54 protein-coding genes and 1 pseudogene (2 of these 55 cut by a window edge) are annotated in these 55,898 nt (G+C 64.7%); 31 read left to right on the forward strand and 24 right to left on the reverse strand.

Annotation, left to right across the window (positions count from 1 at the left end):
* The 3 genes in view from AC07SZ_RS17330 to AC07SZ_RS17340 are tightly spaced (at most 37 nt apart) and all read left to right on the forward strand, a layout consistent with a single transcriptional unit that may run on beyond the window.
* A protein-coding gene (locus tag AC07SZ_RS17330) for a heme biosynthesis protein HemY (protein WP_172371786.1) crosses the window boundary here: on the forward strand, window positions 1–396 show its 3' portion. Its footprint begins 1,206 nt before the window's first position; only the last 396 of its 1,602 coding nucleotides appear in the window; the start codon falls outside the window, past its left edge; it ends in the stop codon at window positions 394–396.
* 37 nt (window positions 397–433) lie between these two features.
* Complete coding sequence (locus tag AC07SZ_RS17335; protein ID WP_056574771.1) at window positions 434–913, forward strand: tellurite resistance TerB family protein; 480 nt, start codon at window positions 434–436, stop codon at window positions 911–913.
* Between the two features lie 18 nt (window positions 914–931).
* Window positions 932–1,648: a glutamine amidotransferase gene (locus tag AC07SZ_RS17340; protein WP_056574773.1), complete on the forward strand. Its 717-nt coding sequence runs from the start codon at window positions 932–934 to the stop codon at window positions 1,646–1,648.
* A gap of 42 nt (window positions 1,649–1,690) precedes the next feature.
* On the opposite strand, the gene AC07SZ_RS17345 is transcribed toward AC07SZ_RS17340, so the two are convergent.
* From AC07SZ_RS17345 to AC07SZ_RS17380, 8 genes are all read right to left on the reverse strand, one after another.
* The gene (locus tag AC07SZ_RS17345) at window positions 1,691–1,999 is read right to left on the reverse strand and encodes an NIPSNAP family protein (protein WP_494915219.1); all 309 of its coding nucleotides are present in this window, start codon (window positions 1,997–1,999) and stop codon (window positions 1,691–1,693) included.
* A gap of 48 nt (window positions 2,000–2,047) precedes the next feature.
* A complete protein-coding gene (locus AC07SZ_RS17350; RefSeq protein WP_056574779.1) occupies window positions 2,048–3,286 on the reverse strand; it encodes an MFS transporter in 1,239 nt (412 codons plus the stop codon).
* A 158-nt stretch (window positions 3,287–3,444) separates the two neighbouring features.
* The gene (locus AC07SZ_RS17355) at window positions 3,445–4,545 is read right to left on the reverse strand and encodes an aminotransferase class I/II-fold pyridoxal phosphate-dependent enzyme (RefSeq protein ID WP_056574782.1); all 1,101 of its coding nucleotides are present in this window, start codon (window positions 4,543–4,545) and stop codon (window positions 3,445–3,447) included.
* 125 nt (window positions 4,546–4,670) lie between these two features.
* A complete protein-coding gene (locus tag AC07SZ_RS17360) occupies window positions 4,671–5,135 on the reverse strand; it encodes a Ros/MucR family transcriptional regulator (RefSeq protein ID WP_494915221.1) in 465 nt (154 codons plus the stop codon).
* 211 nt (window positions 5,136–5,346) lie between these two features.
* Window positions 5,347–6,051 carry an ROK family protein gene (locus tag AC07SZ_RS17365; protein ID WP_494915540.1) on the reverse strand — a complete coding sequence of 235 codons (705 nt, stop codon included), beginning with the start codon at window positions 6,049–6,051 and terminating at the stop codon, window positions 5,347–5,349.
* A 14-nt stretch (window positions 6,052–6,065) separates the two neighbouring features.
* Window positions 6,066–7,442 (reverse strand): glucose-6-phosphate dehydrogenase, encoded by a 1,377-nt coding sequence (gene zwf / locus AC07SZ_RS17370; protein ID WP_056576414.1) that lies wholly within the window; start codon window positions 7,440–7,442, stop codon window positions 6,066–6,068.
* A gap of 22 nt (window positions 7,443–7,464) precedes the next feature.
* A complete protein-coding gene (gnd, locus tag AC07SZ_RS17375; RefSeq protein ID WP_056574791.1) occupies window positions 7,465–8,481 on the reverse strand; it encodes a phosphogluconate dehydrogenase (NAD(+)-dependent, decarboxylating) in 1,017 nt (338 codons plus the stop codon).
* A 55-nt stretch (window positions 8,482–8,536) separates the two neighbouring features.
* Complete coding sequence (locus AC07SZ_RS17380; protein WP_494915224.1) at window positions 8,537–10,945, reverse strand: glucan 1,4-alpha-glucosidase; 2,409 nt, start codon at window positions 10,943–10,945, stop codon at window positions 8,537–8,539.
* A gap of 196 nt (window positions 10,946–11,141) precedes the next feature.
* On the opposite strand from AC07SZ_RS17380, the gene AC07SZ_RS17385 reads away from it, so the two are divergent.
* From AC07SZ_RS17385 to AC07SZ_RS17400, 4 genes are read left to right on the forward strand one after another with little or no spacing between them, the layout of a single operon-like run.
* Entirely contained in the window at window positions 11,142–12,155 is a 1,014-nt protein-coding gene (locus AC07SZ_RS17385; protein ID WP_056574797.1) for an ABC transporter substrate-binding protein, read from the forward strand.
* 49 nt (window positions 12,156–12,204) lie between these two features.
* Window positions 12,205–13,674, forward strand: coding sequence for a sugar ABC transporter ATP-binding protein (locus AC07SZ_RS17390; protein ID WP_494915226.1), 1,470 nt, complete (start codon window positions 12,205–12,207; stop codon window positions 13,672–13,674).
* Between the two features lies 1 nt (window position 13,675).
* On the forward strand, window positions 13,676–14,656 hold the full coding sequence (locus AC07SZ_RS17395) for an ABC transporter permease (RefSeq protein WP_056574803.1): 981 nt from the start codon (window positions 13,676–13,678) through the stop codon (window positions 14,654–14,656).
* A 4-nt stretch (window positions 14,657–14,660) separates the two neighbouring features.
* Window positions 14,661–15,608, forward strand: a complete 948-nt coding sequence (locus tag AC07SZ_RS17400) for an ABC transporter permease (protein ID WP_172371799.1) — start codon at window positions 14,661–14,663, stop codon at window positions 15,606–15,608.
* Window positions 15,609–15,617: 9 nt separating this feature from the next.
* Here AC07SZ_RS17400 and AC07SZ_RS17405 read toward each other — a convergent pair whose 3' ends face one another.
* The gene (locus tag AC07SZ_RS17405) at window positions 15,618–16,199 is read right to left on the reverse strand and encodes a TetR/AcrR family transcriptional regulator (protein ID WP_494915229.1); all 582 of its coding nucleotides are present in this window, start codon (window positions 16,197–16,199) and stop codon (window positions 15,618–15,620) included.
* Between the two features lie 105 nt (window positions 16,200–16,304).
* Here AC07SZ_RS17405 and AC07SZ_RS17410 point away from each other — a divergent pair, with 105 nt between their 5' ends.
* Both AC07SZ_RS17410 and AC07SZ_RS17415 read left to right on the forward strand, forming a co-directional pair.
* Window positions 16,305–18,017 carry an MFS transporter gene (locus tag AC07SZ_RS17410; protein WP_056574812.1) on the forward strand — a complete coding sequence of 571 codons (1,713 nt, stop codon included), beginning with the start codon at window positions 16,305–16,307 and terminating at the stop codon, window positions 18,015–18,017.
* A gap of 106 nt (window positions 18,018–18,123) precedes the next feature.
* Window positions 18,124–20,196 (forward strand): 3-hydroxyacyl-CoA dehydrogenase NAD-binding domain-containing protein, encoded by a 2,073-nt coding sequence (locus AC07SZ_RS17415; RefSeq protein WP_056574815.1) that lies wholly within the window; start codon window positions 18,124–18,126, stop codon window positions 20,194–20,196.
* Between the two features lie 23 nt (window positions 20,197–20,219).
* On the opposite strand, the gene AC07SZ_RS17420 is transcribed toward AC07SZ_RS17415, so the two are convergent.
* Window positions 20,220–21,032 (reverse strand): LuxR C-terminal-related transcriptional regulator, encoded by an 813-nt coding sequence (locus tag AC07SZ_RS17420; protein ID WP_056574818.1) that lies wholly within the window; start codon window positions 21,030–21,032, stop codon window positions 20,220–20,222.
* A gap of 115 nt (window positions 21,033–21,147) precedes the next feature.
* Between AC07SZ_RS17420 and AC07SZ_RS17425 the strand changes: the two genes are divergently transcribed.
* From AC07SZ_RS17425 to AC07SZ_RS17445, 5 genes are all read left to right on the forward strand, one after another.
* The gene (locus tag AC07SZ_RS17425; RefSeq protein WP_494915230.1) at window positions 21,148–22,284 is read left to right on the forward strand and encodes an ABC transporter ATP-binding protein; all 1,137 of its coding nucleotides are present in this window, start codon (window positions 21,148–21,150) and stop codon (window positions 22,282–22,284) included.
* Entirely contained in the window at window positions 22,265–23,428 is a 1,164-nt protein-coding gene (locus AC07SZ_RS17430) for an ABC transporter substrate-binding protein (RefSeq protein ID WP_172371802.1), read from the forward strand. The genes AC07SZ_RS17425 and AC07SZ_RS17430 overlap by 20 nt, the downstream gene beginning before the upstream one ends.
* Before the next feature lie 64 nt (window positions 23,429–23,492).
* Complete coding sequence (locus AC07SZ_RS17435; protein ID WP_056574830.1) at window positions 23,493–24,356, forward strand: ABC transporter permease; 864 nt, start codon at window positions 23,493–23,495, stop codon at window positions 24,354–24,356.
* Window positions 24,356–25,168, forward strand: coding sequence for an ABC transporter permease (locus AC07SZ_RS17440; RefSeq protein WP_494915232.1), 813 nt, complete (start codon window positions 24,356–24,358; stop codon window positions 25,166–25,168). Before AC07SZ_RS17435 ends, AC07SZ_RS17440 begins: the two co-directional genes overlap by 1 nt.
* A 10-nt stretch (window positions 25,169–25,178) precedes the next feature.
* Window positions 25,179–25,940, forward strand: coding sequence for an SDR family NAD(P)-dependent oxidoreductase (locus AC07SZ_RS17445; protein WP_056574835.1), 762 nt, complete (start codon window positions 25,179–25,181; stop codon window positions 25,938–25,940).
* Between the two features lie 57 nt (window positions 25,941–25,997).
* On the opposite strand, the gene AC07SZ_RS17450 is transcribed toward AC07SZ_RS17445, so the two are convergent.
* Window positions 25,998–26,888, reverse strand: coding sequence for a LysR family transcriptional regulator (locus AC07SZ_RS17450; protein ID WP_494915233.1), 891 nt, complete (start codon window positions 26,886–26,888; stop codon window positions 25,998–26,000).
* A 105-nt stretch (window positions 26,889–26,993) separates the two neighbouring features.
* On the opposite strand from AC07SZ_RS17450, the gene bla reads away from it, so the two are divergent.
* On the forward strand, window positions 26,994–27,887 hold the full coding sequence (gene bla, locus AC07SZ_RS17455; RefSeq protein ID WP_494915234.1) for a class A beta-lactamase: 894 nt from the start codon (window positions 26,994–26,996) through the stop codon (window positions 27,885–27,887).
* 37 nt (window positions 27,888–27,924) lie between these two features.
* On the opposite strand, the gene AC07SZ_RS17460 is transcribed toward bla, so the two are convergent.
* The 9 genes from AC07SZ_RS17460 to AC07SZ_RS17500 all read right to left on the reverse strand — a co-directional run bounded on the left by AC07SZ_RS17460 (window position 27,925) and on the right by AC07SZ_RS17500 (window position 35,706).
* Window positions 27,925–29,433 carry an aldehyde dehydrogenase family protein gene (locus AC07SZ_RS17460; protein WP_494915236.1) on the reverse strand — a complete coding sequence of 503 codons (1,509 nt, stop codon included), beginning with the start codon at window positions 29,431–29,433 and terminating at the stop codon, window positions 27,925–27,927.
* A gap of 53 nt (window positions 29,434–29,486) precedes the next feature.
* Entirely contained in the window at window positions 29,487–29,831 is a 345-nt protein-coding gene (locus AC07SZ_RS17465) for a cupin domain-containing protein (RefSeq protein ID WP_172371807.1), read from the reverse strand.
* Between the two features lie 20 nt (window positions 29,832–29,851).
* Window positions 29,852–30,193 carry a cupin domain-containing protein gene (locus AC07SZ_RS17470; RefSeq protein ID WP_172371808.1) on the reverse strand — a complete coding sequence of 114 codons (342 nt, stop codon included), beginning with the start codon at window positions 30,191–30,193 and terminating at the stop codon, window positions 29,852–29,854.
* A 19-nt stretch (window positions 30,194–30,212) separates the two neighbouring features.
* Window positions 30,213–30,563 (reverse strand): cupin domain-containing protein, encoded by a 351-nt coding sequence (locus AC07SZ_RS17475; RefSeq protein ID WP_056574853.1) that lies wholly within the window; start codon window positions 30,561–30,563, stop codon window positions 30,213–30,215.
* Window positions 30,560–31,834 carry a glycosyltransferase gene (locus tag AC07SZ_RS17480; protein WP_494915238.1) on the reverse strand — a complete coding sequence of 425 codons (1,275 nt, stop codon included), beginning with the start codon at window positions 31,832–31,834 and terminating at the stop codon, window positions 30,560–30,562. The genes AC07SZ_RS17475 and AC07SZ_RS17480 overlap by 4 nt, the downstream gene beginning before the upstream one ends.
* Window positions 31,835–31,846: 12 nt before the next feature.
* Complete coding sequence (locus AC07SZ_RS17485; RefSeq protein ID WP_494915239.1) at window positions 31,847–32,920, reverse strand: ABC transporter ATP-binding protein; 1,074 nt, start codon at window positions 32,918–32,920, stop codon at window positions 31,847–31,849.
* The gene (locus tag AC07SZ_RS17490) at window positions 32,917–33,711 is read right to left on the reverse strand and encodes an ABC transporter permease (protein WP_494915240.1); all 795 of its coding nucleotides are present in this window, start codon (window positions 33,709–33,711) and stop codon (window positions 32,917–32,919) included. Before AC07SZ_RS17490 ends, AC07SZ_RS17485 begins: the two co-directional genes overlap by 4 nt.
* Window positions 33,704–34,546 carry an ABC transporter permease gene (locus AC07SZ_RS17495; protein WP_056574866.1) on the reverse strand — a complete coding sequence of 281 codons (843 nt, stop codon included), beginning with the start codon at window positions 34,544–34,546 and terminating at the stop codon, window positions 33,704–33,706. Before AC07SZ_RS17495 ends, AC07SZ_RS17490 begins: the two co-directional genes overlap by 8 nt.
* 92 nt (window positions 34,547–34,638) lie before the next feature.
* Complete coding sequence (locus tag AC07SZ_RS17500) at window positions 34,639–35,706, reverse strand: polyamine ABC transporter substrate-binding protein (RefSeq protein ID WP_494915242.1); 1,068 nt, start codon at window positions 35,704–35,706, stop codon at window positions 34,639–34,641.
* Window positions 35,707–35,941: 235 nt separating this feature from the next.
* Here AC07SZ_RS17500 and AC07SZ_RS17505 point away from each other — a divergent pair, with 235 nt between their 5' ends.
* The 4 genes from AC07SZ_RS17505 to AC07SZ_RS17520 are packed head-to-tail and all read left to right on the forward strand — an operon-like array spanning window position 35,942 to window position 40,860.
* The gene (locus AC07SZ_RS17505; protein WP_056574872.1) at window positions 35,942–36,880 is read left to right on the forward strand and encodes a GntR family transcriptional regulator; all 939 of its coding nucleotides are present in this window, start codon (window positions 35,942–35,944) and stop codon (window positions 36,878–36,880) included.
* Between the two features lie 10 nt (window positions 36,881–36,890).
* Complete coding sequence (locus AC07SZ_RS17510; RefSeq protein ID WP_494915243.1) at window positions 36,891–38,174, forward strand: glycosyltransferase; 1,284 nt, start codon at window positions 36,891–36,893, stop codon at window positions 38,172–38,174.
* A 5-nt stretch (window positions 38,175–38,179) separates the two neighbouring features.
* Window positions 38,180–39,559, forward strand: a complete 1,380-nt coding sequence (locus AC07SZ_RS17515) for a glutamine synthetase family protein (protein ID WP_056576417.1) — start codon at window positions 38,180–38,182, stop codon at window positions 39,557–39,559.
* Window positions 39,560–39,561: 2 nt separating this feature from the next.
* On the forward strand, window positions 39,562–40,860 hold the full coding sequence (locus AC07SZ_RS17520) for an NAD(P)/FAD-dependent oxidoreductase (protein WP_494915244.1): 1,299 nt from the start codon (window positions 39,562–39,564) through the stop codon (window positions 40,858–40,860).
* 16 nt (window positions 40,861–40,876) lie between these two features.
* On the opposite strand, the gene AC07SZ_RS17525 is transcribed toward AC07SZ_RS17520, so the two are convergent.
* On the reverse strand, window positions 40,877–41,647 hold the full coding sequence (locus AC07SZ_RS17525) for an IclR family transcriptional regulator domain-containing protein (RefSeq protein WP_494915246.1): 771 nt from the start codon (window positions 41,645–41,647) through the stop codon (window positions 40,877–40,879).
* Window positions 41,648–41,765: 118 nt separating this feature from the next.
* Here AC07SZ_RS17525 and AC07SZ_RS17530 point away from each other — a divergent pair, with 118 nt between their 5' ends.
* The 7 genes from AC07SZ_RS17530 (at window position 41,766) to AC07SZ_RS17560 (ending at window position 49,686) form a co-directional block, all read left to right on the forward strand.
* Window positions 41,766–42,623: a CoA transferase subunit A gene (locus tag AC07SZ_RS17530; protein WP_172371821.1), complete on the forward strand. Its 858-nt coding sequence runs from the start codon at window positions 41,766–41,768 to the stop codon at window positions 42,621–42,623.
* Window positions 42,620–43,414 carry a CoA-transferase subunit beta gene (locus AC07SZ_RS17535; protein WP_494915248.1) on the forward strand — a complete coding sequence of 265 codons (795 nt, stop codon included), beginning with the start codon at window positions 42,620–42,622 and terminating at the stop codon, window positions 43,412–43,414. Before AC07SZ_RS17530 ends, AC07SZ_RS17535 begins: the two co-directional genes overlap by 4 nt.
* Before the next feature lies 1 nt (window position 43,415).
* Entirely contained in the window at window positions 43,416–44,621 is a 1,206-nt protein-coding gene (pcaF, locus tag AC07SZ_RS17540; protein WP_494915542.1) for a 3-oxoadipyl-CoA thiolase, read from the forward strand.
* Window positions 44,622–44,875: 254 nt separating this feature from the next.
* Window positions 44,876–45,907, forward strand: coding sequence for a BMP family protein (locus AC07SZ_RS17545; protein WP_056574893.1), 1,032 nt, complete (start codon window positions 44,876–44,878; stop codon window positions 45,905–45,907).
* A gap of 271 nt (window positions 45,908–46,178) precedes the next feature.
* Window positions 46,179–47,690, forward strand: a complete 1,512-nt coding sequence (locus AC07SZ_RS17550) for an ABC transporter ATP-binding protein (protein ID WP_494915250.1) — start codon at window positions 46,179–46,181, stop codon at window positions 47,688–47,690.
* On the forward strand, window positions 47,690–48,745 hold the full coding sequence (locus AC07SZ_RS17555; RefSeq protein WP_056574901.1) for an ABC transporter permease: 1,056 nt from the start codon (window positions 47,690–47,692) through the stop codon (window positions 48,743–48,745). The genes AC07SZ_RS17550 and AC07SZ_RS17555 overlap by 1 nt, the downstream gene beginning before the upstream one ends.
* Window positions 48,742–49,686 carry an ABC transporter permease gene (locus tag AC07SZ_RS17560; protein ID WP_056574904.1) on the forward strand — a complete coding sequence of 315 codons (945 nt, stop codon included), beginning with the start codon at window positions 48,742–48,744 and terminating at the stop codon, window positions 49,684–49,686. The genes AC07SZ_RS17555 and AC07SZ_RS17560 overlap by 4 nt, the downstream gene beginning before the upstream one ends.
* Before the next feature lie 65 nt (window positions 49,687–49,751).
* Here AC07SZ_RS17560 and AC07SZ_RS17565 read toward each other — a convergent pair whose 3' ends face one another.
* Window positions 49,752–50,519: an SDR family NAD(P)-dependent oxidoreductase gene (locus tag AC07SZ_RS17565; RefSeq protein WP_494915253.1), complete on the reverse strand. Its 768-nt coding sequence runs from the start codon at window positions 50,517–50,519 to the stop codon at window positions 49,752–49,754.
* 51 nt (window positions 50,520–50,570) lie between these two features.
* A complete protein-coding gene (locus AC07SZ_RS17570; protein WP_494915543.1) occupies window positions 50,571–52,070 on the reverse strand; it encodes an amino acid permease in 1,500 nt (499 codons plus the stop codon).
* Between the two features lie 167 nt (window positions 52,071–52,237).
* Between AC07SZ_RS17570 and AC07SZ_RS17575 the strand changes: the two genes are divergently transcribed.
* From AC07SZ_RS17575 to AC07SZ_RS17585, 3 genes are all read left to right on the forward strand, one after another.
* Window positions 52,238–53,071, forward strand: coding sequence for a helix-turn-helix transcriptional regulator (locus AC07SZ_RS17575; RefSeq protein ID WP_065005491.1), 834 nt, complete (start codon window positions 52,238–52,240; stop codon window positions 53,069–53,071).
* A 203-nt stretch (window positions 53,072–53,274) separates the two neighbouring features.
* Window positions 53,275–53,430 carry a hypothetical protein gene (locus tag AC07SZ_RS17580; RefSeq protein WP_494915254.1) on the forward strand — a complete coding sequence of 52 codons (156 nt, stop codon included), beginning with the start codon at window positions 53,275–53,277 and terminating at the stop codon, window positions 53,428–53,430.
* A gap of 138 nt (window positions 53,431–53,568) precedes the next feature.
* Entirely contained in the window at window positions 53,569–54,513 is a 945-nt protein-coding gene (locus AC07SZ_RS17585; protein WP_494915255.1) for an LLM class flavin-dependent oxidoreductase, read from the forward strand.
* A 6-nt stretch (window positions 54,514–54,519) separates the two neighbouring features.
* On the opposite strand, the gene AC07SZ_RS17590 is transcribed toward AC07SZ_RS17585, so the two are convergent.
* A complete protein-coding gene (locus AC07SZ_RS17590; protein WP_056574917.1) occupies window positions 54,520–55,206 on the reverse strand; it encodes a cysteine hydrolase family protein in 687 nt (228 codons plus the stop codon).
* A 36-nt stretch (window positions 55,207–55,242) separates the two neighbouring features.
* Between AC07SZ_RS17590 and AC07SZ_RS17595 the strand changes: the two genes are divergently transcribed.
* Window positions 55,243–55,386, forward strand: a complete 144-nt coding sequence (locus AC07SZ_RS17595) for a hypothetical protein (protein WP_155772500.1) — start codon at window positions 55,243–55,245, stop codon at window positions 55,384–55,386.
* A 111-nt stretch (window positions 55,387–55,497) separates the two neighbouring features.
* Window positions 55,498–55,898: pseudogene (locus tag AC07SZ_RS17600) on the forward strand (ATP-binding cassette domain-containing protein) (it continues 392 nt past the right edge of the window).

Raw genomic sequence — 55,898 nt, forward strand, 5'->3', positions numbered from 1 at the left:
GTCGTGTCGGAACGCTGGGCGCCGGTGTCGCCGGTCACCGGACGGCTTGACGCCTTCGAGTGGCGCGCGCCGATGGAGCGGCTTGGCCAGTTGATCGACAGCCGTGACGATGCACCTGACGCCGCCGTGCCGGTCATCGAAGCGCTGGCGAAGCCGGCCAGTGAAAAGCCGATCGACGTGATCGATCATGCCGCCCCGGCCAGCGAGGCGAGGGGCAAGGACGTCGAGAGCCGCGAGGACCATGTTACCCCGGTCACGGCGGCTGCGTTCGCGGCGGTGCCGGCCGATGCCGAGGCCGTCGAGCCGGCGGAGGAACTGGCGCGGCTGCCGGACGATCCCGGCGTCGATCCGGACGACGAGGCGGAGAAGTCGCCGCGCCGGTTCCGGCTGTTTTGATTTGGGCAGGCCCGGTGGGCCGTTTGGGAATGGATTGATGTTCGAACGCGTTCTGTCGTTTCTCAGGGACCTGCCGGCCGGCGCCGGCGCGCATGCCAGCACGGACGATCCTCGTGTCGCCGCCTCGGCGCTGCTCTACCATGTGATGAATGCCGACGGCGTGCGCCAGGACGTCGAGTGGGAGCGGTTCAAGGCGGTGCTGGCGGAGAGCTATTCGATCAGCGGCGCCGAACTGGAAGCGCTCGCCGCCGCCGGCGAACGCGCCGACAACGAGGCGATCGATCTCTACGCCTTCACCAGCGTGCTCAAGCGCCATCTCGACGCCGAGGGGCGCAAGGCGTTCATCGGCCTGATGTGGGAGATCGTCTATGCCGATGGCGAGCTGCATGAGCTCGAGGACAATACGGTCTGGCGTGTCGCCGAGCTGATCGGCGTCGAGCGCCATGACCGGGTCGAGGCGCGCCGCAAGGCGGCGGCGCATGCGCCGGGCGCGCGTGGAACATCCAGCGACGAATAGACGGGATCTCGCCTACAGATGCCGCACGGAACGCGTTCGAAGCCAAAGATCCTGATCGTGCTGCATCAGGAGAATTCGAGCCCCGGACGCGTCGGCCACATGCTCATCGAAGAGGGTTTCGAGCTCGACATCCGCCGGCCGCCGCTGGGCGACGCCTTGCCGGAAACGCTGGATGGCCACGCCGGCACGGTGGTGTTCGGCGGGCCGATGAGCGCCAATGACGAGGACGAATTCGTCCGCCGCGAGACCGACTGGCTGAAGATTCCGCTCAAGGAGAACCGGCCATGTCTTGGCATCTGCCTCGGCGCGCAGATGCTGGTCAACCATCTCGGCGGCAAGGTCGAGGGGCACGGCGAAGGGCTGGTCGAGATCGGCTGGTATCCGCTCAAGGCGACCGAGGCCGGCAGGAAACTGATGCACTGGCCCGACATGGTCTACCAGTTCCACCGCGAGGGTTTTTCGCTGCCCAGCGACGCGACACTGCTGGCGACGGCCGAGACCTATCCCAACCAGGCCTTCCGCTATGGCGACAATGCCTGGGGCATCCAGTTCCATGGCGAACTGACAAGGGTGATGATGCAGCGCTGGGTGGTGCGCGGAGCCCACCGCTTCGAACTGCCGGGCGCACAGCCCGGCCGCGATCACCTCGGCGGCCGGCTGATCTGGGACATGCACCTGAAGCGCTGGCTGGACGAGTTTTTGCGCATGGTGTTCGGCAGGCCGGTCGTACGTTAGCTGCGTCGCAATTCCGGACAGAACCGTCTCGCTGCAAATTCTCTAGGGTTCGAGCACCGGCCGCAAGAAGCTGCGCTCGTAGCTGATAATGCTGCGATTGCGCTTTTCCGTTTCAAACATCTCCTGGCATTCGGGGTCGGCCGCCATCCGCTTGCGATAGTCCTCGTAGTCGGCAAGGCTCGGAAAGCTGAACATGGCATAGGCGATATTGTTCGCTCCTTCGCTCGGAAGGAAATAGCCATGATGGTTGCCGCCCAGGCGATTGACCAGACCGATCCAGCGACGGCCGTATTCTTCAAACTCGGTAAGCTTGTAGGGGTCGATGACATATTTCAGGTAACAGGTGATCATGGCAGCTCCTGTGAACAGGTGATGTAATGTTGCTGACCATCAGCAGCGTCAGTTGCGCCCGTTCAGATGCCGCACCCTGCGCAATTGCGGGAACAGATACGCCCACAGTCCCGCCACCGCGATCGCCCCGACGCCGCCGATCACCACCGCAGGCACGGTGCCGATCAGCGCCGCCATGGTGCCAGCGCGGAATTCGCCGACTTCGTTGGAGGCGCCGACGAAAACCTGGTTGACGGCGTTGACGCGGCCGCGCACCGCGTCCGGCGTCCACAACTGGATCAGCGTCTCCCTGATGTAGACGCTGAACATGTCGGTGGCGCCGAGAAGGGCCAGCGCGACGATCGACAGCCAGGTGACGGTCGACAGGCCAAACAATACGGTGCAGGCGCCGAAGGCAGCGACAAAGCCGAGCATGATCTTGCCGGCATTGTCGCGAAGCGGATGCCCGGCGAGCCAGATGGCGACGCAGATGGCGCCGATGCCGGGCGCCGAGCGCAGCAGGCCGAGGCCCCAGGGGCCGAGTTCAAGAATATCGCGCGCATAGACCGGCAGCAGCGCGGAGGCGCCGGACAGGAGCACGGCGAAGAGATCGAGCGAGATGGCGCCGAGCACGATCTTCTCGCTCCAGATGTAGCGGAAGCCGGCAAACAGCGTCTCCATCGTCGGCTTGTCGGTGGCGGTCTGCTGGGCGGGCTTGGGAATGGTGAAGATCAGCAGGCCGGCCACCAGCATCAGCACCGAAGCGACGGCGTATGCGGCCTCCGGCGAAACGCCATAGAGCAGGCCGCCCGCGACCGGCCCAACGATGGTCGCCGTCTGCCAGGCGGACGAGTTCCAGGCAATCGCATTGCCGAAATCCTCCGGCGGCACCAGATTGGCGAACAGCGACGACGAGGCCGGTCCGTAAAAAGCGCGCGCCATGCCGAACAGCGCCAGGACGACGAAGATCGGCAGCGGACTGACGAGGCCGTGCAGCGTGAAGGACAGGAGCACGAGCGCGCAGCTTGCCTCGACCACCGTGGCCAGAGCCATGATCAGGCGGCGGCCGAACCGGTCGGCAACAACACCCGTGACAAGCACCAAAAGCAGCGACGGCAGGAACTGGACGATGCCGACAATGCCAAGGTCGAAGGGATCGCGCGTCAAATCATAGATCTGCCAGCCGACGGCGACGGAGACGATCATGGTCGCGAAAGTGGTCAGAAAGCGTGCCGTCCAGTAGCTGAGGAAGGCTTTGTGCCGGAAGGCGGCGTAACGCTGCTCCGGGGAAGTTTGTACTGGTGTCATGGAGAGAGGCCCCGTTGCGATTGCACCGGCTGGCGGGGCACTTCCCGAAAGGGCGCTGTTCCGGCCAATGAAACTTAGTAAAGTTCGGCGCGCATATGCGTTAAAATCGCTGCAGGATCAAGGGACCTTGCACCTTTTCCTTCGGCTGCACGAGGAAGTTACTGCCGCAGCGCCGCCGAAATTGCTTCGAGCCCGCCTTTCAACTCGGCTTCCGTCGGCCAGCCAAAACCGACGCGGAAGAAGCGTTTTTCCATTTCGAACCAGTGGCCGGGTCCGACATAGGTGCCGTGGTTCTCCAGCAGGTTCGCGTAGAAACGGTCGAGGTGCAGGCCGGGTTCGACATTGAGGCGCGGGAAGCCGACGACACCGCCTTCGGGCCGCACCCAGTCGACCAGCGGCTCGCGATCGATCCAGGCCTGGACGATATCGCGGCGCTTGGCCATCTCGGGCAGCAGCGCCGCGAGGAACGTGTCCCGGCGCTCCAGCATGCCGTGCGCAATGCCTTCGTCGATGACGCTGCCGCAGATGCCGATCTGTTCCTTGGCGGCGAGGAATGTCTCCTGAAGGGCGGCATCCCTGGTGATCAGCCAGCCGATGCGGATGCCGGGAATGCCGAAGGCCTTGGACAGCGACGAGACGCTGATCGCCTTCTTGCTCAGCGAGGCCGCCGACGGCAGCCGCCTGCCATAGGAAAGATCGCGATAGGTTTCGTCGACCAGCAAATGGCAGTTATGGGCCTCGGCGAGCGCCACCAGCGCGTCGAGATCGGCGCGCGACATCATCGTGCCGGTCGGGTTGTGCGGGCAGGTGACGCTGATCAGCTTCGTGGTCGGCCGGATCGCGGCCTTGATGGCGTCGACATCGATGGCAAATCCGTTCTCGAAGGCGAGGTCGACAAAGCTGATGGCGCAGCCGATCGCGCGTGGCGTTTCGATGTTGGTGGCGTAGTTGGGCCTGATGACGACGAGATGGTCGCTCGTCGACAAAAGCGAGGTCGAGATGATGAACAGCGCGCCGGCGGCACCGGCGGTGACCAGCACGTCATCGGGCGAAATGCCGGCATCCTGCGCCGCGACCAGCGCGCGTAAGTCCTTGTCGCCGCGATGCTCGCCATAGAACAGCGTCAGATCCGGCAGCGACAGCCCGATGTCGGAAAGCTTCTGATCGGCGATCGAGCTTTCGGAGAGATTGTAGCGGATGCGGTCGTAACCGTATTCCTCCGGTGCTTCCTTCTCGATCACCATCCTGGTGTAGTTCATGGCTTCGCTTCCCCCCAAAACCTGTCCGGTTCATCCAAGCCACAAAAACGTGAAGCCTGCCAAGGCGAATTCGCCGGCAGGCTTCTGTTCCAGTCGTCCTAACGATTGGCTCAGGACTGATCTTCTCAGGCCGAGACCTTGGCCTTCCGGCCCTTGGCCTTGACGGGCACCACTTCGACGGCCTTGCGGCCGAGGCCGATCGACTTCGCCAGCTCCGAGCGCGAGGCCGCATAGTTGGGCGCAACCATCGGATAGTCCGCCGGCAAACCCCATTTGGCGCGATAAGTGTCCGGCGTCAGGCCGAAATGCACGCCGAGATGGCGCTTCAGCGATTTGAACTTCTTGCCGTCCTCGAGGCAGATGATGAAATCCGGCGTCACCGACTTCTTCGGGTTGACAGCGGGAACCAGGGGGGCCGCCACCGGCACGGCCGGCTTTCCGAGCCCGCCGATCGAGGTGGCGACGCTGGCGATGAGGTCGGCAAGGCCGGAGACGGGCAGGCGATTCTTCTCGACGTAAGCGGACACGATATGGGCGGTCAGCTCGAGAAGGTCGATGTCTTTGCGAGCGTCGTTGCTATCGTCGGTCAATGTTTCCTCCGTCTGTGGCACACGGCCTCGAAAATCAGAATCGTTTTCGGCAGGACTGGGCACACATCAAAAATGCTGAAGCGTCTTGAGCGTATCCACTGGAGCACGCCGGACAGTGCGGCGAAATTCCTAGTCGGCAAATCTGCATAACGCAATGATCTAGCGCGCCGTCACACGTTATTTTGAACAACTATACTAAACTGTAATAATATCAGACGATCAAGGCCTTGTCTCGCCACAGACGAAATCCACCTTCGAAGGCGCGTGTGTTGTCACCGCGCCTGGACTCGGGCGGCAACTCGTCGAGCTTTTCGACATTGCCGCCGCCAATGATGACATAGTCTGGTTGCAGGGCGGCGCGCAGCCGGTCGACGACGTCGAAGACAGATTCGCGCCATTTTCTCTTGCCGCGCCTTTCCAGGCCGCGCTCGCCGACATAGTCCTCGAAGCTCTTGGTCTTCTTGTAAGGAAGGTGGGCGAGTTCCATGGGCAGCCCGACATTGTCGAAGACCATCGCCGCACCGAGGCCGGTGCCGAGGCCCAGGAACAGCATGCGCCCGCCTTCATAGCTGCCGATGGCTTGCATCAGCGCATCATTGACCATCTTGACCGGCTTGCCGAACTGCGCGGCGAAATCGAAGCCGGCCCAACCCTTGCCGAGATTCATCGGGTCGAGCACTGGCTTGCTGTGACGCACCGGGCCTGGATAGCCCATCGATATGACGTCGTAGGGGAGGCCCTCGGCGAGCTTCTTCACCTTGTCGATCATCTGCTGCGGCGTCAGGTCCGGGCCGGAATCGTCCCGGCGCTCCGTGCCGCCGGCGCTGGTCAGGATCTTGACGTGCGAGCCGCCAATGTCGATCGCCAGCACGATCTGCTCGACGCCGGTTGCTGCTTGCTTCACCGCCTTGGCCATCGGGTCCCCTCCGCTCATGCCACCGGGTCGATCCAGCCATTGGGCGGGCCGAAGCCGGCCATGGCGTCCGCCGGCCCCCATGTCTTCGGCTCGTAAAGATGCGGCGGCGTGGTGTCGCCAAGCACTGGCCCGACGATGCGCCAGGCCAGTTCTGCCGCGTCCTGGCGGGTGAAGAGCTGGCCATTGCCGTTCATGGCGTCGCCGATCAGGCGCTCGTAGGGCGGCATGTCGGCCTTGCTGTCGTCGAGCGCCGTCAATTCCACCTGTTCGCCGACCATGTCGTCGCCGGGCGCCTTGCGCTGCGCGCCGATGGCGATCACCACCTGCGGGTCGATGCGGAAACGCACGTAGTTCTGGTCGGCGGGCTTGATCGGATCGAAGACGTCGAGCGGCGGCCGTTTCAGCCGCACCACCACCTCGGTGACATGCACCGGCATGTTCTTGCCGGCGCGGATGAAGAACGGCACGTCCTGCCAACGCCAGGTGTCGACGAAGAAACGCACCGCCGCGAAGGTCTCGACCGGCGAGTTCGGCTTGACGCCGGGCTCGGCGAGGTAGCCGGTGAACTGGCCGCGCACGACATCGTCCCTGGTCAGCGTGCGGATCGCGCGCAGCACCTGGACCTTCTCGTCGATCAGGTCGTCGGCGGAGCGCCCGACCGGAGGTTCCATGGCGAGCAGCAAAAGGATGTTGAGCAGGTGGTTCTCGATGACGTCGCGGATGCAGCCGACATCGTCATAGAATTTACCGCGGCCCTCGACGCCGAAATCCTCGGCCATGGTGATCTGCACGCTCTCGACGAAATTGCGGTTCCAGATCGGCTCGAGGAAGGAATTGGCGAAGCGGAAATAGAGCAGGTTCTGGATCGCTTCCTTGCCGAGATAGTGGTCGATGCGGAAGATCGACTGTTCGTCGAACACCAGATGCAGCACGCGGTTCAGCCAGCGCGCCGATTGCAGATCATGGCCGAAGGGCTTTTCCACCATCAGCCGCGCGCCATGCGCCGTGCCCGACTGTTCCAGGCCCTGCACGACTGTCTCGAACATGGTCGGCGGCACCGCCATGTAGTGCAACGGCCGCTGGGCGCTGCCAAGCGCGGTCTTCAGCTTCTCGAACGTGGCCGGGTCGCGATAGTCGCCGCTGACATAGCGCAGCAGCGAGGCGAACTTGGCGAAGACTTTCTCGTCGATCTTGCCCAGCGCATTGACGATGCCGTCGCGGGCGCGGTCCTGCAACTGCTTCAAGTCCCAGGCGTCGAAGGCGACGCCGATCACCGGCTCGGTGAGCGTGCCCTTGGCGACCATCTGGTAAAGTGCCGGAAATATCTTCTTGTGGGCAAGGTCGCCGGTCGCTCCGAAGAGCACCAGCGTGTCGGACCGTTCCTGGCTCATGCGTGCGTCTCCCGCTGTGGCGTCACTGGCCAGCCTTTGGCTTCTCGACATGGCCGCCGAAGGCATAACGCATGGCGGACAACAGCTTGTCGGCGAATTCGGATTCGCCTTGCGAGGAGAAGCGGTCGAACAAGGCCGAGGACAGCACCGGCGCCGGGACGCCGGTATCGATCGCCGCCTTCAGCGTCCAGCGGCCTTCGCCCGAATCCGAAACGCGGCCGCCGAAATTCGCCAGGCCCGGATCGCTCTTCAGCGCGCCGGCGGTGAGATCGAGCAGCCAGGAACCGATGACGCTGCCATGCCGCCAGACCTCGGCCACCTGGGGAAGGTCGATATCGAACTGATAATATTGCGGGTTCTCAAGCGGGCTGGTCTCGGCGTCCGCCGTCCGTTGCCGCTTGCCCGCATTGGCCGATTTCAGGATGTTCATGCCTTCGGCATAGGCGGCCATGACGCCATATTCGATGCCGTTGTGCACCATCTTGACGAAGTGGCCGGCGCCGCTCGGTCCGCAATGCAGGTAGCCGAAGGGCGCGGTTCCGGCCGCCTTGTCGGGAGCGGGCGAGCCGGCATCGGCGCCCGGCGCCAGCGTGGCGAAGATGGAATCGAGGTGTTGTACCGCCACGTCCGGGCCGCCGATCATCAGGCAGTAGCCACGCTCCAGGCCCCAGACACCGCCGCTCGTGCCGACATCGACAAGATGGATACCCTTGGTGGCCAGTTTAGCGGCCTGGTCGACGGCGTCGTGATAATAGGAATTGCCGCCGTCTATGACGATGTCGCCGGGCTCCATCAGCGCCGCGACCTGATCGATGATCTTGCCTGTTATCGCGGCCGGCAGCATCAGCCAGACACAGCGCGGCTTGGCGAGCTTGCCGACGAATTCCGTGAGGGAAGCCGCCCCCAGGGCGCCGTCGCTCACCAGGGCCGCGACGCTGGCGGGGTTGATGTCGTAGACGACGCATTCATGGCCGTCGCGCATCAGGCGGCGGACCATGTTGGCGCCCATCCGGCCCAGTCCCATCATTCCGATCTGCATGGTTTCGTCCCGATTGTTTGAGGAAAGAACAAATCTATCGGCCCCGCTGCCTTAATCATGATGCGTCGATGCCAACGCTGAAGTCGACATTCTCCCAACGCATCGCATCGGGCCAGAAAAAAGTGAAGACGAGGGCGCCTCCCGGCTTCAGTCCGGCGACCGGCAGGTCGACCAGATGAACGCCGAAAGCGTTCTCGCTGGTTTTGTGGTCCTGGACCGTCAGCCATTTGTCGCTGCTCCAATGGACGACGCCTGGCGCCGAAAGCTCGACGCGCAAAACCTTGCCGGCCGGGATGGAGCGGATCTTGTTGTTGAAGCGCCATGTCCTGAGCGGCGAGCTTGTCTTGCCCTTGATGTAGCGCTCGACGCCTTGCGGCGGCATGTCGAAGACCGCGCCGTCGCGGAGCGAGCGCAACAGCTTGATGTGCTCGGCATGTGCCCAGACCAGTGGCATGGCACTGCCCGACGGTTTGCCAAGCCACAGCTCGCGGTCGGGCACATCCGCGCTGTCCCAAACCTGTTCCGGCAGCAGCCCGCCTATGCCCGCCGAGCGCTCCAAGGTCTCGAGAAGCTGCCCGGCTTTCTCCTTGCGGCCGGCGGCAAGCTCGTAATGCGCCCGCTCGCCGGTGAGCAAGGGCCAGGCGCGTCCCTGGCCAGTGCCGTCAAAAGGCGCGCCATCCTCGTGCTCGCCATAGCCGTCACTGGTGTAGCGGTACCAGATCGGGCCTTGCGGCAGATCGCAACGCAAAAGCGCATCGACGGCCTTGACGGTATCGACGATGCGCGGATCGTCGGCCGCCCTGAGGCCAAAGCGAACCAGGGCCAGGGCGTCGGGACTGACTATGGCTTCCGCCGGTTTGTCGGTGTCGGCCGGTGGACGGTTCTTGATCGGCACGAAGCCGTCCTTCGGCGTAGCGGCGCCCGCATCGTCCGGCGGCGCGATACGCACATAATAGCCTGTGACGCCTACGTCGATGGAGAGCTGAGTGCCCGTGACATAGGTCCAGCGCTCAACCTGATCGTTCCAGCAGTCAGCGGTTTCGCGCAGGTAGTTTGCCGGCTCACTCTTTCCGGCGACATCCAGCATATCGGCGGCGGCAAGCAGCGCGGCGATCTCGACGGCCAGCGTGAACGGGCTGTATCCGGCGTCTTCCTCCCAGCGGTCCTCGCCGGTGACGGGGCCGTTGCGCACGACATAGGAGGCGGCGGCTTCGATCATGGCCATGAAATCGGCGAGCCTGGCACGCGGCAGATGGCCCGCGCGGCGCAAGGCGTCGGCCAGAAGCAGCGGAAAGGCGCATTCGTCCATCTGGATGCCGAGCCAGTAGGCGGTGCCGTCCGACCAGACATTCTGCGGCCAGTGACCGTCCGGCTGCTGGATCGAGCGCAGATAGGCCAGGATCCGCAGCGCCTGCTTGCCGTCGCCGGCGGCAAGGAAACCGCCAGCCGTCTCGACCAGATCGCGGGGCCAGACCAGGTGGTAGCCGCCGAGATCGTCGTCGCCTTTGTTGAAGCCCCATGGGATCGACAGGCTGGCAACGGCGGCGCCGGGTCTCGCGACCGAGAGATGCGTGGCCAGAACCGCTGTGCTCACACGGTAGGTGTTCAGCCCGGAGGCGCTGTGGCGGTCGAGCTTCTCCAGTCCGGTCTGAAATGCCCGCCAGTTCGCGACATAGGTTTCGGCGGCGGCGTCGAAACCCTGCTTGAGGCTGGCCAGCGCCAGGTCCGCTGCTGCTTCCGGCGAAGCGCCGAAGCCAAGCGCCAGCAAGGCCGTGGTCTTGCCAGCGGAAAAGCCGATCTCGCCGGTCAGGGCGACATTGCCGTCTTCCGCCCGCTGGCAGGAGGGATCAAGCGCACCGCCGTTCTGCAATTGCTGCCACCCGTCGGTGAAACCGACATAGCCGGCCGAACAGCCATGCCACGGCAGTGATGAGACCAGCGCCAGTGACACGCCGCGCCCCGTGGCAAAGAGCATGCGCTGGCCCTTGTGTTCGCCAACCCAGGCGGTATTGCCCATGCCCGCGTTGACGAGGTGCGGCGCAAGCAGCGCGTGGACATGGTAGCCGGCTGCTGGACCTTTCAGCGGCACGAATGCAATCTCCTGCAGCAGGACAGGCCGTTTCGGATCCGTAATGATGCGTTTTTCGATACGGTAGGCGCCGTCCGCCGCGGTGTTGGTCAGCCTGTAGCCCGGCACGCCGTCCTCGAACGGCGCGATGGCGTGCGCGGCGTCGCGCTTCTCTTCCGAGAAATAGCCGCCGGGGCCGGTGACGATCAGCTCCATGTCGCGCGTGCAGGCGCTGTCGAGACGCGGATAATAGATCTCGTTCAAGATGCCGTGACTGATGGTGAACCAGAGCGGGCTCCTGGCCGAAAACGCGGTGCCGACGCCACTCTTGGCGCTTGATGTCCAGCGCGCCGGTATTCCGGGGGCGCCTTTGGCGACGGTCGGCGTTACTGCCATCAAATGGCCTCCTGTCGTGCTCCTAGACCATGTGCGGGCGGCTTTTTCAATCATCGCACCGCAAGTTGATCGAAGGCACGCCAAGCTTTGCAGTTGACAGCTTGCGGTTCGTCTGAATTTGTCTGACAATAGATAAAAAACAGGGACTGTGCGTAACGCTCATCAGGCAAAACTAGCAACTTTGGGAGGAAATCATATGAAGAAACTGCTCGTTCTGGGTGCGCTGACGGTTATGTTGGCCTCGGGCACCGCACTTGCCGACACCAGCGGCAAGAAGATCGCGTTCTCCAACAATTACGCCGGCAATTCGTGGCGGCAAGCCATGCTCGACAGCTACGGCATCGTCACCAAGAAGGCGGTCGCCGACAAGATCGTCGGCGCGGCCGACATCTTCACCACCGCCGACAAGGAGGTGCCGACGCAGGCAGCCCAGGTGCAGAACCTCATCTTGCAGGGCTATGACGCCATCGTCATCAACGCCGCCTCGCCGGATGCGCTCAACGGCGCCATCAAGCAGGCCTGCGACGCCGGGATCGTGGTCGTCTCCTTCGACGGCATCGTCACCGAGCCCTGCGCCTATCGCGTCGTTGTCGACTTCAAGGACATGGGCAAGCAGGAAATCGAGCAGATGGCCAAGTTCCAGCCGAAAGGCGGGAACCTGCTGGAAATCCGCGGCCTTGCCGGCACGTCCATCGACGATGCCATCCATGCCGGTATCCTCGAGGGCGTCGCCGCCCATCCCGAATTCAAGATCGTCGGCTCGGTGACCGGCGACTGGGACCAGACGACGGCGCAGAAAGCGGTCGCGACCATCTTGCCCTCGCTGCCCGATGTCGTCGGCATCGTCGATCAGGGCGGGGACGGCTATGGCGCGGCACAGGCTTTCGCCGCCGCCAAAAAGCCGCGCCCGACCATCATCATGGGCAACCGCCAGGACGAGCTGAAGTGGTGGAAGGAACAGAAGGACAAGGACGGCTACAAGACCTGGTCGGCTTCGATCGCACCCGGCGTGTCCTCGCTTGCCTTCTGGGTGGCGCAACAGGTGCTCGACGGCCGCAAGGATATTCCGCACGATCTCCTGGTGCCATATCTGGCCTTCACCCAGGACGATTTCGAGGCCGCGCTGCCGAAGATCAAGGAAGGCGGCGTCGCGACCCACGAATACAGCCAGGCAGATGCAATGGCGGCCATCAAAGCCAACATCAAGTGAGCATCGCGGCAGCGTTGCCGTCCGTATCGCCGAGCGGGTACCGTTGAGCATGCCTGAAGGGAACGCTGACATCATCAGACTGAACGGCGCCGAAAAACATTTCGGCGCCGTTCGCGCGCTGGGCGGGGTGGATTTTCATGTCGGGCCTGGCGAGTGCGTCGGCCTGGTCGGCCACAATGGCGCCGGCAAATCGACGCTGATGCACATGGTGGCGGGCACGATGGTGCCCGACAGCGGCAGGATCGGCGTGCATGGCGGCATCGAGGAGAACTACTCGGTGTCGCGTGCGCAAAAACTTGGCATACGTTGCGTGTTCCAGGAACTGTCACTCTGCCCCAACCTCAGCGTCGCCGAGAACACGCGCATCAACCATGCCTCGCTCTCCGGCTTCGGCTGGCGGCGCAAGGCGGCCGCGCTGATCACCGCCAAGCTGGACGAGATCTTCCCGGACCATGGCATCTCGGCCTGGGACATTGTCGGCGACCTCTCGATCGGGCGGCGCCAGATGGTCGAGGTGGCGCGCGCCTTCACGGTCACCCAGGACCGGCTCGATCTCGTCATTCTCGACGAGCCGACATCGTCGCTCGACGCGCATACGGCCGGTCAATTGCTGGCCTTCGTGCGCCGCTTCGTCGCCGGCGGCAAGAGCTGCATCCTGATCTCGCATGTGCTGGGCGAGGTGCTGAAGAACGCCGACCGCATCGTGGTGATGCGCGACGGCAAGGTGGTGGCGTCGGATGCGGCCGATGTCTTCGACCGCGACCGGCTGGTGACGGTGATGGGCGGCGCGGAAGCACGCCGCAAGATCGCGGCGCAAGCGGCTGCCGCGAAACCCGGGGCGGGTCCGCTGCGGGTGCGGGCACGGCCCGCCGCGCAGAAGGATGGCGCCGACCTCGAGGCGCGGGCCGGCGAGATCATCGGCCTTGCCGGATTGGCCGGTCATGGCCAGACCGACCTGCTGCTGGCGATCTTCAGCGGAGCCTCGCTTGCCAAGACGGGGATCGAGGTGACCGCGCCAGTGGCGCTTGTCGCGGGCGACCGTCAGTCGGACGGCATCTTCCCGCAATGGTCGATCGCGCAGAACATCGGCATCCGTTCGCTGGCGCGCCTGCGCAAGGGGTTGTTGATCTCGCCACAGCGCGAGGCCGAACTTGCCGAGGCCTGGCAGAAGAGGATCGGCATCCGCACGCCCGACATGAACAACAACATCTTCTCGCTGTCGGGCGGCAACCAGCAGAAGGCATTGTTCGCCCGCGCGCTCGGCTCCGACGCGCAGATCGTGCTGATGGACGACCCGATGCGCGGCGTCGACATCGGCACCAAGCTCGAAGTGTACGACCTCGTGCGCGAGGAGGCTGGCCGCGGCCGCACCTTCCTCTGGTACACGACCGAAACCGAAGAGCTCGACAATTGCGACCACGTCTATGTCTTCAAGAACGGCCGCATCGTCGCCAACCTCACGCGCGACGAACTGACGGAGGAAAAGATCATCCAGTCCTCGTTCGGCGATGCGGCCTGAGATGACGGCAGCATCCATCGACAATGGCTTCAAAGGGGCGGCGGCGCGCAATGCGGCGGCGCGCGCCCGCCTGCTGCGTGGCTTGCTGCCGGCGCTGTCCCTGGCGCTGGTGCTGCTCGCCATTGCCTGGCTCAATCCACGCGCGATCAGCTATTTCGGCTTCAGCCTGATGCTGAACCTGGCGATCCCGATCGCGCTGGCGACGATCGCGCAGATGTTCGTCATATCAGGCAATGAGCTCGACCTGTCGATCGGCACGTTTGTCGGTTTCGTCGGCTGTGTTACCGCGACCTGGCTGAAGGACGCGCCGCTCATCGGCGTCGCCATCCTGCTCGGCTCGATCGGCGTCTATGCGCTGCTCGGCGCGCTGATCCATCTGCGCAATCTGCCGTCCATCGTGGTGACGCTCGGCATGAGTTTCGTCTGGCAGGGGTTGGCCATTCTCGTCCTGCCCAAGCCCGGCGGCAAGGCGCCGGACTGGCTGCTGGCGATCATGTCGTTCAAGCCGCCTTTCATTCCTTTCCCGATCATCGCGGCGCTGCTGATCGGTCTCATTGTCCATTTTGGCCTGATGCGCACCTCCTATGGCGTGATCCTGCGCGGTTCCGGCGGCAATCCGGCAGCGCTTCGACGTGCCGGCTGGTCGTTGCTCAAAACCAAGGTCGTGCTGTTCGCGCTGGCCGGCCTGTTCGGCGTGCTGTCCGGCATGGCGCTGATCGGCATCACCACCTCGGCCGACGCCAATATCGGCAATGGCTACACGCTGCTGGCGATCGCCGGCGTCATCCTCGGCGGCGGCGAATTCGTCGGCGGCCGGGTGTCGCCGATCGGCGCGGTGATCGGCGCGCTGACGCTGGCGCTGGCGGCCTCGCCGCTGCTCACCTTCATGCACATTCCACCCGACTGGCAGGTGGCCGCCAACGGCGCCATCCTGATCATCGTGCTGGCGGCGCGGGTGCTGATCAGCCGCAGGGAGAGGTGAGGCGATGGTCTTGGTGAAATCGCTGGCCGCCAAACCCTGGATCTGGTCGTTCGTCGGCGCGCTTGTCGTGTGGCTGGCGACGATCGCCTTCACCGGCGGCCATGGCGCCGGCGGCATGGTCACGGCGGCACTCTCGCTCGCGGTGTTCACCGTCATCGTCGGCGTCGGCCAGATGTTCGTCATCACGCTCGGGCCCGGCAATGTCGACCTGTCGCTGCCGGCCAATATCGGGCTCGCCAGTGCCGTTGCCATGAAGGTGATGGCCGGCAGCGACGCCATGATCGTGGTCGGGCTGCTTGCCGCGCTCGCCTGCGGCGCGGCGATCGGCGCGGTCAACTACCTGCTGATCTGGGCGCTGCGCATTCCACCGATCATCGCCACCTTGTCGGCGAGCTTCATCATCCAGTCGATCGACATCAGCTATGGGCGCGGGCTGCAGATCAAGCCGCCGCCCGGTTTCGCCGATTTCACCAATTGGCAGATCCTGGGCATTCCCGTGCTGGCGATCCTGACCGTGCTGTTCACCATCGGGGCGGCCATCGCCTTGCAGCGCATGATCTATGGCCGCTCGGTGCTGGCGATCGGCCAGAACATCCGCGCCGCGTGGCTCGCCGGCGTCAATGTCGGCCGCATCCGCTTCCTCACCTATACGCTGTCGGGGGCGCTCGGCGGCATCGACGGTGCGCTGCTCGCCGGTTATTTCCGTGGCGCCAATGTCGATATCGGCAATGAATACCTGCTGGCCTCGATCGCTGTCGTCGTCATCGGCGGCACGTCGGTCGCCGGCGGCAAGGCCAATGTGCCGGGTGTGTGGGGCGCGGCGCTGTTCCTGGTGTTGCTGCTCACCATGCTCAACACGTTCGGCGTCAGCGCCGGCGTGCGGTTGCTGCTGACGGGGCTGATCATCGTCGGCGTCATTACGGCTGCCGGTGGGGAGAAGGCGGTGCGCTGAGTCGTCCGGTTACGCACTGCCCTCGAGGTGCCTTGCAAGCATCAGCCTTAATTCCTCGAGCACGCCGTCGCGCAACCGTTTCTCGCCGACCAGCGCCAGCGGGATGCGCATCAGCTGCGGCACGATGACGGCGAGCCGCTCGGCCTTGCCGGCTGGAAGCGGCGGCTCGGCCCGCGCGAACAGCGCGGCGATCTGGTCGCGCCGGCGAGCCCGCATCGCGCGGCGCCAGCCATCGTCACCGGGCAGGTCGAGCAACGCGGAATAGACCGGGTGCGTGGCGACGAAACGGCCCAGCACCTCGAACAGCGCGTCGGCGATCGCTGCCGGCGCCAGGCCCTTGGCCTGTTCCTGCAAGGCGTCAAGCTGAGTTGACAGGGTTTCCGCGTTCTCGGCCAGAATGGCTTGCGCCAACGCTTCCTTGGTGGGGAAGAAAAGGTAGAGCGTGCCGATGGCGGCGCCGGCTCGGGCGGCGATCTCGGTCATCGTGGTGGCGTCGAAACCCTTCTCGACGAACAGCGCTGCCGCGCTCGCCATGAGTGCCGCGACCCGTTCGCGCCCTCTTTTTTGCTGCGGCGCACGCGGATTCGCCACCGACGCTCTTGCTTTTTCCGAGGCCATCCTCATATTCCAAACCTGAGACTATCCTCATATATACCGCTGACGGCAACCGCGCCAGCACCCTTGGACCTTGCCACCATGAATACCGCCGCAGACAGCCGCCCGCAGAGCCACAAATGGATGGTCCTGAGCAATACCACGCTCGGCATGCTGGCCGCCGCCATCAATGGCTCGATCCTGCTGATCAGCCTGCCTGCGGTGTTCCGCGGCATCGGCCTCAAGGCGCTCGATCCCGGCAATATCAATTATCTGCTCTGGGCGATCATCGGCTACATGATCGCCACAGCGGTGCTGGTCGTGGCCTTCGGCCGGCTCGGCGACCAGTTCGGCCGGGCGAAAATGTACAATCTCGGTTTTGCCGTCTTCACCGCCGCCTCGATCGCGCTCGGCCTGTTGCCGGGACAAGGCGATTTCGCGGCGATATACCTGATATCCGTGCGCATCATCCAGGGCATTGGCGGCGCGCTGATCATGGCCAACTCCACTGCGCTGCTCACCGATGCCTTTCCGGAAAACGAGCGCGGTTTCGCGCTCGGCATCAATGTCGTGGCGGCGATTGGCGGCCAGTTTGTCGGACTTTTGATCGGCGGCCTGCTTGCCGACACCGACTGGCGTCTGGTGTTCTGGATCAACGTGCCGTTCGGCCTCGTCGGCACGGTCTGGGCGTATCTCAAGCTGCACGATGCGCCGAACCGCTCCACCCACACGATCGACTGGCTCGGCAATATCAGCTTCGGCCTCGGCCTCGTGCTCATCCTCACCGCCATCACCTACGGGCTGCAGCCCTATGGCGACCAGGTGATGGCGTGGACCAGCCCGAAGGTGTTGATCCTGTTTGCGGTCGGCTTCGCCTCGCTGATCGCCTTCGTCTTCATCGAGCAGCGCGTCGCCAAGCCGATGCTCGACCTCAAACTGTTCCGCATCCCCGGCTTCGCCTATGGCAACATAGCCAATCTCGCCTCGGGCATAGCACGCGGCGGGTTGCAATTCATGCTCATCGTCTGGCTGCAAGGCATCTGGCTGCCGCTGCATGGCTATTCCTTCGAGGAGACGCCGCTGTGGTCGGCGATCTTCATGCTGCCGCTGACGGTCGGCTTCCTCATCGCCGGTCCTGTATCGGGCTATTTCTCCGACCGGGTCGGCGGCGTGCCCTTCGCTGTTGGCGGCATGGTCGTGGGCGCCGCGAGCTTCGTGGCGCTGATGGCGCTGCCGGCCGATTTCTCCTACACGGTTTTCGCCGCGCTGCTGTTCCTCAACGGCCTCGGCTCCGGCCTGTTCGTGGCGCCGAACTCGACGCAGATCATGAATTCGGTGCCGGCGCGCGAACGCGGCCAGGCCTCCGGCATGCGCGCCACCACCACCAATGCCGGCCAGGTGCTGTCGATCGGCCTGTTCTTCAGCCTGATGATCGTCGGCCTCGCCGCCAGCCTGCCGCAGAGCATGGAGGCCGGCCTGCTAGCGCAGCACGTGCCTGAAGCGGTCGCTCACCAGATCGCCAACATGCCGCCGGTCGCCAGCCTGTTCGCAGCCTTCCTCGGCTACAACCCGATGGGCGAACTGATCCCGGCCAATGTACTGCACGCGCTGCCGCAGCAAAGCATCGACACGCTGACCGGCCATGTCTTCTTCCCTGAGTTGATGTCGGGGCCGTTCAAGCATGGCTTGGTCTTCGCCTTCACCTTCTCGGCCATTCTCTACCTTGTGGCGGCGTTCGCCTCCTGGCGCGGCGGACGCACCATCGATACCGCGATGCCGGAGATGCTGGCGGCGGAGGGTGCCGGCCGGCGCTGATCCACACGGTAAACACTGTGCCAGGCAGGCATCTGGTTCCCATCCGCGCCATAGCCCTGTAAATCCCGATCGCGGCCATGCCGCTCACCATTGCTGGGAGGTTTGTGTGTCCGATTTCGTGAAGGTCAGCCGGGACGGCGACGTTGCCATCGTCATCATCGACAATCCGCCGGTCAACGCGCTGAGTTTTCATGTCCGCGATCCGCTGATGCACGCGCTGGTTTCCTTGCGCGGTGATGTTTCGGTCGCGGCCATCGTGATTGCCTGCGCCGGACGAACCTTCGTTGCCGGCGCCGACATCACGGAATTCGGCAAGCCGGTGCAACAACCCGATCTGCGCGCCCTTATCGTCACGCTTGAGACCATCGCCAAGCCGACGGTCGCCGCCATCCACGGCACCGCGCTCGGCGGCGGCCTGGAGCTGGCGCTTGGCTGCCATTTCCGCGTTGCCGATGCCGGCGCCAGGCTCGGCCTTCCCGAGGTGAAGCTTGGGCTATTGCCGGGCGGCGGCGGCACTGTACGGCTGCCGCGCCTCGTCGGCGGGGTGAAGGCGCTGAGGATGATCGTTTCCGGCACGCCGATCGGTGCGGCCGAGGCGCATGCCGCCGGTCTCGTGGACGCCGTTTTCGAGGGCGATCTGACCACGCATGCCGTGAACTTTGCCCGCGAAATCGCCCGCAAGGGTGGCCCCTTCACGCCGGTGCGTGATCGCGACGACGGGCTCAAGGAAACCGACCTCAGGGCTTTCGATGCCGAGGCCGCCGACCTCGCCAGGAAAGCGCGCGGGCTGGAAGCGCCGATCGCGTGTGCGCAAGCGGTGCGCAACGCCGTCACGCTGCCCTTCGACGAGGCGCTGGCGGCGGAGCGCGCGCTGTTCGTGACGCTTGTCGGCAGCGACCAGTCGCGCGCCCAGCGTCATCTGTTCTTCGCCGAACGCGAGGCGGCAAAGCTTCCCGGCAAGGACACGCCCAAGCGCAGGATCGCACGGATCGGCGTCATCGGCGCCGGCACGATGGGCGGCGGCATCGCCATGGCCTTCGCCAATGGCGGCTATCCCGTGACCTTGCTGGAAACCAGCGGGGAGGCGTTGCAACGCGGGCTGGGCACGATCGAGAAGAACTATGCGGTCTCCGTTTCGCGCGGTTCCCTGACCGAGGACGCCAAGCGGCAGCGGCTCGCCCAGTTCAAGGGCTCCACCGATCATGCCGATCTCGCCGAGTGCGACCTGATCATCGAGGCGGTGTTCGAGGACATGGCGGTCAAGAAGGAGGTTTTCGGAAAGCTGGATGCCGTCGCCAAGCCGGGCGCCATCCTTGCCACCAACACTTCCTATCTCGACATCAATGAAATCGCCGGCTCGATCTCGCGGCCGCAGGATGTGCTCGGCCTGCATTTCTTTTCGCCGGCCAATGTCATGAAACTGCTGGAGATCGTGCGCGCCGAAAAGACCGCGCCGGATGCGCTGGCGACGGTGGTCGACCTCGCGCGGCGGATCGGCAAGGTAGCGGTCGTCGTCGGCGTCTGCCACGGCTTCGTCGGCAACCGCATGCTGGCCGCGCGCGGCTCGGAATCGGAAGCGCTGCTTCTGGAGGGCGCGACACCCAGCCAGATCGACAAGGCCTTCACCGATTTCGGCTGGCCGATGGGGCCGTTCCAGATGGGCGATCTCGCCGGCCTCGACATTGGCTGGCGCAACCGCAAGGCACGCGGCCTGACGGCCGTGATCGCCGACACGCTGTGCGAGCAGGGGCGCTTCGGCCAGAAGACCGGCCGTGGTTTCTACCTTTACGAGGCCGGCGCCCGGGCAGGCGTTCCCGATCCCGAGGTGGAGGCGCTGATCCGCGACAAGGCGGCCGAGCGGGGCATCGAACCGCGCGCGATCGGCGCCGAGGAGATCATCGAGCGCACGCTCTATCCCATGATCAACGAGGGGGCGAAGATCCTCGAGGAAAAAATCGCGGCCCGCGCCTCGGACATCGACGTCGTCTGGGTCAATGGCTACGGCTTTCCCATCGGCAAGGGTGGCCCGATGTTCTGGGCCGGCCTCGAAGGCGGAGCCAGGATCGTCGAACGGCTCGAGCATTGGTTCCGGCAGACCGGCAAGGATGTGTTCAAGCCGGCCCCGCTGCTGAAGCGGATGGCCGAGACCGGCTCCTGGGAGACCGACGCGACGGCCTGACCAGATGCCGAGGGCTGTGGCGGTTATCGAATCCGCGCGTCGATGATCTCGACGAAGCGGGCGAAGAGGCCGGCCTGCGACTTGATCTTGAGCTTGCGGTAGATGTTGCGGCGGTGGACCTTCACGGTTCCCGGCACGATCCGCATGGCTCTGGCGATCGATTCCGTCGAGTGGCCCTGCAGCACCAGGTCGACCACATGCTTTTCGCGCGGCGTCAGCGACAGGCTCTTCCAGATATGGGCACGGTCGAACTCGTTGACCGCGGCGATCGGCTGATCTTGCCTGGCTTCAGCCGGCTCGTCGATGGGAAGGGTAGGCCAGCGCAGCCGGATGAAGCTGATCACGGCCGGCGCCATATCGCGCAGCAGCCTGGCGTCGGCGGTGCCGAACGGGCCTGAAGCGCGCAGCCGCATCAGCGACAGCACCAGCGCGTCCTTGCCGGGCAGCGGCACGAAGAAGCCGACCTCCTCGGCCAGCCTGGTCTGGCTGTAGTAGGAGCGAAAGTACTCGCTGGCGTAGAAGCGGTCCGGCGCCAGTTCGCGCATGCGCCAGAACCCCTCCTTGCGCTCGACCGCGGCGTGGTGGAACGGATCGAGCAGATAGGGCCCTTCCTGGTAGAGCGCGACGAAGACATGGCTTTCCGCCGGCGAGAAGGTTTCGAACAGCAATGGCGGGCGCGAGGCGCCGCGATAGCCGAAGACCACGCAGTGGTCGAAGCTGACATGCTGGCGCAGCCAATCGACCATCGCCTTGCCGAACAGGTCGCCGCTCGTCTCCCGCGTCGCCGCGACAAGGGCGGCGAGCCGGCTGTATTCGTCGCTGCGGGACGCACCCAATACCTACCCCTCTAAACGCGAAAATAGATCAGATATACCACCTGCGAGGTATATACTAGTCGCCATTGGCTCTGGTAGCGTTCGGAAATAGCCCTGTCGCTGGAGCCCGCAGCCTTTGACCGCAGTGCCCGACATCGAGTTTCGCGGCGTCACCAAGCGTTATGGCGCGGTGACCGCGGTCAGCGGCATCGATCTGTCTGTCCCGCCCTCCGCCTTCGTCGCCCTGCTCGGGCCGTCCGGCTGCGGCAAGACAACGTGCCTGCGCATGATCGGCGGCTTCGAACAGCCGAGCGAAGGCCAGGTGTTCATCCGCGGCCAGGACATGGCCGGCACGCCGCCCTATCGGCGGCCGGTCAACATGGTGTTCCAGCAATACGCGCTGTTTCCGCACCTGGATGTCGAGGACAACGTTGCCTACGGGCTGCGCCAGGCACGGCCGCGGCTGTCGTCGCGCGAGATTGGCCAGCGGTCCGGCGAAGCGCTCGAAATGGTGCGGCTTGCCGGCTATGGCGGCCGCAAGATCCACGAACTGTCGGGCGGCCAGCAGCAGCGTGTCGCGCTGGCGCGCGCGCTGGTCAACAAGCCGGCGGTGCTGTTGCTCGACGAGCCGCTGGCCGCGCTCGACAAGAAGCTGCGCACCGACATGCAGATCGAGCTGCAGAACCTGCAGCGCGAGATCGGCATCACCTTCGTGCTTGTCACCCACGACCAGGAGGAAGCGCTGTCGATGAGCGATTTCGTCTGCGTCATGAATGGCGGGCGCATCGTCCAGCTCGGCCAGCCGAGCGAGATCTACGACGAGCCGGCCGATCTGTTCGTCGCCGATTTCGTCGGCAAGACCAATCTGTTGAGCGGCAAGGTCACCGGGCATTCGGGCGATCTGGTTGACGTGGCGCTGGCCAACGGCACCGTCATTGCGGCGCGCAAGCGGACCGCCTTGCGGCAAGGCGAGACCGTTTCGGTCAGCCTGCGCCCGGAATCACTCAGCCTCGGCGCTCCGCAAAGCGGTCCGCTCATGGGCATCGTGCGCAACCGCATCTTCCTGGGCTCGACCGCGGAATACGCCATCGAGGTCCAGGGCATCGGAACGCTGCTGGCCAAGGCCGACCATCTGATCGGACAAGGCAATCTCTTCAAGCCGGGCGAACCCGTCGCCATCGGCTATGCCGCCGGAACGCCGCTGGCGTTTCCGGAAACCAAGAACAACGGGACCAACCAGAGGGTAAACCAAAATGTCGAAATCATATCGTGACGGACTGCCGATAAGCCCTGAAAAATTCGTCGACCAACTGATGCGCCTCAAGCGCGGCTCGATCGGCCGCCGCGACTTCCTGGGCCTTACCGGCCTCGGCATTGCGACGGCGGTGATGGCGCGTGAGATCGGCATCATGCCAACGCCGGCTTTTGCCGCCGAAAACCTGGGCGACCGCATGTCGATCGCCACCTGGCCCAACTACCATGATCCGCAGACCTTCGAGAACTTCAAGAAGGACACCGGCGTCGCCGTCGAGGTCAACGTGTTCGGCTCCAATGAGGAGATGCTGGCCAAGCTGCAGGCCGGCGCCTCGGGCTGGAGCCTGTTCGTGCCGACCAATTACACGATCTCGACCTACAAGAAGCTCGGCATCATCGAGCCGCTCGACATGGCGAAGCTGCCGAATTTCGACGGCACGCAGGAAGACCCGCGCTTCACTTCGGAGGGCACGATCGACAAGGTGATCTACGCCGTGCCGAAGAACTGGGGCACGACAGGCTTCGCCGTCAACACCAAGAAGCTGACCAAGCCGATGACGAGCTGGAAGGAGTTCTGGGACACGGCCATGGCCGAGGGCGACGGCCGCACCATGGTGCACGACTACCAGCTGACGACGATCGGCAATGCGCTGAAGTACTTTGGCTACTCTTTCAACTCGCTCAAGCAGGACGAACTTGCCAAGGCCGAGGAACTGCTGCTGAAGGTCAAGCCGCATCTGTTCGCGGTCTCCTCCGACTACCAGCCGGGCATGCGCGCGGGCGACGCGTGGATGACGATGTGCTGGACCAATGACGGCGCGCAGCTGCATCGCGACATTCCCGAGATCGCCTATGTGCTGGGCAAGGAGGGCGGCGAAATCTGGACCGACTTCTACGCCATCCCGAAGGACGCGCCGAACAAGCCGGCCGGCTATGCACTGCTCAACTACCTGATGAACCCGCAGGTCGCGGTGAAGGAGCACCTTGCCAACGGCGCGCCCTCGACCGACGCCCGCGTCAACAAGCTGCTGCCCAAGGAAGTGCTCGACAATCCGATCCTCTATCCGGCGGCCGACCTGTTGACGCCGCTGGAGTTCGGCGCAGCGGCAACGCTGACCGATCCGGGCCGCGCCGAGCTGATGGCGCGCTTCAAGTCGGCCTGAGCGCCGGCCTGACGCGGACAATTGACCGGCGGGCGCACGCCCGTCGGTATCGGGGCGGTTTCAAATGCACGGCAACAGATTTCGTCACAATTTCCTGACCGCCTTGCTGCTTGCTCCGGCAACGGCGTGGCTGGTGGTGTTCCTGGTGCTGCCGTTCATCGCGATCGCCGTTTTCAGCGTCGGCGAGCGGGCACCGGAAGGCGGCTATCAGGCGGCCTTCACCTTCGCGCAATATGCCAACCTTCCGGCGCGGGCGACGGCCTTCTGGAACACGATGGTGCTGGCGCCGGTGGGCGCGCTGGCCTGTCTGCTCGTCGCCTACCCGGTCGCCTACTACCTCGCCTTGCGGGCACCGCAGCGCTGGCGGCTGATCCTGCTCGCGCTCGTCGTCATTCCGTTCTGGACCAGCCTTCTGATGCGGACCTATGCCTGGATGTACATTCTGGGCGGACGCGGCATCCCGGCGCTGCTCGCCTTTGTCGGCATCGAGGATGTCAGGCTGATCAACACGCCGGGCGCCGTGCTGCTCGGTATCGTCTACGGCTACCTGCCGCTGATGATCCTGCCGATCTATGTCAGCCTCGAGCGGCTCGACCGTAGGCTCTTGGAAGCATCCGCCGATCTCGGCGCGACGCCGCTGTCTACCTTCCTCGGCGTGACCCTGAAACTTTCGCTGCCGGGCGTGATGACCGGCTTCTCGCTGGTGATGATCCTGCTGCTCGGCGAATACCTGATCCCGACGCTGCTTGGTGGCGGCAAGGTTTTCTTCATCGGCAATGCGCTGGTCGACCTGTTCCTGCAGTCGCGCAACTGGCCGTTCGGATCGGCCATCGCCATCACGCTGGTGCTGGTTTCGGTTGTGGTGCTGATCGTGGCCAACCGCATCTCGACCCGCGTCTCGGGCGCCCGCCGCGTGGACCTGATCTGATGCGCGCCTTCGTCATTGCCGTCTTCGGTTTCCTCTATCTGCCGATCGCGCTGGTCGTGCTGTTCTCCTTCAATGCCGGCCGCCATGCCAGCGAGTTCACCGGCTTCTCGGTGCAGTGGTACGGCACGGCGCTGTCGAACCCGTTCCTGGTCGAAGCGCTGAAGAACAGCCTGTTCATCGCCACCACCAGTGCCCTCTTGGCAGCGGTGTTCGGCACCGCGGCGGCGCTTGGCCTCGCGCGTGTCGGAATCAGAACCCGGGCCGTCTTCGACGCGCTGCTGGGCGCCGCGATCGTGGTTCCCGGCGTTGTCATCGGCATCTCGACGCTGGTCGCACTCGTCCAGCTGTTCGCTGTCGTCAATCCGTTCCTCGCTTCGATCTGGCCTGACGATCAGCCGCCGCGCCTGTCGCTCGGCTATGGTTCGATCATCGCCGCGCATGGCCTGTTCTCGATGGCGCTGGTGACGATGATCGTCGGCACGCGGCTCGGCAGTCTCGACCGCAATCTCGTGGAGGCGTCGAGCGATCTCTACGCGACGCCGCTGACGACATTCCGCTCGATCGTGCTGCCGCAGATCATGCCGGCGGTGGTCGCCGGCTTCCTGCTCGCCTTCACCTTTTCCTTCGACGATTTCATCATCGCCTTCTTCGTCGCGGGCGCGCAGACGACGCTGCCGATCTATGTGTTCGCCTCGATCCGGCGCGGCGTGACGCCGGAAATCAACGCCATCGCGACGATCGTGCTCGTCGCTTCCGTCCTGCTCGTGGTGCTTGCCCAGTGGCAGTTGCGCCAGCGCAAAACATCCAACTGAAAGCCGCATCATGATCCTCAAAGACCGCATCGCCGTGGTGACAGGCGCCGGCTCCGGCATCGGCCGCGCCGGCGCCATGATCATGGCCAGGGAAGGCGCAATGGTCGTCATCGCCGACAGGGACCAGGCCGGCGGCGAGGCGACAGCTTCGGATATCCGCGCGGTGGGCGGCGGTGCCGAGGCTATCGCCACCGACGTTTCGGATGACGCCGCTGTCGAAAAGCTCCTTGCCGGCACGCTGCAAAAGCATGGTCGCATCGACATCCTGCACAATCACGCCGGCATCCAGGTCGGCGGCACGCTGACCGAGGTCGGGACCGACGGCATGGATGCCTCGTGGCGGGTCAATGTGCGGGCGCAATTCCTGGCCGCGAGGATCGTCATGCCGTCGATGATCGCGCAAGGCGGCGGCGTCATCCTCAACACCGCCTCGAATTCGGGTGTCTTCTACGACCGCGAGATGATCGCATACGCGACATCGAAGCATGCCGTGGTGGCGATGACGCGGCAAATGTCGCTCGACTATGCCCGGCACAATGTGCGGGTCAACGCGCTCTGCCCGGGCTGGGTCGACACGCCGTTCAACGAGCCGTTCATCGCCCAGATGGGCGGACGCGAGGCGATCGAAACCTATGTCCGCACCAAGATTCCGATGGGCCGCTGGGCGAGTGCGGAAGAGATAGCGGAGGCGATCCTGTTCCTCGTCTCCGACCGCTCATCCTTCATGACCGGCCAGGCGCTGGTGATCGATGGCGGCGAGAGCATCGGCTGATCCCTGATTTCGCGCAATCCCCAGGGAAAGCGCCAAGCGCTTTTCCCGGGAAAACCGCTACACACTTTTCCTGGAATTGCTCCCAGCTGTTTCCGCCGTTAGCCAGTCCGCGAAGGTCGTCATCGCCTGCGAGTTCTGTCGCCTGCGCCTTGCCGACAGCCAGTAGCGGCCGACATCGACCGTGCTGTCGAAGGGCTGCACCAGCTGGCCGCAACCAAACTCGCGGCTGAACATCGAGACCGGCAGCAGCGCCACGCCGGCGCCCTGGACGGCGGCGTTGGCCATGGTGACGGAGGAATCGAAGACGATGCCCTTGATCGGTGGGCAATGGCGCCCCGCCGCCTCGAACCAGCGCAGCCACTCGTCTTCCCGGTAGGAGCAGAGCAACGTTTCGCGGGCGAGATCGGATGGGTCGCGCAGGCGCGCGCCTATGTCGGGCGCGCAAGCAGGCGAGAACGAGCCCGACATCAGTGGCGTGTTGTCCGTCCCTTGCCAGGAGCCGTCGCCGAAACGGATGGCGAAGTCGAGACCGTCGGCGGCGAGGTTGACCCGGTTGTTGTTGGTCGAGATGCGCAGTTCGATGTCCGGATAGGCCTGGTGGAACAACGGCAGTCGTGGGATCAGCCAGCCCGAGGCGAAGGTGCCGACGACGCCGACCGTGACGATGTCGTGGAAGCGGCCGCCCTCGAAACGGTCGAGCGTGATGCTGATCCTGTTGAAGGCGTCGCTCAGCACCGGCAGCAAGGCTTCGCCTTCATCGCTTAAAGTCAGCCCGTGCGGCAGCCGGCGGAAGAGCCTGACGCCAAGCACCTCTTCAAGGCCCTTGACCTGATGGCTGATGGCGGCCTGGGTGACGCGCAGTTCGAGGCCTGCGCCGGTGAAGCTGCGATGCCGTGCGGCGGCCTCGAAGGCGCGCAAGCCGTTCAGAGGAAGATGCGATCGCTTCATCGGGTGCAGCCCTAGTTTTTCTTATGGCGGAGGCGACGTTTACTCGTTTGCGATGGCGTCGGATCCGGTTCAGTTCTGCGGCGCGGGGCAACAGAGAGTGTGGACATGACGAGCAGACGCAGTTTCATTGGTGGTCTCGCAGTGGTTTTGACGGCCCCCATCACGCTTGGCGCGGCGGCGAAGGCGGCAACAAGCCCGACAAAATTTGATGGGGTCTTGCCGAAAATAAGGCGGATCGAAGCGAAAAGCGGTGGCCGGCTTGGTGTTGCCTGCCGGATCGCGGGGACGGGGGTTCAGTTCGGTTATCGCGAGAACGAGTTGTTTCCGATGTGCAGCACCTTCAAGACGCTTGCCGCGGCGTTCATCCTGCATCGCGTCGACGGCGGCATCGAACAGCTCGACCGCAGCATGGAGGTGCCGCACAATGCCGTTGTCGCGAACTCGCCAACGACCAAGAACCATGCCGGCGGCGCAATCACGGTGGCGCAGCTTTGCGAGGCCGCGGTGACGGTCAGCGACAATGGTGCGGCCAATCTGCTGCTGGCCTCCTTTGGCGGACCGCCGCAACTGACCGCCTATCTGCGCTCGATCGGCGACACGGTGACCAGGCTCGACCGGATCGAGCCGGAGCTGAACGAATCCGTTCCGGGCGACCCCCGCGATACGACCTCACCGCTGGCCATGATCGAGGATTACGAGCGCCTCACCCTCGGCGACAGCCTGTCGCAAAAGAGCCGGGCGCAGCTCGTCGACTGGCTGGTCGCCAACAAGACCGGCGACGGCCGCATCAGGGCAGGACTGCCGAAACGCTGGAAATGCGGCGACAAGACCGGCACCGGCGAGCATGGCAGCACCAATGACGCGGCGGTCATCTGGCCGACGTCAGGCAATCCGGTCCTGATGTCGGTCTACCTGACCGGCACCAGGCAGAGCCTGGTCAAGCGCAATGCGACGATCGCCTCGGTCTCGCGCGCCTTGGTGGAAGCAATCGAGGCATGAGTCGTCGGAGCGGCGCGGCGGTGCCGCGTCGCCTTTCTCACACATGCTTGCGGCCGCCGGTCTCGCGGAACCAGCTGTCCGGGTAGGGATACCACCATTCCTGGATCGCCGGCTTGTGGTCGATGATGACCATCTTGGAACGGCGGAAGGCGTCGAGGCCCTGGCGGCCGAGTTCGCGGCCGAGGCCGGACGCCTTCCAGCCGCCGAAGGGCAAGGCGTCATTGTCGATCAGCGGGTTGTTGACCCAGACCATGCCGGCTTCGAGCCGCTCGGCCGCCTCATGCGCCTCGGCGAGGTCCGTCGTGAACACCGAGGCGCCGAGCCCGAACGGGCTGTCATTGGCGAGCCGGATCGCCTCGTCGAAATCCTTCACCCGGCAGATGGCGGCGACCGGCCCGAAACATTCCTCGCGCACGATCGCCATATCCGGGGTGACGCCGGTCAGGATCGTCGGTTCGTAGAACCAGCCGGTGTTGTGCGCCGGCGGGACGCGCCCGCCCGTGACGGCTTTCGCTCCGTGCGCGACGGCGTCATCGACCAGCCTCATCACCTTGGCCCGCGCACTTTCGCTGACCAGCGGCCCGATCTCGGTCTTGTCCATGCCGTTACCGATGCGCAGCGCGCGCGTCCTCTCGGCGAACAGGTCGACAAAGCGGTCATGCACGGCGTCGACGACGAAGAAGCGCTCGGCCGAGGTGCAGACCTGGCCGGTGAGGTGGAAGGCGGCGGTGACGCTGCCGGCCGCCGCGACCTCGAGCGGGGCATGTTCGCTGATGATCAGCGGATCGCTGCCGCCGGCCTCGATGATGCAAGGCTTCATGCGCTCGGCGCAAGCCACCGCCACCGCCTTGCCGGCGGCGACCGAGCCGGTGAAGGCGACCGCATGGGTGCGTTCGGAAGTGATCAGCGCCTGCGCGGTGGCCGCGCCGCCCGGCAGGCAGGAGACCAGCCCTTCAGGCAACGCGCGGAATACGGCCATGTAGTCCAGCGTCGACAGCGTCGTCGCCTCGGCCGGCTTAATGACGCAGGCATTGCCAGCGGCAAGCGAGGCGGCCACCGTCCAGCACATCAGCAGGATCGGAAAATTGTAGGGCATGATGTGGACAGAGACGCCATAGGGTTCGTAGCGCGCATACTGGAAGGAACCGGCCTGCGTCGTGCCGGCGACCTTGCCGGCATCGTCGCGCGCCATCTCGGCATAGTAGCGGAAGATCGGCGCGCAATTGGCGATCTCGCCGATGGCTTCGGGATAGGGCTTGCCCATCTCGCGCACCATCAGTTCGGCGCAGCGCGTGAAGTCCGCCGCCTCAATGGCGTTGGCGACGGCATGGAGGTGTTTCGCCCGGCTCTTGGCGTCGAGCTTCTTCCAGGCGACCTGCGCTGTCGTCGCGGCGGTCAGCACGGCGTTGATTTCGTCGTCGCCGGCCGCCGCGATGGCGCCGACCGTTTCAAGCGTGGCCGGATCGACCACCGGTCTTATCGCGCCGGCCATCGGCCGGTAGTCCGGATTGACGAAGAAGGTCGGCCGGTCAGGGGAGAAATGCATTTGTGTCCTTCTCCACGCATGGAGCCTGTTTTGAGGATTCGCCCGGCCGAGGCTCAGCGGATCATGTAGACCTTCTTGATCGTCTCATGGACGGTGCAGACGCCCTTCCAGTCCTGCGGAAAGAAGGCCGCCGTGTCCGGTTCGATTTCGATCACCTCGCCGGATTCATGCACATAGGTGCAGCGGCCTTCGAGGAAGTGGCAGAACTCGTCGCGGGTGACGTGGCAGTGCCATTTGCCGGGGGTGCAGACCCATAGGCCGCACTCGGAGCGGCCTTCGGGCCCTTTGTGCAGCAATTTACCCGAGGTGTGGGATTGCCCCTCGATCATGGTCGGGATGATGCCCCAGTCGACGAGGTCGGTGATGGCCAAGGGGGATTGCATGATGGGAGTGGTCATATCGATTCCTTGAAATGGGCTCACCGGCACATGAAGGCCTTGGTCAGCGTTTGCGTGATGATGGAGATGCCGGTCCAGCCAGCGGGGAAGAACACGAGCGTGCCGGCCTCCACCGGAATCTCTTCGCCGTTCTCGTGCACATAGCTGCCGTGACCCGACAGGAAGTGGCAGAACTCGTCGGCGGCGAAGGTGACCTTGCGGGTGCCCGGCGTGCAGGACCACAAGCCGCATTCGCTCGATCCGTCCGGATTCCGCGACAGGATCTTGCCGGAGGCGCGCGGCGCGCCGGCAAGCGTGTTGCTGCCCGCCCCCCAATCCTCCAGTTCCACGATCGAGGCCTTCGGCCAATGCGGTGTCGGCATGTCATGCTCCTATGAAGTGTCAGGCCAGCATGTAGATGTTGCGCATGGTCTCATGCACGGTGCATTCGCCCGTCCAGCCGGCGGGGAACATGACCACGGTCCCGGCCGACACTTCTATCACTTCACCGACATCCGACCGGTAGGTCGCACGGCCGGCGACGAAATGGCACAATTCATCGCGCGGGATCGAGAGCCGCCAGCGGCCCGGCGTGCACACCCAGATGCCGGATTCTGGCTGGTTGTTCGGGCCCTTGTGTACCAGCCTGCCGGTGGAATGCGAGGCGCCTTCCAGCACGTCAGGCTGGGCGCCCCAGTCGACGAGATCGGTGCGGTTGGAGGCCTGATGGAGGTGTGGGGCGGAAGAGGTCACAGCAGTTCCTCCAGCAGCCCAGCCGCCTTTTCCGGGCCATTCTGCGCGTGCATCTGTGCTGATGTCTTCGCCAGCTTAGCCTTCATCCTGGCATCGGTCAGGCAGGTCTCGATCTTCGCGGTCAGCTCGGCATCGTTCCAGTCGTAGCGCGGCATGCCGAAGCCGTGGCCGGTTTCCTCGACCCGGGTGGCGTTGTCGTGGCCGTCCCAGACATAGGGCATGATGATCGCCGGCTTGCCGAAATAGAGGCACTCGGTGAACGAGTTGTTGCCGCCATGGTGGATGACCGCATCGACCTGCGGGATGACCGAGGGCTGCGGGAACCAGCTCTCGACGATGACGTTGCCGGGTACGTCCGTGTACTGGTCCTTGTAGCCGCCGACATTGACCAGAGCGCGGTAGCGCGTCTTGCCCAGCGTCGCGATGATACGCTTCAGCAAGTCGACATCGCCGGCGCCGAGGCTGCCGAAGGAGACATAGAGCAGCGGGCCATCATTGTTCTTCGCGAAGGTCGGTACCGCATAAGGCTTCTCCTGCCGCACGCAGCCTTCGAGATACTGAAATTTCGCCGGGTCGAGCGGATCGCGGCGCTTGAATTTCGCGGCCTCGGGATAGAGCAGCAGGTTCAGATAGGGCGACGCCTCGAAGAACTGGCCGACCGGATAGGGCGCTTCGTTGTTGGCGGTGAGAAAGGCGTTGAAGTCGTCATGGATCGGCTTGATCACCGCGTTGAAATGGTCGCGGTAGCGCTGGTGTCCGGCATGGTCGTTCTCGCCGCAGCCGGAGAGATGCGGTGGGATATTCTCGTCCTCGATCTCGTTTTCGGAACAGGAGATGACACGCACCCACGGCTTGCCGAATTGTTTTATGGCCGGGAACAGGATGACGTTGTCGACGCAGATCACGTCGGGCTTGATGGCGGCCAGCACGCCTGGCAGATCCTTCTGCGCCCATTTGGCGCTGTCGACGATCGCGGTCCAGCAATCCTTGACGTAATTGTCGACCTGATCGTAGGGCGACTTGCGGAAATTCGGGATGTGGCCGTTGATGAAATCCTCCCAGAATTTTGCCATCTGCTCTGGCGGCATCGGCTCGGAGAGGTTCACCGGATGCGCCTCGAAACCGTAGCCCCTGTAGACCTCGACAAAGCCGGGGTCCGACAGGAACACAGCCTTGTGGCCGCGCGCCTCGACGGCTTGCGCGATGCCGACGGAATTGAGCGCCGGGCCGTAGGCGGCTTCTGGAAAAAACGCGATCGTCTTCTGCGCCATCAGGCTTCTCCTCTATTCCTCAAAAATTCTGACATCGGCGGCGTCCCAGCCGAGTTCGACCTGGTCGCCTGATGCGACAGGCCGCCGGTCGGCGGCGTCGGCGGTGACGCGCACCAGAAACGGTTTTGGCGACAAGGGCGTGCGGACATGCAGCTGCAGGTCGAGTCCGTGATAGGCCAGCGCCTCGACCGTGCCGGTGGCGCGGTTGGCGGTCTCGGCTGACGGGAACAATCGGATGCGTTCGGGCCGCACCGACGCGACAGCGGACGCGCCAGGTAAAAGTGCGGCGGGGACCTTGCCCGTGACGCGCGCGCCGTTCGCGGCCAGCACGCCATCGGCGGCGGCCTTGCCGGGCACGAAATTCATCACACCGATGAAGTCGGCGACGAAGCGATCGGCCGGATGTTCATAGATCGCGTGCGGCGTGTCGCATTGCAGCAGTCTGCCGTCTTTCAGCACCGCCATGCGGTCGGCCATGACCAGCGATTCTTCCTGGTCGTGGGTGACGATGACGAAGGTGATGCCGACCTCGTGCTGCAGGCGCTTCAGCTCCAGCTGCATGGCGCCGCGCAGTTTCTTGTCGAGCGCGCCGAGCGGCTCGTCGAGCAGCAGCAGGCGCGGCCGCTTGACCAGGGCGCGGGCGAGCGCGACGCGCTGCTTCTGGCCGCCGGACAATTGGTCAGGCTTGCGGTCGGCGAACGGGACCAGTTCTGTGGTCGCCAGGATGGCGTCGACGCGGGAGCGGATTTCCTTAGCCGGCAAGCGCTCCATTTCCAGCCCGTAGGAGACATTGGCGCGCACGCTCATATGCGGGAACAGCGCGTAGGACTGGAACATCAGGTTGACCGGCCGCTTGTTGGGCGGCGTCCGGGCGATGTCCTTGCCGTCGAGCAGGATGCGTCCGTCGGTCGGGGTCTCGAAGCCGGCCAGCATGCGCAGGAGCGTGGTCTTGCCGCAGCCGGAGGGCCCAAGCAGCGCGAAGAACTCGTTCTCCCTGATGTCGAGCGAGATGCCGTCGACAGCGGTGACCCGGCCGAATTTCTTCGACACATGGTTGATGGCCAGCAGCGTGCGCGGTTCGCTCATTGGCCGATAATCCCTCGATTGAGCCGCTGCGACAGGGTGAGCGCGGTGATGGAGACGGCCATGACGATGGTCGCCAGCGCATTGATCTCCGGCGTGATGCCGAAACGGATCATGGCGTAGATCTGCATCGGCAGCGTGGTCGAGGCGCGGCCGGCGCCGGATGTGAAGAAGGCGATGATGAACTCGTCGACCGAAAGCGTGAAAGCAAGCAGCGCGCCGGCGATCACCGCCGGCAGGATGACCGGCAAGGTCACGCGTCGGAAGGTGGTTATGGCGGAGGCGCCGAGGTCGGCGGAGGCCTCGGCGATCGACCAGTCGAAACTCTTCAGCCGGGCACGCACCACCGAGCAGACAAAGGCGAGGTTGAAGACGACATGGGCGAGGATGATGGTGTGCAGCCCCATGGTCAGGTTGAGCATGGAAAAGAACGACAGCAACGCGATCGCCAGCACGATGTCGGGAATGATCATCGGCGCGAAGATCAGCGCTTCCAGGCCCCTGCCGTATTGCCGGCGCATCTCGACGCCGATCGCCAGCAGCGTGCCGAGCAATGTGGCGATGGCGGTGGAGACCAGCGCCACGATCAGCGTGTTGAGCGCGGCGGAGAGGATCGCGGAGTTGTTGGCCAGCGATACATACCATTTCAGCGAAAAGCCCGACCATGCCGTCGGCAGCCCGCCTTCGTTGAAGGACAGTGCGACCAGCACGGCGATCGGGATGTAGAGGAAAGCGAAGACGAGGGTAAGCACGAACCAGAGCGTGCGCCGCGTGGCTGGGGAACGCTCAGCCATCGACATTACCTTTGGCCTCGGCCACCCGCCCCGAGGCGCGGTCGGCGGCCAGCGCTTGCGCCATCAGCACCAGAAGCATGATGGCGATCAGCGCCATGGCGAGTGCCGCGCCGAAGGGCCAGTCATTGGCGGTCAGGAACTGGTCGTAGACCAGATTGCCGATCATCTGGAAACGGCCGCCGCCGAGCAGCGCCGGGGTGACGAAATTGCCGATCGACAGCACGAAGACGAAGACGGCGCCGGCGGCTATGCCGGGCACGGTCAGCGGCAGGATGACACGGCGAAAGGTGGTGGCGGCCGAGGCGCCGAGATCGCGCGAGGCTTCGGCAAGCTCCGGGTTGAGCCGGGACAAAGGCGCGTAGCAGGCGAGGATGACGAAGGGCAGATAGTTGTAGACCAAGCCGGCAATGACGGCGCCTTCGGTATAGAGCATCGACGGCGGCTCGCCGGCGTAGCCGAACCAGCGCAGCAGTTGCGTGATCAGGCCTTCACGGTTGAGCAACACGATCCAGGCGTAGGTGCGGATCAGGTAGTTGGACCAGAACGGCAGCACGGCGAAGAACAGGAACACCGGCTGCCACCGGCGCGGCGCGGCAGCGATCGCATAAGCGGCGGCATAGCCGACCACCACCGCGATCAGGGTGGCTGTGCCGGCGATGCGCGCCGATTTGAGGAAGATGCCGGCATAGAGCGGGTCGAAGACCAGCCCGAAATTCTCCAGCGTGAAGGTATAGTCGATGCCGCCATAGATGCCGCGCCGGAAGAAGGCGAGCGCCAGCACCAATGCGCACGGCACCACCATCAGCGCGGTCAGCCAGACCAGCGCCGGGGCCATCAGGAAGGAGGAGCGAAGTCGGGTCTGGGACAATTCAGGGTACCGCTCAGGGCCGGCAGACGAAGCGCTGCCGGCCGTGATATCCGCGCCGCTTACTGCGCGGCCTTGATCTCGCTGACGATCTTGGAATAGTCGCGCTGGGCTTCGCCGACGTCACGCAGCTGCTCGAACTTGACGAGATCGGCCACCGGCATCGCCATGTTGGGGAATTTGGCGAGGAAGTCGGCCGGCAGGCTTTCCATCGCCGGCTTGTTCGGCACCTTGTAGTCGATGTTTTGCGCCGCCCAGGCGTGGTTCTTGGCGTCGAGCATGAAGTTGATGAACTTGAAGGCGTCGTCCTTGTGCTCGGAAGCCTTCATCACCACCATCGTGTCTACCCAGAGATCGGAACCTTCCTTCGGGATGACGTATTTGATCTCGGGTTTTTCGGCGATGCCGTAATTGCACCAGCCGTCCCAGGCCTGCACCATCAGCGCCTCGCCGGAAACCAGCTTCGAATAGAAGGTGGTGTCGTCATAGGCGAGCAAGGTCTTCTTGGCCGAGATCAGCAGGTCCTTGACCTCGGCCATCTTGGCCGGATCGGTCTCGTTGACGGAAAAGCCCTTGTCGAGCTGGCCGGCGGCCAGCAGCCAGCGATCGGTCGCCAGCATGGTGGTCTTGCCCTTCAGCTCGTCGGAAGGGGCGAGCAGGTCGCTCCAACTCGTTGGCGCCGCCTTGACGAGATCCGAGCGGTAGCAGAGGCCCGTCGTGCCCCAGGTGTACGGCACGGAGAACGTGTTGCCGACATCGTGCGGCAGTTTCGTTGCCTCGGGATAGAGGTTGGCGAGGTTGGGGATCTTGGCGTGGTCCATCGGCTCGGTCAGGCCAAGCTTGTTCAGCACTTCGGCGAAGGGCGAGGAAACGAAGACCACGTCATAGCCCTTGCCGCCGGCGGCGATCAGCTTGCCCATGATCTCTTCATTGGTGGCGTGCACCACGACCTCGCCGGAGACGCCGGTCGCGGTCTTGAAGGAGGCCATGGCATCGGGCGCCATGTAGCCGTCCCAGTTGGAGATGACGAGGCCGGCGGCCATTGCCGGTGCGGCGGACAGCGCCAGGGCAAGGCCGACAGCGATTGAAGAAACCTTGAGCGCACGGCGCCGCGAGCTGGTAGCGGTCATGGCAGACTCCCATTCCGGTTGATCGTCGAATTCTGTGCTGGACCGGGTGCGACCCACGCCGCTGCCCTCGATCCTGTTCCCTCGGTCTTTTTATCGCCGATTGCACTGACAGTACTATTGCAGAAAAAAGTACGTCAATCCATAATTTGCCAACCGACCGAGGAATCTGGCCGATTGCGCTTGTCCCGGCGATCGGCCAAACCAGTGAGGTCCCATCCGTCCGCCGAGACCAGTCATGCAAGCCGCAGCCCGACGCCCTCGCACCAACCATCTCGATCTGGCACAGCGCATCCTGGATGTGGCGCGGCAGCGCGGCTTCGAGCCCGGCGCGCGCCTGCCCGAGCAGCAGATCGCTTCGCTGTGCAATGTCTCGCGCACGCCGGTGCGGGCAGCACTCAGCCTGTTGGCGGAACGGGGCGTCGTGCGCTGGGAGGCCGATACCGGTTACCACCTGGCGGTCGACCTCGCCGCGCAGCCGGCTATTGCCACCGAGCTTCCCAGCGCGGAGGAGGACGAGCTTGCCGAGGCGATCCTGCGCGACCGCTCGGCGCGCAGGCTGGACCAGACGGTGACCGCCGCAGCGTTGATGCGACGCTACAATGCCGAGCGGAAGACGGTACTAAAAGCGCTTAATAAACTAACGGAAGAGAATCTGCTGGACCGGGCGCCCGGACAGTCATGGCTGTTCCGCCGCACGCCCGACGATCCGGAGGCGCAAGGCGAAAGCTATGAATTCCGCCTGGTGCTCGAGCCCGTGGCGATCCTGACGCCGGGCTTCCGGCTGGACGGCGCGCGGGCGGCGGCCTTGCGCCAAGGCATGGACGCGCTATCGGCGCTGCCGGATGCCGCCTTCGACACGCGCGAGTTCCAGCGGCTGGATATAGATTTTCACGGCATGATCGCCGAGGGCTGCGCCAATCGCTTCGTCGCCGACGCGCTGGCCGATCACCTCAGGCTGCGCCGGCTGCCGGGCCTCTACGGCGGCGTCAACGTCTTCCGGCTCCGGCAATCCTTGCTGGAACACCTGAACATACTCGACCATCTCGAAAGCCGGCAGTATGAGGTGGCTGCAGATCTGCTTCGCATCCACCTGCGGCTCTCCCGCAACCAGCGACCGCAGGCGGCCAGCCGCGGCGCCCCCGCGCTGTTCGGCATGATCAGCCGGCCGGAATGAAGAGGATTAATTGACGCGTAAAGCCAGCCCGACCATCGCGCTGTTTCCCGAAGCCAGTTTCGGGGCGGCGCTGAATTGCGTCGGCATCGCGCAGGCGTTGCGGGCCAAGGGCGCCAGGCCGGTCTTCATCTGCCATGCCGGCTTCTCCGGCGTCTTTGCCGACTATGGTTTCCAGGAATACCAGCTGCCGACCGACGAGCCGCTGAGCGACAGCGAGCGCCAGAGCTACTGGCAGGCCTTCGTGCGCCGGCACCTGCCGCATTTCAGGCTCAGCCCGATCGACCAGCTCGAAACCTATGTCGCGCCGACCTGGCAGGCGATCGTCGATACGGCGGTCAATGCCGAGGGACCGCTGCGCCAATTGCTGGCGCGGCTGAAGCCGGACGCGGTGGTACTCGACAATGTCATCATGTTCCCTGCGATCGCCGCCGCCGGCTGTCCCTGGGTGCGCGTCGTCTCCTGCGCGGAGACGGAGCTGCCCGACGCCCAGGTGCCACCCTATCTGTCCGGCATCGGCGCCGATGATCCGCAACGCGCGGCGTTCGAGGCCCGCTATCTCTCGGCCTCCGCGCCCGCGCATGACCGCTTCAACCGTTTTCGTGTGGACGCCGGCCTGGCGCCGTTGCCGAAGGGCCTGTTCCTGGAAAGTTCGCCCGACCTCAACCTGCTGCTGACGCCGACGATCGTGCGCCGCGAGCGTGCCAAGCCGCTCGATCCGGCCCGCTTCGTCTATCTCGAGGGCTGTGTGCGGTCGGAAGGACCGTTCGAGGTGCCGGTCTTCCCGCGCAATGGCGGACCGCTGGTCTATGTCAGCTTCGGCAGCCTCGGTGCCATGGATGTCGGGCTGATCGAGCGCATGCTCGCCGTCTTCGACAGGCTGCCCGCGCGCTTCATCGTTAATGCCGGCGGCCTGCGCGACGCCTATCGCGCGGTGCCTGACAATGTCTATCTCGACGCCTGGTTTCCGCAGCCTTCGGTGGTGGCGAAGTCAGACCTGTTCATCCACCATGGCGGCAACAACAGCTTTTGCGAGGCGCTGCGCTTCGGCGTGCCGTCGCTGATCATGCCCTATTGCTGGGACGGACACGACAATGCGCGCCGCGCCGAAGAGACCGGCACCGGCGATCATATCGGCCGCGACGGCTGGACCGAGGGAGTATTGGAGAGAGCCATTCTCGGCCTGCTGGCCGACAACGCCATGCGCGCCCGCCTGAGGGACAATGCAGCCCAGATGGCGCTGAAACCCGGAACGGACGTGGCCGCGCAAGCCATACTCTCCCTGATACGGACGTGAACGAAATGCTCGACAAGAACACGAATACCTCTCTCTCCAGCGGCAACGACCCCAAGGCCTGGCTGGGCCAGCACGGCATCAACGAGGTCGAATGCCTGGTGCCCGACATGAACGGCGTGCTGCGCGGCAAGGCGCTGCCGGCGGCAAAATTCCTCAAGGCGCTGGAAGACCGCGCGCTCTATCTGCCAAGCAGCGCCTTCCTGGTCAGCATCGACGGCCGCTATTCCGGCTCGATCGACGAGGGTTTTGCCTATTCGGACCCGGACATGCGCATGGTGCCTGATGTCTCGACGCTGTGCCTGGCGCCCGGCGCTGGGGCGGGGAAAGCCTATGTCTTCGCCGACGCCTTCCACATGGACGGCAGGCCATGGATGGCCTCGCCGCGCCACGTGCTGCGCGCCGTGCTCGATCTCTACCGCCAGCGTGGCTGGCGGGCCGTGGTGGCGCCGGAGGTCGAGTTCTATCTGACCGCGCATAATCCCGATCCGGACAAACCCCTGACCGCGCCGTTCGGGGCCAATGGCCGCGCTGAAACCGTGCAGCATCCCTATGACATGGCGGCGCTCGAGGAGTTCGAGCCGGTGATCCGGCGCGTCTATGAGTATGCCGCGGCCGCCGGACTGCCGCTCGACACGCTGATCCACGAATCGGGCACGGCGCAGCTGGAGATCAATCTCCTGCATGGCGACGCGCTGCCGCTGGCCGACCAGGTGCTTTTGTTCAAACGGTTGACGCGCCAGGCCGCGCAGCAATACGGCATGCATGCGACCTTCATGGCCAAGCCGATCGCCGCGCAGGCCGGCAGCTCGATGCATCTGCACATGTCCGTCGTCGACGACGCGGGCAACGCGCTGTTTGCCGGCGCGGATGATGCCGACACCGAGATGTTCGGCCATTTCATCGGCGGCCTGCAGAAATATGTCCCCGAAATCATGCCGCTGTTCGCGCCCAATGTGAACTCGTTCCGCCGCATAAGGCCAAACCACAGCGCGCCGGCCAACATCGAATGGTCGCATGACAATCGCTCCTGCGGCCTGCGCGTGCCGGCCGGCGGGCGCGCCGCGCGGCGGGTGGAGAACCGCTTGCCGGGCGCCGATTCCAATCCGTATCTGGCGATCGCCGGCTCGCTGCTCGCCGGCTATCTCGGCGTCGAGCAGAAGCTGGCGCGCTCGGCCGAGGCGTCGGGCAATGCCTACAAGATCAAGAGCACGCTGCCGAAGACCATGGAGGAGGCGCTCGATCGTTTCGAGGCTTGCGACCCGGTGCGCAAACTGCTCGGCGAGGATTTTTTCCAGACCTATCTGCGCGTCAAGAGCGTCGAGCTCGACCTGTTCCAGAGCGTGGTGACGAGCTGGGAACGCGATCATCTGCTGCTGAAGGTGTGATCATGGCATCTTCGACAGGCTTCAATTCCGGTCTCGATATCGGCAAATCCTACTATGTCGCCACGGCCAATCCGGCGCCTGATCATCCGGCGCTTGCCGGTGATGTCGAGGCCGACTTGGTCGTCGTCGGCGGCGGCTGCACCGGGCTGTCCGCCGCCTTGCATGCCGCCGAGCGCGGCTTGAAGGTGGTGCTGCTCGAAGGCGGCAAGATTGGCTGGGGCGCTTCGGGGCGCAATGGCGGCCAGATGATCCCCGGCCTGCGCAAGGGCGCCAAGGGTCTGGTCAAGCTCTACGGTCCCGAGCGGGCGAAGGTGCTGTTCGACCTCGCCTTCGAGGCGCGCGGCCTGGTGCTCGACATCATCGAGCGCCATGCCATCGATTGCGACGTGAGGCTGAGCGGCCATCTGGTCGGCGCGGTCAACGGCTCCGACCTCAAGGATCTGGAAGAAGAGGCCAAATGCCTCGAGAGCGTGATGAAATTTCGCGATGTCGAGATCCTGTCGGCGACGGCCGCACGCGCCAAGGTCGACACGCCCTATCACGGTGCCATGTATGAGCCGCTCGGCGGCCATATGCACCCACTGAACTACACGCTCGGCCTTGCCCGCGCGGCCGTGGCCGCCGGCGTCGTCATCCATGAGAATTCGGTGGCGGTGAAGCTGGAGCGCGAGCCTTCGATCCGCGTCTCGACATCGAAGGGTTCGGTGCGGGCCAAACATGTCGTGCTGGCGGGCGATGCGCTGCTGCACGGGCTGGAGCCGCGCGTCAACAGCCGCATCATGCCGGTCGGCAACTACATCGTCGCCACCGAGCCGCTGGAGGGCAAGCGCAATGTCATCCCGGCCAATGTCGCGGTGTCCGACACACGCTTCGTCGTCAACTACTACCGCATGTCGGCGGATGGCCGCCTGCTTTTCGGCGGCGGGGAGCGCTACACGCCGTCGCCGCCGGCCGACATCGCCGGCTTCGTGCGGCCGCATATGGAAGGCACGTTTCCACAGCTTAGGGGTTGCCGCATCGATCATGCCTGGGGCGGCCTGGTTTCGGTGACGACGTCGCGGCTGCCGCATGTCGGGCACTATGGCGAGGTCTATTTCGCGCATGGCTATTCCGGCAAGGGCGTCATCCTGTCGACACTGTCGGGCAAGCTGCTCGCCGAAGCGATCACCGGCGATGCCTCACGGCTGGATCTGTTCTCGACGCTCACGCCCATGCCGTTCCCCGGCGGCACGGCGCTGCGTGGGCCGCTCTATGTGCTGGGCATGCTGTGGTACGCGATGCGGGACCGGATCAAGCATTGAGGTTGCCGGACGCGGTCTAGACGACAAAAAAATCCTCGATGCGCTGCCTGGCTCCGAGCAGCGCCGGCAGGATTTCCCGCTCCATCTCGGCGACGTTGAACCGCGCCGACTGGGTCGAGACATTGATCGCCGCGACCGTGCGCTTCGCCCGGTCGCGGATCGGCACGGCAATGGAGCGCAGGCCGAGCTCCAGTTCCTCGTCGACGATGGCGAAGCCGTCCGCCTTCGCCTTGCCAATGGCGCCGGCCAGCGCACGCTTATCGGTGATGGTCTTTGGCGTTCGTCTCTCGATGGTCGCCTGGCCGAGAAATGTGTCCAGTTCCCCTGATGTCAGGCCGGCAAGCAGGATCCGTCCCATCGAGGTGCAGTAGGCCGGCAGCCTCGTGCCGACATCGAGCGAGACGCTGAGGATACGGCGGCCGGGAATACGGGCGACGTAGACGACATCCTCGCCCGACAGGATCGCGGCCGAGCAAGCCTCGTTCAGTTGTGCCGCCACGGCCCGCATGATGGGGGCGGCAAAGCTCCACAGGGAGGCGCCGCCGAGCCATGTGCGGGCAACAGTCAGCAGGCGGGGCGACAGCGAAAACACGCGGCCGGCCTGTGTGGCATAGCCCGTGGCAACCAAGGTCAGCAGGAAGCGGCGGGCGCCGGCGCGGGTCAGGCCCGCCTCCTCGGCCATTTCGGTCAGCGTCATGCCTGCCGGATGCCGGGCCAGGATTTCCATGACGGCAAGGCCGCGTTCGAGCGAGCCGACATGATCGCGGGAAGGGGTCTCGTCGTTCATCTCGCCTCCGCGCAAGGGCGTTGTCGCCAGGATTGACTCCGCGCCCTTAACCGGACTAGAAGTATCACATACAAAACATATGTTCGCAATACGAACTTTTTGGATTGGAGCCCTGGCGATGGTCAAGTTCCTGCCGCTCAAGCAGGCCGTTGCGGAGAATCTGAACAATGGCGACTCCGTCGCCTTCGAGGGCTTCACCCATCTGATCCCGACAGCCGCCGCGCATGAGGCGATCCGGCAGGGATTTCGCGACCTGACCCTGATCCGCATGACGCCGGATCTGATCTACGACCAGATGATCGGCATGGGCATGGCGAAGAAGATCGTCTTCTCCTATGTCGGCAATCCCGGCGTCGGCCTGCTGCGGCGCGCGCGCGACGCCATCGAGAACGGTTTTCCCCGGCCGATCGAGGTCGAGGAGCACAGCCATGCCGGCATGGCCAATGCCTATGAGGCGGGCGCGGCCGGCCTGCCCTGCGCGGTGTTCCGTGGCTATCGCGGCGCAGGCCTCGCGGCGGTCAACCCGAACATAAAGTCGGTTACGTGTCCGTTCACCGGCGAGGTGCTGGCGGCGGTTCCTTCGATCCGTCCCGACGTCACCTTCATCCATGCGCAGAAGGCCGACAAGAAAGGCAATGTGCTAGTCGAGGGCATTATCGGCATCCAGAAGGAAGCGGTGCTGGCGGCCAAACGCGCCGTGGTGACCGTCGAGGAAGTGGTCGACAATTTCGACGATCTCCATCCCAATCTGACGGTGCTGCCACGCTGGACGATCGCGGCGATCTCCGTCGTGCCGGGCGGATCGCACCCATCCTACGCGCATGGCTATTACGCACGCGACAACGCCGCCTATCTGGAGTGGGACGAGATCGCCGCCGACCGTGAGAAATTCCAGGCCTGGATGCAGGCCAACGTCATCGAGAAGAGTGCCGGTGACTTCGCCGGACGTGTCGAGCATCTGAGGAAAGCGGCATGAGCGCGACAGGCTTCACCCCCAACGAGATGATGACCATTGCTGCCAGCCGCGCGTTGAAGAACGACGATGTCTGCTTCGTCGGCATCGGTGCGCCGTCGGCCGCCTGCAATGTGGCGCGACTGACGCATGCGCCCGACATCACGCTGATCTATGAGAGCGGCACGATCGGCACCGCGCCTGACGTGCTGCCATTGTCGATCGGCGATGGCGAATTGTGCGAAACCGCTGTCACCACCGTCGCGGTGCCGGAAATGTTCCGCTACTGGCTGCAGGGTGGCCGCATCTCGATCGGTTTCCTGGGGGCTGCCCAGCTCGACAAGTTCGGCAACATCAACACCACGGTGATCGGCGATTATTTTCATCCCAAGACCAGGCTGCCCGGCGGTGGCGGCGCGCCGGAGATCGCGACCTCGTCCAAGGAAATCTACGTCACCATGGCGCAGACCAAGCGCGGCATGGTCGAAAAGATCGACTTCTTCACGTCCTTCGGCCATGGCGAGGGCGGCGACCATCGCAAGCGGCTGGGCATCGACACATCAGGCCCGACCTTGCTGATCACCGATCTCGCCATCTGGAAGCCGGACCCGGTGACCAAGGAATTCACCGTCCTGTCGCTGCATCCGGGCGTCACCCGCCAGCAGGTGCAGGAAAGCTGTGGCTGGGTCGTTAGGTTCGCCGAGGCGCTTGACGAAACACCGGCGCCAAGCGAACTCGAACTCAATACATTGCGTGACCTGCAGGCCCGCACCAGGGCCGCGCATGAGGGAACCGGAAAAGCAAAGGCTGCATGACATGGCCGAGGCCTATATCTGCGACTATATCCGCACGCCGATCGGCCGCTTCGGTGGTTCGCTGTCCTCGGTACGCGCGGACGATCTCGGAGCCATCCCGCTGAAGGCATTGGTCGAGCGCAATGCCGGCATAGACTGGCAGGCGGTCGATGATGTCGTCTATGGCTGCGCCAACCAGGCCGGCGAGGACAACCGCAACGTGGCGCGTATGGCGCTGCTGCTGGCCGGCCTGCCGAAGGAGATCCCGGGTTCGACCGTCAACCGGCTGTGCGGGTCGGGCATGGACGCGCTGACCATCGCCGCCCGCGCCATCAAGGCCGGCGAGGCGGAATTGATGATCGCCGGCGGCGTCGAATCGATGAGCCGGGCGCCGTTCGTCATGCCCAAGGCCGACACGGCCTTTTCGCGCAATGCCGAGATTTACGACACCACCATCGGCTGGCGCTTCGTCAACCCGCTGATGAAAAAGCAGTACGGGGTCGATTCGATGCCTGAAACCGGCGAGAACGTCGCCGAGGATTTTGCCGTTTCGCGCGCGGACCAGGACGCCTTTGCCGTGCGCAGCCAGGACAAGGCCGTCGCCGCGCAGGCCAATGGAAGGCTGGCCAAGGAGATCACGCCGGTGACGATCCCGCAGCGCAAGGGCGATGCCGTCGTCGTCTCGAAGGACGAGCATCCCCGTGCCGGCACCACGGTCGAGACGTTGGCCAAGTTGCCGACGCCGTTCCGTCAGGGCGGCACGGTGACGGCCGGCAATGCCTCCGGCGTCAATGACGGAGCGGCGGCGCTGATCGTTGCTTCCGAGGCCGCTGTGAAGAAATACGGCCTGACGCCGATCGCCCGCATCCTTGGCGGCGCTGCCGCCGGCGTCGCGCCGCGCATCATGGGCATCGGCCCGGCGCCGGCCACCGAGAAACTGTGCGCCCGGCTTGGCCTGACGCCAAAAGAATTCGATGTCATCGAGCTCAACGAAGCCTTTGCCTCGCAAGGCATCGCCGTGCTGCGCCAGCTCGGCATCGCCGAGGATGCACCGCACGTCAATCCGAATGGCGGCGCCATCGCGCTTGGCCATCCCCTGGGCATGTCGGGCGCACGCATCTCCGGTACGGCTGCGCTGGAACTGCGCGAACGTGGCGGCCGCTATGCCCTGGCCACCATGTGCATCGGCGTCGGCCAGGGCATCGCCATCGCGCTCGAAACGGTCTGATCGCGCGCTCCCCTGGCTTGCCGAAATCATGGTCGGATTCGGCGCGTCGCCAAATTTGACCATGTGGACAAAAGCCCGGCCTCGTTCCATAGTTCCCCGCGCATGACCCCGAAAATCGAAATCGATTTTCCGAAAGGATCATGCGCAGAACTAAGAAGCTACAGCGTCCTTTGCGCGTCCGAGGGACGCGCGGCGCTGTAGGCTGATTTCTAGAACAGCCGGCTCGACACGGCTGTCGAACAGAGGGGACTGCAATGGAAAACCGGAAGACCAAATTCCAATCGACACGCGAAGGGATTTCGCGACGCAATGTGCTGGAACTCGGCGCGCTTGGCCTGGCAGCGGCGATGCTGCCGGGCGCAGCCTTCGCCAAGGACAAGAAACTGAAGGTGGCGGCGATCTTCGCCACGCCGATCGAGGAGCCCTGGGACAACCAGATCCATGTCGCCCTGCAGAAGGCCGAGAAGGAACTGGGTATCGAATACAAATGGTCCGAGAAGGTGCAGACCGCCGATTTCAGCCGCGTCATGCGCGAATATGCGCAAGGCGGCTACCAACTGGTGCTGGGCGATGCCTTCGCCGCCGAGCGCGAGTCGCGCCGCACGGCCAAGCAGTTCCCCAAGACGGCCTGGCTGTTCGGCTCGGGTGCCGGTCCGGCGGAGCCCAATTTCGGCGTCTTCGACAACTGGATCCATGAGCCGGCCTATCTCTCGGGCATGATCGCCGGCAAGATGTCGAAATCGGGCACTGTCGGCGCCGTGGCGGCGATGGGCATTCCGGAAGTGAACCGGCTGGTCAACGCTTTCTTTGCCGGCGCCAAGGAGGTCAATCCGAACGTCAAGAAGAAGGTCGCCTTCATCGGTTCCTTCTTCGATCCGCCGAAGGCCAAGGAGGCCGCGGTGGCGCAGATCGATGCCGGCGTGGATGTCATCTATGCCGAGCGCTTCGGCGTCATCGAGGCGGCGGTCGAAAAGAAGATCTACGCCATCTCCAACATGTCCGACCAGTCGAGCCTCGGCCCCGACACGGTCATCACCGGCCCGGTCTGGGATATGTATCCGACCGTCGAACAGGCGATCAAACTGGTCAAGGCCGGGGTCTACACCGCGCAGGACTATGGCGATTTCTCGCGCATGGCCAAGGGCGGCTCCTATCTCGCCCCGTACCACAAGTTCGACAAGACGCTGCCGGCTGACGTCAAGGACCTGGTCGAGAAGAAGAAGGCCGAAATCCTGGAAGGCAATTTCCGCGTCGACGTCGACGAGAACACGCCGGTTTCGGATTGATCTTTCACCCTCCCCCTTGTGGGGGTGAGCAGCCGGTTCGCCGAAGGCGAATTCATCGTGCCGGTGGCACGATGAAAGGCAGCGAACGCAGGGACGCTGCGAAGCAGCGGGGACCCGGCTGGGCTTTCCAGCTATCCGCCCGGCCCTTCGCAGGCTCAGGGCGTCCGAACCCCGAAAAGCCAAGCAATTGGCTTTTCGTCCGCTACGCGGACCGCCTCTCACCCCCACAAGGGGGAGGGTAAGCAGAGCCATTTCTCCGCAGGAGTCCCCCTTGCCCGCCCCACTCATCGAAATGCGCGGCATCACCAAGAGCTTCGGCGCCGTCAAGGCGAACGAGGCCGTCGACCTCAGCGTCGCGCCGGGCGAGATCCTCGGCCTGCTGGGTGAGAACGGCGCCGGCAAGACGACGCTGATGAACGTGCTGTTCGGCGCCTACGCGCCGGATGCCGGCGAAATCCTGATCCAGGGCCAGCCAGCGAGGATCACCAGTTCGGCCGACGCGCTGGCCGCCGGCATCGGCATGGTGCACCAGCATTTTCATCTGGCGCCACGGCTGACGGTCCTGGAAAATCTGCTCATCGGCATCCCGGGAAAATCGGGGCGGATCGATCGCGCCGGCGGGCTGGCGCGGTTGGCCGAAATCAGCCGCCAGCACGAGCTGGCGCTTGATCCCGATCTGCCGGTTTCGGCGCTGTCGGTCGGCGAACAGCAGCGGCTGGAGATCGTCAAGGCGCTGTTTCGCGGCGCCAGGCTCTTGATCCTCGACGAGCCGACGGCGGTGCTCGCGCCAAGCGAGGTCGACGGACTGTTTTCAGCGCTGCGCTCGATGGCGGCACAGGGCCTCGGCATCATCTTCATCTCGCACAAGCTCAACGAGGTCCGGGCGCTCACCCATCGCTGCACCGTGCTGCGGCATGGCCGTGTCGCGGGCCGTGTCGACGATCCGCCCAACACGACGTCGGCGGCGATGGCACAACTGATGTGCGGCCACGAAATCGTGCCGCCGGCAAGGGGCGCGTCGACGCCCGGTGCCGACGTGCTGACGCTCGACGGCATTTCCACCTCGCGTCATTCAGGCACAGTGCTGCGCGACGTGTCGCTTGCCGTTCGCGCCGGGGAAATCCTCGGCATTGCCGGCGTGTCGGGCAATGGCCAGCGGACGCTGGCGGAGGTGATCTCCGGCGTGCGCGCGCCCGATGCCGGCCGGATGACGATCGCCGGCCAGAAGGTGTCGCGGTTCTCGCCGCGCGAGGTGCAGGCGCTTGGCCTCGGCCGCATCCCGGAAGACCGCATGACGACTGGCCTGGTCACCAATCTGCCGCTCGCCGATTCGATGGTGCTGCCGCGCATCGGCACCGCCGCGTTTTCAGCCAAGGGCCTGCTCAAGCCCGACGCTATCCGCGCCTTCGCCGAGGCGCAGATCAAGGCCTATGATATCAGGTGCCCCGGGCCGATGACCCGAGCCGGGGCGCTGTCCGGCGGCAATCTGCAAAAGGCGCTCCTGGCGCGCGAGCTCGCCTTCGATCCGAAAGTGCTGATCGTTTCCCAGCCGACGCGCGGCCTCGACATCGGCGCGGCGCGCTTCATCCACGAAAAATTTCTCGACATGCGGACCAAGGGCTGCGGCATCATCGTCATCGGCGAGGATCTCGAAGAACTGCTCGTTCTCTGCGACCGCATCGCGGTGATGTATGAGGGCCGCATCGTCGGCACGCTCGACAGCGCCGATACGACGATCGCGCGGCTCGGCCTGATGATGACCGGGGCGGGGGGCCACAGCTGATGTTTCGCCTGGAAGTCCGCACCTCCACGCCCGCCTGGTTCAATCTGGCACTGCCGCTGCTGGCGATCGGCGCCACGCTTGTCCTGTGCAGCGGCCTCATCGCGCTGGCCGGCGCCGGCGTGCTCGAATCCTACGGGGTGATGTTCACGGCCTCGCTCGGCGACAGCTATGCTATCACCGAAACGCTGGTGCGCGCCGCACCGATGATCTTCACCGGGCTGGCGGTCGCCGTCGCCTTCCGCGCCAAATTCTGGAACATCGGCGCTGAAGGGCAATTGCTGGCCGGCGCGGTCGCCAGCTGCTTCGTCGGCGCGATCCCGATGCCGGGGGCGCTCGCCATGCTGCTGATGGCTGTCGCGGGTGCCGCCGCCGGAGCGGCCGTCGCCCTTGTTCCCGCGACGCTGCGGGTCAAGTTCAGGGTTGACGATGTGGTCAGCTCGCTGCTGCTCAACTCGGTCATCTACTACGCGCTGATGGCGCTGATCGAAGGGCCGTGGAAGGATAGTTTCAGCGGCTATCCGATCTCGCCGCCGATCGAGGATTCGGCCAACTTTCCGGTGCTGATCGAAGGCACGCGCCTGCATCTCGGCGTCGTGGTGGCGCTGATCGCCGCGCCTCTGATCTGGTTCCTGATCGCGCGCACGACGCTTGGCTTCAGGATCAGGGTCACCGGCGAGAATCCGGAAGCTGCACGCTATGGCGGCATCCATGTCGAACGCGTGCTGCTGTCGACCGCGCTGCTGTCGGGTGCGCTGGCCGGGCTTGCCGGCGTCGGCGAAGTCGGCGGCGTGCATTTCCAGGTGATGAGCGACATCTCGCCGGGCTATGGCTATTCCGGCATCGTCGTTGCCATGCTGGCGCGCCTCAACCCGCTGGGCGTGGTGCCGGCGGCGATCTTCCTCGCCGCCGTGATGACCGGCGCCGAGGCGATGTCGCGGGCAACCGGCGTGCCGGCCTTCCTCAGCGATGTCATCCAGGGGACAGCGCTGCTCGCCATGCTGGTGGCACTGCTGTTCACCGCCTATCGCATCCGCCGCGTGGGGACAGCCTCATGAGCGCGGTGTTCGAACAGATCTTCCAGGTCGGCTTCCTGGCCGCCATCATCCGCATCGCCACACCGCTGGCCTTCGCCACCCTGGGCGAAATGTTCTCCGAGCGGGCTGGCGTGCTCAATCTCGGCATCGAAGGCATCATGCTGCTTTGCGCGATGACCGGCTTCACCGCCACCAGCCTGAGCGGCAGCTTGTGGCTCGGCGTGCTGGTCGCGGTGCTGACGGGCATGCTGATGGGCGCGCTGCATGCGCTGTTCACGGTGGCGCTTGGCCTCAGCCAGCATGTCTGCGGCATCGGCGTCACTTTGTTCTCGTCGGGCCTTGCCTATTTCCTCTACCGGCTGATTTTCGGCCAGCAATCGGTGCCGCCAAGCATCAAGGGTTTTCAGACGCTGCCGATCCCGATCCTCTCCGACATTCCGGTGATAGGGCCGGCGGTGTTCAACCAGTTCGCCCTGGTCTACATGGCGATCCTTGCCATCCCGCTCGCCGCCTTCGTGCTCTACCGCACGCCGTGGGGCCTGTCGGTGCGCATGGTCGGCGAGAACCCGCGCGCGGCGGACTCGGCTGGCGTCAGCGTCATTGCCACCCGCTTCCAGGCCGTCATTCTCGGCGGGGCGCTGATGGGGCTCGCCGGCGCCTTCCTGTCGATGGCGCAGTTCAACGCCTTCACCTTCGGCGTGGTGTCGGGGCGTGGCTGGGTGGCGATCGCGCTCGTCGTGTTCGGCCGCTGGGACCCGTGGCGCTCGGCGGGCGCGGCGCTGCTGTTCGCCTTCGTCGATGCGCTGCAGCTGCGCATGCAGGCGAGCGGGCTCGGGCATATACCCTACGAAGCATTCCTGATGCTGCCCTTCATCTTCACCATCGTCGCGATGGCTGTGATGTCGCGCAATGCGGTGGCGCCGTCGGCGCTGCTGAAGCCGTTTCGAAGGGAAGAGCGGTAGGACCCGGTTCCTCTCCCCCGATCGACGGGGTAGAGGAAGGGCGCCAAGCTGTCCCTTGGAAAGCCTCACATCGCGGTAAAACCGTTGTCGACGAACAGATGCGCGCCGTTGACGAAGCTGGCCTCGTCACTGGCGAGATACAGCGCTGCCTTCGCCACTTCTTCAGGCTCGCCGATGCGCCCCTGCTGCGCGGCGAGTGCCGCATCCGAAACGTCGACGCCAAGCTTGCCGAGGTCGGCGACCTCGCGCAGGCCGTGCGGCGTCCTGATAAAGCCGGGGCAGACGGCGTTGCAGCGGATGTTGCGGTCACGGAACTCGACGGCGATGGCGCGGGCGAACATGTGGCAGGCGCCCTTGGTGGTGTCGTAGAGCACCTCCATCGGTGTCGCCGCCACCGCCGAGATCGAGGAGGTGCAGACGATCGAGCCGCCGCCGGCCGCGATCATGCCGGGCAGCACGGCGCGGGTCATCAGGAACATGGAGCGGACATTGACGGCATGCAGCCAGTCCCATTCCTGCACGGTCGTCTCCAGGAACGGCTTTATCACGATGGTGCCGGCATGGTTGAACAGCACCGTGACCGGCCCGAGTTTCTCCGCCGCGCCCTTTACCGCCGCCTGAACCTGGGCTTCGTCGGATACGTCGGCGACAAAATGCTCGGCTACGTGTCCGCGCGCGCGGATCGCCGCCGCCGTTGCCGCGGCCGCCTCGCCATTGCGGTCGATGATCGCCACCTTGGCGCCTTCGGCCGCGAACAGCTCCGAGGCCGCTCCGCCCATTCCCGTCGCGCCGCCCGAGATGATGGCGACCTTGCCGGCCAGTCTTGTGCCCATGACTTTTTACTCCCGTCCCGTTTCAGTGACTTTTCGTCTTCGATCGCAATGCTATCCCTCGCGCTCGGGATGGCCAAGGGAGCCACCGGAGACAGCGAATTCCTCTTCCGGCGACAGCACCAGGCGATGGCGGCGGTAGAAGGCGAAGTAGGCGAGGCCGATCGCATACCACACCGCCGCCGCGATCGCCGCCCAGCGGTAGAGCGGATCGAAGAACTGGTAAGCCAGCGTCACGATGCAGATCAGGATCGTGGCGTAGGCGCCGAACTTGCCGAGCGGGCTGACGAAGGGACGGGCAATCGAGGCATAGAGCGTGCGCAGGCGCAGGTATGCGATGCTCTGCAGGATGTAGGACACCATCCCGGCGAAGACGATCATCGAGACCAGGAAGCCGCCCATGAAGGCGACATTGTTCTCGCCGCCGAGATACCAGACCACGAGCAGCATCAGCAGCGCCATGGCGGAGCCGGTGGCAAGCGCCCGGTTGGGTGTCTTGGTGCGGGCGCCAGTCACCGAAAGTGCCGTCGGCAGATAGCCGGCGCGCGACAGGGAGTAGATGTTGCGGCCGGAGGCAAAACTGCCGGCGAAAAAGCTCGCGGCAAGGCCGAGCACCGCGACCGAAGCCAAAAGCTTGGCCCAGCCGTCGCCGAAGATGGTGCGGAAGCCGTCAAGCAGGGGTTCGCCGGAAGAGCCCATGGCGTGCGCGCCATGCGGGATCGAGGCGCTGAAGAACAGAACCCCGAGTGCCAGCGCGATCAGCGTCACGATCGACAGGATCAGCGCACGCGGCATGTCGCGGGTGGGGTTCTTGGCCTCCTCGGCCGTCAGCGGCAGCTGTTCGACGGCCAGGAACATGTAGACGCCGAAGGGCAGGGCCAGCATCACGCCGGTGAAGCCGAAGGGCAACCAGGGGCCGTTGCCGTCCGCCAGTGCCGCCGGACCGTCCGCCGCCGCGCCGATGTTCAGCGCGTATCTGAAGAAGTCGACATGCGGGATGGCGACGACGAAGAAGAACACGAGCACGGCGATCGCCGCGACGGTCACATAGATCACCACCTTCATCGACAGTTCGAGGCCGCGTAGCGACAGGCCGAGCATCACGACGTAGCCGGCCACCCACCACAAAGGCAGCGCGCTTTCAGGCGTGCCGAAGATCGCGGCGAGATAGGAGCTCATGAAGAACATGTTGGCGGCCGGCGCCAGCACGAACTCGATGTTCTCGGCAAGGCCGGTTGTGAAGCCGCCCCAGGGACCGAGCGCGGTGCGCGAGAAGGAATAGGCGCCGCCAGTATGCGGCAAGGCGGCGCTCATCTCGCCGATCGAGCAGCACAGGCAGATATACATGAAGCCGATGATCAACGCGGCCAGCAGCATGCCGCCGAAGCCGCCTTGCGCGAGGCCGATGTTCCAACCGGAATATTCGCCGGCCACCACGGCGCCGACGCCCATCATCCACAGCGAGAACAGGCCGGCGTGGCGCTGCAATCGGCGCTGTTCGAAATACTGCTTGTCGACGGTCTGGTAGGAAACGCCGGCCGTGCCGCGCTCCATTGCTTGCTCTGTCATCGCTGTTCCCCTTCGTTTCCAGCGAAGCGTGGCCGCTTCGCTCTCTTGCGATCGGGGCATAGTTCAAGAGCACGCCGCCAGCGTATATATCCCCAAGGAGATATGTTGCGCGCGAACCGCGACGCGCAGGATGTGCAGGCAAGGAAGCGAGGATGGGTTCACTGGAAATGGCGGCGCTGGCGGGCTGGCATGATGCCTTGCCGGAGCTGGTGTCGATGATCGGAAAACCGGGCTTTGCCGGAAGGCTCGATAGCGCCTTGCGCGAGGTAGCCCCCTTCGATCTCAGCTGTGCGTTCGCCTATCCCGGCCGCGACCGGCCGATGTTCCTGCACGATGGGCTGGGCGCGGTGTCCTCGACCCAGATCATGACCAATTACCTCAACGGAACCTATCTGCTCGATGCCGTCTATTCGGCCTGCCTGCGCCGCGCGCCGCAAGGGCTGCATCGCCTCGCCGACCTGGCGCCGGACGCTTTCTTCGAGGGCGAATATTACAATTCGCCCGATGTGCATCCCTGCATTTCGATGGAATCGGGTACGCTGGCGGAGGAGATCGTCTTCCTCGTTCCGGTCCAGGGCAGCTTCTATATCGCCTATTCGCTGCTGCGGGCGAATGGCAGCCCAGCTTTTCGCGAGAAGGACTTCGAGCGGCTGCAGCGGACGGCGCCGATGGTGACCAGCCTGGCGCAACGGCATTGGGAGCATCTGGCGCCGGCCGGTTCGGACAGCGAGCCGGCCCAGCAGCCCACCGGCCAGGATGTCGAACAGGCGTTCGAGACCTTCGCGCCGTCGCGGCTGACGCGGCGCGAGCAAGGCATCGTCAGCCTGATCCTGCGCGGCCATTCCTCGATGTCGATCGGCCGCATCCTGGAGATCGCCGAGGGCACGGTGAAGATCCATCGCAAGCACATCTATGCCAAACTCGACATTTCCAGCCAGACGGAACTGTTCAACCTGTTCATCAAGCATCTGCTGGCGGGCCGATGACCCGCCGATGGGCCTGAAGAACATCGCAAGCCGGTGATCCAGCTGGCTTTTTGCGTCGGACGAACAGACCCGGATAGGCTAAATCCCGGTTGAGAATACCGATTCTCCCGAGATTTTGAGAAATTTATTCCAGTAAATGGCGTAAAATAGCAATCGACAAAGTCTACAAGTTTTATAGATTAACGGGCGAGACGGAGGTCGATATGTCCTATATCCAGAACGCTCAGACTGACATCAGCGGCCAGAGGCTGGCCAACGCCCAGACCTTTCGCCCGGCCTATGCCGGAGCTTTCGCCTATCTCGTCTTTGCCCTTGCGTTCGTGTTCACCGGGGCCGTCGTTCTGGGCCTTATTCCCTAAGGCGTCAGACCGGCAGGGGTTAGTTTCCCCACTGTCTTCAGGCAATCGGAGTTGAATGAACCGGATCCCGGTGCGTTTGCGCGCGACCGTGGTTCGCATTTCACAGCATCCATGATTCCAGCGATGGAGGAGATGACAATGCCGATCGAATTCACCCATGTCCCAGGCAAGTCCGCTGACGCCGCCGTTCCCTTCTTCTACGATTTCGCCGAGACCGCGACCAAGCTCGGGCTGATCGAGGATGGCGGCTTCCAGAAGATCGTCGTCGACGATCCGGCCGGACTGCTGACCAATATGGATCTTGGTGCCCAGGTGCTCAATCGCACCGCGTCGCTGGAAGTGGTGTTGACCCATTGGGCCGGCGTGATCGAACCGACCGTGGCGGCCCGCCAGCTGGCATCGATCGACAGGGGGAGCGGCGGACGGTTGGCGCTTCGGATGATCAGCGAGCCGTTGAACGACGACGACGCCGAGACGCGGCCGGTAGGACATGGCGTGATCTGGCAGCGCATCGACGAATATCTGGTGCTTTTGAAGCGGCTGTGGTCGAACGACCGGCCCTTCGACCATGAAGGCGCCTTCTACAGCATCAAGGGCGGCTATGTGCCGCGCAAGGGTCCGCATGGCGCCGACCTTGTCATCCGCATGGGCGGCCAATCGGGAACGGCCCTGAAGGTGGCCGGCCGGCATGCCGATGTCTTCGAACTGGCGCCGGGCTCGATTGATGAGGTCCGGCAACTGATGGAGCGGGTGCGCGGTGCCGCCGCCGAACACGGCCGGGCCGGCAAGCTGCGCTTCGCGCTTCCGGTCAGGATCCACCAGGGCGCTTCCATCGCCGGCTACAAGGCGGTCGACCTGTCCGGCCCGCCAGCCCAAGCCGCCCTGTCGTTGCTTGCCTATGCCGGGCTCGGGATCGACGAATTCATGATCATCGGCGTCGACACGCCGCGTGAGATCGCGACGGTTGGCAGGGAGACCATCGCCCTGCTGCGCAATTCCCTGGCGCGCCGCGAAGACCATGATGCTTTCCGGCCGGGGGCCTATGCGCCTCGCGCAGGGCTGGAGACGCGGGCTGCCGGCTGAAGCCGATCAATCATCTGTCGCGCCCCGCCTGTCGCCAAGCCGCGACAGGCCCTCGATGACGGCTGCTGAATCGGCCAACACCCCGAAGACGCCGTCCTCGACCGTCACCATGTGAAGCGCCGCCTCGTGGGCCTGCCTGTCGCCGCTGGCGCAGGCGTCCGAGATCGTCAGGCACTGAAAATTGCGGTCGCAGGCCTCGCGCAGCGTGGTGTGGACGCAGACATCGGTCGTGCATCCCGAAAACATGAGATGCGTGATGCCTTGCGCGCGCAGCACAAGCTCGAAGTCCGTATAGGTAAAGGCGCTGTTGCAGGTCTTGTCGACGATGATGTCATCAGGCGCGACATCGATTTCCGGAACGATCTGGAATCCCGGTCCCGAGCGCAGCAGGATTTCGGTTCCGTCAAGGCCGGAGCGCTTGCGGCGCCATTTTTCGTAGGGGGTCATGTCCGCCATGTCGGCGCGATAACCCTGCCTCGTGTGGATGACCCTCACGCCGGCTCCGCGCGCGGCTGATATCAGCCGGTTCACGGTGGGCAGGATCGACCGCAGCGGCGAGGGGTCATATCCCTGCCTGGCGAAATAGCCCGTCGTCGACAGGAAATCCTGCTGCAGGTCGATGACGACAAGCGCTGTGCTTTCGGCCACAAGCCTGCCGTCATAAGGGAAGTCGAATGGCGTTGCCTTGATCATTTATGGCTCCCGGTTTCGACCAACCATAATGGTTCAATGCGCCGATACCAGATGCTGGGCGTCATACAGGCCCCGGCAGACACCATCGGCATGGATCAGCTTCCGGTGCGAGCCCTGTTCGGCAATGCCGGCTTCCGAGACGACGACAATGCGGTCGGCGCCACGGGCCTGATTTGTTGATTGTTGCAGTCATCTTAAATGTTGACTATTAAGGTCATGTTTCATAGTCAACCCGACATTGGGCCGCCGAGGCCAGAAATTGGAAATGCGGGTGGCCGCACTGGAGACACCATGACCGTGGCTGGAGCCGAGACCGCCTTCCATATCGACGCGGTGCGGTTTGCCGTCGGCGAGCGGACGCTGCTTGGCCCTGTCTCGCTCGAACTGCGGCGCTCGCGCGTCTACGGGCTGATCGGCCACAATGGTTCGGGCAAGTCGACGCTGATCAAGCTGCTGGCGCGCCAGCAGCCGGCAAGTTCCGGCGCCATTACCTTCGCCAGGCGGCCGTTGCCGAAATGGGGCGCTCGTGAGCTCGCCCGCGCGCTCGCCTATCTGTCGCAGACGATGCCGGCGGCAACGGGCCTCACGGTCCGCGAATTGGCGACGCTTGGGCGTTATCCCTGGCATGGCGCGCTTGGCCGCTTCAGCGGGCAGGACAGGCCGCATGTCGACGAGGCGCTTGTGCTGACCGA

This window comes from Mesorhizobium sp. GW821-FHT07A06 (assembly GCF_059419085.1).

Bases quoted from the DNA above. Each gene is read 5' to 3' on its own strand.
- AC07SZ_RS17335 (WP_056574771.1), top strand. From the start codon at position 434: ATGTTCGAACGCGTTCTGTCGTTTCTCAGGGACCTGCCGGCCGGCGCC.
- AC07SZ_RS17340 (WP_056574773.1), top strand. From the start codon at position 932: ATGCCGCACGGAACGCGTTCGAAGCCAAAGATCCTGATCGTGCTGCAT.
- AC07SZ_RS17345 (WP_494915219.1), bottom strand. From the start codon at position 1,999: ATGATCACCTGTTACCTGAAATATGTCATCGACCCCTACAAGCTTACC.
- AC07SZ_RS17350 (WP_056574779.1), bottom strand. From the start codon at position 3,286: ATGACACCAGTACAAACTTCCCCGGAGCAGCGTTACGCCGCCTTCCGG.
- AC07SZ_RS17355 (WP_056574782.1), bottom strand. From the start codon at position 4,545: ATGAACTACACCAGGATGGTGATCGAGAAGGAAGCACCGGAGGAATAC.
- AC07SZ_RS17365 (WP_494915540.1), bottom strand. From the start codon at position 6,051: ATGGCCAAGGCGGTGAAGCAAGCAGCAACCGGCGTCGAGCAGATCGTG.
- zwf (WP_056576414.1), bottom strand. From the start codon at position 7,442: ATGAGCCAGGAACGGTCCGACACGCTGGTGCTCTTCGGAGCGACCGGC.
- gnd (WP_056574791.1), bottom strand. From the start codon at position 8,481: ATGCAGATCGGAATGATGGGACTGGGCCGGATGGGCGCCAACATGGTC.
- AC07SZ_RS17380 (WP_494915224.1), bottom strand. From the start codon at position 10,945: ATGGCAGTAACGCCGACCGTCGCCAAAGGCGCCCCCGGAATACCGGCG.
- AC07SZ_RS17385 (WP_056574797.1), top strand. From the start codon at position 11,142: ATGAAGAAACTGCTCGTTCTGGGTGCGCTGACGGTTATGTTGGCCTCG.
- AC07SZ_RS17390 (WP_494915226.1), top strand. From the start codon at position 12,205: ATGCCTGAAGGGAACGCTGACATCATCAGACTGAACGGCGCCGAAAAA.
- AC07SZ_RS17395 (WP_056574803.1), top strand. From the start codon at position 13,676: ATGACGGCAGCATCCATCGACAATGGCTTCAAAGGGGCGGCGGCGCGC.
- AC07SZ_RS17400 (WP_172371799.1), top strand. From the start codon at position 14,661: ATGGTCTTGGTGAAATCGCTGGCCGCCAAACCCTGGATCTGGTCGTTC.
- AC07SZ_RS17410 (WP_056574812.1), top strand. From the start codon at position 16,305: ATGAATACCGCCGCAGACAGCCGCCCGCAGAGCCACAAATGGATGGTC.
- AC07SZ_RS17430 (WP_172371802.1), top strand. From the start codon at position 22,265: ATGTCGAAATCATATCGTGACGGACTGCCGATAAGCCCTGAAAAATTC.
- AC07SZ_RS17435 (WP_056574830.1), top strand. From the start codon at position 23,493: ATGCACGGCAACAGATTTCGTCACAATTTCCTGACCGCCTTGCTGCTT.
- AC07SZ_RS17440 (WP_494915232.1), top strand. From the start codon at position 24,356: ATGCGCGCCTTCGTCATTGCCGTCTTCGGTTTCCTCTATCTGCCGATC.
- AC07SZ_RS17445 (WP_056574835.1), top strand. From the start codon at position 25,179: ATGATCCTCAAAGACCGCATCGCCGTGGTGACAGGCGCCGGCTCCGGC.
- AC07SZ_RS17450 (WP_494915233.1), bottom strand. From the start codon at position 26,888: ATGAAGCGATCGCATCTTCCTCTGAACGGCTTGCGCGCCTTCGAGGCC.
- bla (WP_494915234.1), top strand. From the start codon at position 26,994: ATGACGAGCAGACGCAGTTTCATTGGTGGTCTCGCAGTGGTTTTGACG.
- AC07SZ_RS17460 (WP_494915236.1), bottom strand. From the start codon at position 29,433: ATGCATTTCTCCCCTGACCGGCCGACCTTCTTCGTCAATCCGGACTAC.
- AC07SZ_RS17465 (WP_172371807.1), bottom strand. From the start codon at position 29,831: ATGACCACTCCCATCATGCAATCCCCCTTGGCCATCACCGACCTCGTC.
- AC07SZ_RS17470 (WP_172371808.1), bottom strand. From the start codon at position 30,193: ATGCCGACACCGCATTGGCCGAAGGCCTCGATCGTGGAACTGGAGGAT.
- AC07SZ_RS17480 (WP_494915238.1), bottom strand. From the start codon at position 31,834: ATGGCGCAGAAGACGATCGCGTTTTTTCCAGAAGCCGCCTACGGCCCG.
- AC07SZ_RS17485 (WP_494915239.1), bottom strand. From the start codon at position 32,920: ATGAGCGAACCGCGCACGCTGCTGGCCATCAACCATGTGTCGAAGAAA.
- AC07SZ_RS17490 (WP_494915240.1), bottom strand. From the start codon at position 33,711: ATGGCTGAGCGTTCCCCAGCCACGCGGCGCACGCTCTGGTTCGTGCTT.
- AC07SZ_RS17495 (WP_056574866.1), bottom strand. From the start codon at position 34,546: ATGGCCCCGGCGCTGGTCTGGCTGACCGCGCTGATGGTGGTGCCGTGC.
- AC07SZ_RS17500 (WP_494915242.1), bottom strand. From the start codon at position 35,706: ATGACCGCTACCAGCTCGCGGCGCCGTGCGCTCAAGGTTTCTTCAATC.
- AC07SZ_RS17505 (WP_056574872.1), top strand. From the start codon at position 35,942: ATGCAAGCCGCAGCCCGACGCCCTCGCACCAACCATCTCGATCTGGCA.
- AC07SZ_RS17515 (WP_056576417.1), top strand. From the start codon at position 38,180: ATGCTCGACAAGAACACGAATACCTCTCTCTCCAGCGGCAACGACCCC.
- AC07SZ_RS17520 (WP_494915244.1), top strand. From the start codon at position 39,562: ATGGCATCTTCGACAGGCTTCAATTCCGGTCTCGATATCGGCAAATCC.
- AC07SZ_RS17525 (WP_494915246.1), bottom strand. From the start codon at position 41,647: ATGAACGACGAGACCCCTTCCCGCGATCATGTCGGCTCGCTCGAACGC.
- AC07SZ_RS17530 (WP_172371821.1), top strand. From the start codon at position 41,766: ATGGTCAAGTTCCTGCCGCTCAAGCAGGCCGTTGCGGAGAATCTGAAC.
- AC07SZ_RS17535 (WP_494915248.1), top strand. From the start codon at position 42,620: ATGAGCGCGACAGGCTTCACCCCCAACGAGATGATGACCATTGCTGCC.
- pcaF (WP_494915542.1), top strand. From the start codon at position 43,416: ATGGCCGAGGCCTATATCTGCGACTATATCCGCACGCCGATCGGCCGC.
- AC07SZ_RS17545 (WP_056574893.1), top strand. From the start codon at position 44,876: ATGGAAAACCGGAAGACCAAATTCCAATCGACACGCGAAGGGATTTCG.
- AC07SZ_RS17555 (WP_056574901.1), top strand. From the start codon at position 47,690: ATGTTTCGCCTGGAAGTCCGCACCTCCACGCCCGCCTGGTTCAATCTG.
- AC07SZ_RS17560 (WP_056574904.1), top strand. From the start codon at position 48,742: ATGAGCGCGGTGTTCGAACAGATCTTCCAGGTCGGCTTCCTGGCCGCC.
- AC07SZ_RS17565 (WP_494915253.1), bottom strand. From the start codon at position 50,519: ATGGGCACAAGACTGGCCGGCAAGGTCGCCATCATCTCGGGCGGCGCG.
- AC07SZ_RS17570 (WP_494915543.1), bottom strand. From the start codon at position 52,070: ATGGAGCGCGGCACGGCCGGCGTTTCCTACCAGACCGTCGACAAGCAG.
- AC07SZ_RS17575 (WP_065005491.1), top strand. From the start codon at position 52,238: ATGGGTTCACTGGAAATGGCGGCGCTGGCGGGCTGGCATGATGCCTTG.
- AC07SZ_RS17580 (WP_494915254.1), top strand. From the start codon at position 53,275: ATGTCCTATATCCAGAACGCTCAGACTGACATCAGCGGCCAGAGGCTG.
- AC07SZ_RS17585 (WP_494915255.1), top strand. From the start codon at position 53,569: ATGCCGATCGAATTCACCCATGTCCCAGGCAAGTCCGCTGACGCCGCC.
- AC07SZ_RS17590 (WP_056574917.1), bottom strand. From the start codon at position 55,206: ATGATCAAGGCAACGCCATTCGACTTCCCTTATGACGGCAGGCTTGTG.
- AC07SZ_RS17595 (WP_155772500.1), top strand. From the start codon at position 55,243: ATGCGCCGATACCAGATGCTGGGCGTCATACAGGCCCCGGCAGACACC.